The organism is Pseudomonas hefeiensis, assembly GCF_030687835.1.
GTDB classification, from domain to species: Bacteria; Pseudomonadota; Gammaproteobacteria; order Pseudomonadales; family Pseudomonadaceae; genus Aquipseudomonas; species Aquipseudomonas hefeiensis.
Map to the genome: position 1 here is coordinate 2,701,638 of NZ_CP117449.1, position 57,538 is coordinate 2,759,175.

Consider the following 57,538-nt stretch of genomic DNA (forward strand, 5'->3'; position numbering starts at 1 on the left):
CGAAGTCGTGGTGACGCTGGCCCTGATCAGCCTGCTGGCGGGCATGGCCGCGCCTCTTACCGAAACCGTGGTGCGCCGGGGCAAAGAACAGGAATTGCGCACGGCGCTGTATCAGATCCGCGACGCCATCGACGCCTACAAACGCGCATTCGACGCCGGTTATATCGAAAAGTCGCTCAACAGCAGTGGCTATCCACCGAACCTGCACGTGCTGGTGGAAGGCGTGCGTGATGTGCGCAGCACCAAAGGTGCCAAGTTCTACTTTTTACGGCGTGTGCCGCATGACCCGCTGACGCCGGTCAAACGTGACGACGACGGTGGTTGGGGCTTGCGCTCTTACGACAGCACGGCTCAGAACCCGCGGGAGGGCGAAGACGTCTTTGACGTTTACTCCCATGCGCGCGGCAAGGGTCTCAACGGCATCGCCTACCGAGAGTGGTGAAATCATGCATCGGGAGAAGGGTTTTACCCTGCTGGAACTGATGGTGGTCATGGCAATCATCGCGACCCTGATGACCATCGCCTTGCCGCGTTATTTCAACAGCCTCGAGGCCTCGAAAGAAACCACACTGCGCCAGAGTTTGTCGGCCATGCGCGAAGCCCTGGATCACTACTACGGCGACACCGGGCGCTATCCCGATTCCCTGGAGCAACTGGTGGAGCAGCGCTACTTGCGCAACCCGCCGATGGACCCGATCTCCGAACGCAAGGACCTCTGGGTTCTGGTCGCGCCGCCGGATGGCGTACCAGGCGGGGTTGCCGATATCAAAAGCGGTGCCGCAGGGAGGGCGCGTGATGGCAGCCTTTATTCCGAGTGGTAAGCCCGCCAGCGAGGCCGGGTTCACTTACCTGGGCGTGTTGTTTCTGATCATGTTGATTGGCATGGGCCTGGCCAGCGCCGGTGAGCTGTGGTCAACCGCCTCACGCCGCGATCGCGAACGTCAGTTGCTGTGGGTCGGTACTCAATACGCCCAGGCATTGCGCAGTTATTACCGCAGTTCGCCGGGGCTGGCGCAGTACCCGAAAGAGCTTGAAGACCTGTTGCAGGACGAGCGTTTTCCAACGCCTAAACATCATATTCGCCAGCTGTACCCCGACCCGATTGGTGGCGGTGAATGGACCTTGATGCGCGGTTTCGATGGGCGCATCACTGGCCTCAGCAGTCCTGCCACGGACCTGCCGCTCAAGCAGTCGGATTTTCCCAGCCAGTGGTCGGACTTCACCGGCATGACGAGCTACAAGGACTGGCAGTTCGTGGCCGAGAAAGCCTTCCTCGATGGTGCCTCGGGTCCGGTGAAAAGCCAGTCCGGATCGCCTCAGGCAGTGTCGCCATGAACCGCCCATGGCTGTCGGCCCTGATCCTCGGGTGTGTGGCGATGTTCGTGAACGCTAGCGAGGAGGACGAAATGAAGGGCTTTATCGTCGATGACACCATCTCGCACATCGGCCACGACTTTTACTACTCGTTCAGTGAACGCCTGCGCGCCACCAGCCCGATGGATTTCAACCTGGTAGTACGCGAACGACCTTCGGCACGCTGGGGCAGCCTGGTGACCGTGGAATATCAGGAGCGACTGGTTTATCGGCGCTTCCTGCCACCGAACACCGTGGAACTCAAGGCCGAGGCCTATGACGCCGCCGACTGGGTTCGCAGACAGATTGTCCAGCACAAACTGGAAGCCTTGTTGCAGGACACCACGGACCTTGAGAGGGACGAATTATGAAAACGAAAACTGTCTCACGGAACCTCGGGCTCTGGTTGATCGGGCTGGGAAGTTGCAGCCTGGTGCAGGCCACAGAGCTGGTTTACACGCCCATCAACCCCTCGTTCGGCGGCAACCCGTTGAACGGCACCTGGTTGCTGAACAACGCTCAGTCGCAAAATGACTACGACGATCCAGACTTGAAAAACCGCACGTCGGTGGCCGGGGCTTCGGCGCTCGAACGCTTCACCAGCCAGTTGCAATCGCGACTGCTGGGGCAGTTGCTGGACAACATTTCCACAGGCAACACAGGGAGCCTGTCCACCGACGCTTTTATCGTCAATGTCGTCGACGACTCCGGAGCACTGACCATTGAAGTGACCGACCGAGCAACCGGTGAAATTTCGGAAATCCAGGTGAATGGGCTCGCCCCTTGACGGGGATCGGGTCGATGGGGAGAGACGGACATGAAAAAAATAATAACGCTGGGGCTGATGTTGGCGGCGTTGCAAGGGTGTAGCTTGCGCGAGCCTGTGGGCGCCGAGCAGGACACTGAAGCACCGACTCTGACACCTCGGGCTTCGACCTATTACGATTTGATCAACATGCCACGACCCAAGGGCCGGTTGATGGCGGTGGTGTACGGCTTCCGGGATCAGACCGGGCAGTACAAACCGACCCCGGCCAGTTCGTTTTCGACCAGCGTGACCCAGGGCGCGGCGAGCATGTTGATGGATGCGTTGCAGGCCAGCGGCTGGTTTGTGGTGCTAGAGCGTGAAGGACTGCAGAACCTGCTGACCGAGCGCAAGATCATTCGCGCTTCGCAGAAAAAGCCCAATACGCCAGTGAATATTCAGGGTGAACTGCCACCGTTGCAGGCGGCGAACCTGATGCTGGAGGGTGGGATCATTGCCTATGACACCAACGTGCGCAGTGGCGGGGAAGGGGCGCGGTACCTGGGGATCGATATTTCCCGGGAGTATCGGGTGGATCAGGTGTCAGTGAACCTTCGTGCGGTGGATGTACGCAGTGGGCAGGTGCTGGCGAATGTGATGACCAGCAAGACGATTTACTCGGTGGCCCGCAGTGCCGGGGTGTTCAAGTTTATCGAGTTCAAAAAGTTGCTTGAGGCTGAGGTCGGGTACACCACGAACGAGCCGGCACAGTTGTGTGTGTTGTCGGCGATCGAGGCGGCCGTGGGGCATCTTTTGGCCCAGGGAATCGAGCGGCATCTGTGGCAGGTGGCGGGGGATAACTCTTCACCTGATAACAATGCGACGCTGGATCGCTACCTGACTCAGAGCAAGGTTGTGCCTGAGGATGCGCAAGAGTGAACCGAGACGGCCTTTGACCTGGGTTCGAGCCTTCAGGTCTGCCGGGTTTTCCGTTTACCCCGGGTTCCGAACCGCCTGGAACTGCCCCCCTTCGCTTGGAACCGAATGAAGCAGTCTTAACTCCAAGACGCAGAGTGTCGGTGAGCACGGCTGCCGGGTTTGGATCTGCTCCGTAACCTCGCGCGAGCATGCTTTCTCGCCACAGTACGCGTTCATCAGGTCGACCGCGGGATCGTTCCAATGATGACCGCTTCAAGCTAGACACATCTCCATCAGGCAAAAAAAAACCGCGACCCATCCCCGAGGGCCGCGGTTTTCTTTGCCTTGCGATTACTGCTGCAGCACCGTCGCCAGGTTGTCAGCACCCATCTGTTGAATCGTTGCCGTCTGGGTCACGCCACTCTGATCGACACTGGCCGTGTTGCCGGTACCACCTTGCGTCACATACGCCACGTTCATGGTGTCGGCCTGTTTGACGGTGATCATGTTGTCGCTGCCATACAGCTGTGTGGTGAACGCCTGGTTGCCCGTGCCGGACTGGTCGAACTCGGTGGTGTTGCCGGTGCCGTTGGTGGTGCCCTGAGCCAGGTTGGTGGTGCCGCGCTGGTCGGCGATCAGGATGTTGTCACTGCCGTTCTGGTCGAAGTACAGCTCGTTGTAAGAGTCGGCCTGGCTGATTGTGGTTTTGTTGCCAGTGCCGGACTGGTTGGTGGTCATGATGTGCCCGGCGCCATCCTGTGTGAAGCTGGCGATGTTGCCGTTGCCCGCCTGGGTGACGGTCGCACGCTGATTGCTGCCGAATTGACCGCCCAGTTGCGGACCTTTCCAGTTACTGGCGTAGACCTTGTTTTCGGTTCCCTCGGAGGTGGCGTTCAGCACATGGCTGTCGCCGCTCTGGTAGGTGAAGTGCACGTTGCCGGTGCCTTGCTGGTACAGCGCAAGCACCGAGCCGACCGAGTCGAACTGATCGGCGTAGATGGCATTGACGTCGCCGACTTGCAGGACCTGGGCGTTGTTGTTTGCGCCGAAGCTCTGGTCGACCACGGTTTCGTTGGTTTGCCCGTACTGGTTGACGGTGGCTTCGCTGGCGGTTTGCCCACCTTGCCAGACTTCACTGGCGTTGAAGTCGCCGTACTGGTTGATGGTCATGATGCCGCCGTTGCCGTCGCGCTGGTCGCCATAGGCATAGTTGCCTTCGCCGGACTGGTTGATGCCGATCTCGCCGCCCATTTGCGCGATCTGTTCGGCGGTGCCGTAGTTGGCGGTGCCGGACTGGATGACCGTCGCGTTGTTGGCGATGCCCGGTTGAATCTGCTCGATATTGGCCTCGTTGGCGTCACCGACCTGGAAGGTCTGGCCTTTGGTGGCTTCCTGGCTTTCCTGATAGATGAACGAGAAGTTACCGCTGCCCTGCTGCTGTTGCAGCGCCTGGTTTTCACCCAGTCCGATCGACTGGCTGGCATGGCTGATGTTGAAAGTGCCGACCTGTGCCTGGACGATGGTGCTGCCGTTTTCGAACAGTTGCTCACCGTATCCGGCGTTGAAGTCGCCCACCTGATCCTGGGTGATGGTGCCGGTGGCGGTGTCCTGCACCGCCATGGCATCGTTACCCTGACCGAGTTGCTGTTGGGTTGCGGTACTGAACGGGGCCGCGGTCTGTTTCACTTCGGCAATGTTGGCGGTGCCAACTTGGGCCTGGGTGGAAACGCTGTCGTCGGCCAGTGCCTGGGCACTGATGATGACCAGTATGGCGGCGGTGAGGGGCGTCAGTTTGAACATGATGAAACCTCCAAGTGCTGCAGTGCTTTAACGATATTGTTTGACCGAAACGCTCATGCCATTTCCCGACTGGGTTACGGCGCTTGAAAGCCCCGTACCGGCCTGGTCGATGCGGGCGTCGTTGTTATTGCCGTTCTGGGAAATCTGCGCGCGGTTGTGGCTGCCGTTCTGCGTGATTGAGGCGGCGTTGCCGGAGCCTTGCTGGGTGATCATCGCCATGAGGTCGCTGCCTTGTTGCAGGATCCAGGCTTCCTGATGACTGCCCGACTGGACGATGGTGCCGAGCAACGACTGGCCGTTCTGTTGCACCAACGCCACGTTGGCTTGGCCGTTCTGGTCGATTAACGCGTGCTGGCCAACCAGTGGAGGCAACTCGCCGAGGTCGGCGGAGGGTGCCAGGTCGTCGTTCTCCATCAAATCGTCGGCGCGCACGCCTGCACTGCTGCAAAGCAGAAGCAGGCAGAGCAGGGCGGTGGTCGACGTTTTCATGGTGATGTCCTGTGGGGAGAGGCCGGCCCCACCCACCGAATCGGCGGGTGGGGCGAGGGCTCAGTTGGAGGTGACCGTCACGGTGCGCACGGTGCCTTGGGACGAGCGGATGGTTGCCGTCGGATTAGCGGACGGGATCACCGTGGTGCTGTTGTTCACCGACAACCTCCAGCGACCGGTCACTGGCACGGTGGTGCTGCCCAGCGTTACCAACCCGGTCGGGGTGGTGACCTGCACGGTGATGGTGTTGCCGGTGATCACCGATGAGGTGCCCGCAAAGTCCCAGGTGAAGCGGTTATTGGAGCGGGCCGATACAGCAGCCGTAGTCACGGTGAAGGTTTCCGCGGCAGGCCGTGGCGAGACTTGCACCGTGACCGTCGCCGGTGTCGACTGGGCGCCGAAGCTGTCCCGGGCGATGTAGGTGAAGGTCGTGGTGAAGGCCGTAGTGACCGTGGCCGGTGGGTTGTAGGTGATGACGGTGCCGTCGGTCGTGACGGTGCCGCGACCGGCTGTCGGTTGGGTCAGGCTGGCGACGGCGAGCGGCACGTTGCCTTCCGGATCGGTGTCGTTGGCCAGTACGTTGATCGATATCGACACGCCCAGGGTTGCGATGCTGTCGGCGACGGCCACCGGAGACTGGTTAGGCGTCACGGTGATGGTCACGGTCGCCGGAGCGGTCGAAGCCAGGCCTTTGACGTCCTGAGCCTTGTAGGTGAAGGTCGTTGTCAGCGGTGCATTGACCACGGCAGGCGGGGTGTAGACCACCGACGTCGTACCGCTCAATGCTACGGTGCCTTGCCCGGCCGCCGGCTGGGTCAGCGCAGTGATGCCTCAGCGGCGTGTCGCCGTCGGGGTCACTGTCGTTGGCCAGCAGGTTGAGGGTCAGCGGCACACCGAAGCTGGTGCTGCCGGTGTCGGCGACCGAGAGCGGCGCCTGGTTCTCACCGTTTTCCGGAGCAGTCCCGACCACCACAACAGGCTCGGTGTCACTGCCGCCGGAGGCGGATTTGACCGTGACGCTAGCCGGTGGCTGAGTCAGGTCGGCAATGGTCAGTTGTTGCAGGGTGCCGGATTTCGACAGACGTCCGTAACCCTGCACGACCATGTCTGGCACTGCCACTTCGTCGGACGAGGTGGCCTCGATCAGCAGGCTGTTATTGCTCCAGTTGTAGCGAGCGGTCTGAACTTTCACTACGTCGGTGACCTTGCTCGATACTGCCGTCGGCCGGGTGGTGCTGGCCGGGTTGGTGGCGGTGACCACCACCACCGAAGGCACGGTGGAGCCCGTCAGGCGCTGGCCGAAGAACTGGCCATTGTTGTCGCCGAGCATGTTGGTCAGGCAAGGGGTCTGCGGTGGTCCGGGCACAAGGGCCACGGTTTCACGAAAGCACAGGCTGGAGCCGTTGGTCGAATTGCCAAACACTTCGACCCGCGTACTGCTGGTGCCTGGGCCTGACGAAGTGCGGCGGTAGGTGGCGCGGCCGATTTCCACCGGGGTTTGCGCACGGTTGTCGAGGACTTTGCCGGACACGGTAAAGAGGGTGGTCTGGATGGTCCCGGCAGGGCCCTGCACACGCAGGAAGTTGTTATTGAACGGGCTGCCGGTGACTGCTTCGGTAAGGTTCGGATCGCCGACGTAAGTCTCGATGGAACCGGTGTCCGGGTTCACTTCGGTGTAGGGGCCGTTGACGCTGCGCAGGAAGGGCCCGATTTCCCCGTTGAGGGCACCCGAGAAATTGCCCGGTGCGCCAATGCCGATGTCGCGAGTGATGTTGATCGCCCGACGGCCCGGCGTGGTGACGTTGACCGTTTCCACCCCGTACGGGTGGGTGATGGTGTAGGTCCCGGCGACAGGCACGTTCACCCGCAGACGAATCCGCGCGAAGCTTGCCTGATCGCCGTCGACAGGGTTTTCCGCGGCGAAGGCCGCTTCGATCCCGGCCACATAAGCGTCGACGCCATAGCCGCCGACATCGGCGATAGTGGTTTCGGCGAGGAACCAGAACGTTTCCGGTGGCCAGTTATCCGGAAATACCATCGGCTGGGTGTCGTCGTAAACCCCGGGTTCCGGATTGAGGATGCACATGTAGGATGGCGCCCCCGGTGCGCCAGGCGCCCGTGAGCTGGTCGCCCGCGACTGGCACAGCTCCAGTGACAGCAGATTGTTGTCCTGATACCACATCGGGAATTTCCCGGTGGCGAAGGTGTAGGGGCCGGGGTCGACGGCATTGAGCTGCGCGAAAGCGCTGCCGGACAGCGATAGAGTCAGTCCCAGGGCGTTGAGCGCCAGGCGTGGCAATTTGTTCATGATGCCTCCTGATGAGGATCTGGGCATGAGTGCGTTCATTGCACGATGACCACTTCTTCGGTGTCGCTGCCGCCATTGGATGACGTCACTCGAACCTTGGCCGGTGGAATCGGCGAGATACCGGTCGCCAGGGATTTCACTGCGCCGTCGCCGCTGAGAGAGCCGATGGCAACACCTGTTCCGGAGGTGGCTGTGAGGACCGGTGGGGATGTCTCATCGCTGGTCGAAGCCACGATCGTGATCTGCCCGGTGCTCAGGCTGTACTGGGCCTGCGAGATCACCACCAGGTCAGTCAGCGCCATGGGTATCGTGGTCGGCGTGCTGGTGGGGATGGCCAAGTGGTTGTCGGCGGTCACCTGCAAGGTGCTCGGCAATGTCGGGTTGGTGGCGGACTGGGCGTACCAGTGGCCGGTTGTGTCGGCTTCGGTCAGGTTCAGCACCGGGCTGTTGCTGTCCAGGGTCACGGTGGCCGGTGGCGGCGGGGCCATGACGAATACGTCCTGCTGCGCCACCGGAGCGCTTTCACCGGCCTTGCGCGAGTAAGTGCTGCGCTCGGCAATGATCGGGGTGGGGCGAACCACCGTCGACAACTTGCCGGAAATGGCCATGACCGTCGTGCGCAAGTCCAGACCGTTAGGCCCTTCGATGCGGATGTAGTTGGTATTGAAAGGGCTGCCGGTAAAGGCTTCTTCCAGGTTCGGATCGCCAACGAATTGCTCGGCCGACCCGGTGACCGGGTTGGTCTCGGTGTAGGGGCCATTGACGCTGCGCAGGAACGGGCCGATGTCACTCTTGAGCGCGCCGTCGTAGGTTTTTGGCGTGCCGATGCCGATGTCGCGGGTCATGTTGATGGCGCGAGTTCCACCGGCGGGAACGTCAAAGATATCGACGCCGTAGGGGTGGGTGATGGTGTAGACGCCGGCCGTGGGTACGTCCACCCGAATGCGGATGCGGCCAAAACTGACCTGGTCGCCTTCTACCGGTTCTTCAGCGGCGAAGGCGGCCTCCACGGCGCTGACATAGGTCAGGTCGATGCCCCGTGCGGCATCGACGATTGAGCCGTCGCCGGTGAACCAGAACGCCTCATCGGGAAAGTTGCTCGGGAAAACGATCGGCTGCGTGTCGTCGAAAACGCCGGGGGTCGCACCCAACAGGCACATGTACGAAGGAGCGCCGGGAGCACTCGGGACCCGCGAACTGAGCGCCTTGGACAGGCACAGGTCGAGGGTTCGACCATGGGAGTCCTGATACCAGGCGGCGAACGAGCCGTTGGCGGGCACATAGGGGCCGGGGTCGACGGCAAACAGCGCTGCCTGGGCAACGCTTTGGGCGAGAGCGCTGACGACCAGGGCGGCCGCCGTTTTGGACAGTAAAGGGTGCATGAGTATTCCCTCTATCAGAGTACCTGCCCGTAGGGATGGGTCAGTTGAGAGGGCTTCGGCAACTTCCATACCAATCTTTCATTACGGCCGGCAGAGGCCCGTAGTAAAGGCGTGGAGCGCGCAAACGGCAGCACGGCGCCAAGCGCGGAAGCGGGCGACTGTCCCCACCATTGGGGGTGGCTGGGGGCAGTGGGTCAGGCGGGGGCTGGTGGGGGGGATAAAACCCGAAGTCGGGCAAAGGCCGGACAGTGGGCTATAACCCTATAGGGCGTTCCGGGGACAGCATCCATGACCAGTCAGGCCACAACCCTCCAGAAAGAAGAGGACGATATCCGCCTGAACTCGCGTCAGCAGCCGTTCAATCTACTGCGCTGGTTCTCGCTCATCAGCATGGCCGTGATCGGTACGGTGGCCGTGGCGCTGGGTGCGGTGTCCACGCGGTTCGTGATCACCGAGAGCGTGCAGCGCGATGCGTTGCTCACGTCCCAGTTCATTCAGGCGATTGCCTCGGCCGAGGTGCGCCATGTTTCGATCCCCAACGTGCGGACCATGGGCGAGTTGCTCGACCCGCGCAAGGACAGGGACTTTCCCGAGGTTGACCCCATGGCCCGCGCCAGTGCCCGCGGTGAGTTCCTCGACCATATCGAACACTTGCCAGACGTGATCCTGGCCAACATCTATGCCCCTGACCGCATGGTGATCTGGTCCACCAACCCGGCACTGGTGGGCACCACGATCCATGCCGACGAAGACCTGGACCAGGCCTTTTCTTCCAAGACTCCGGTGTCGGCCAGTTATCACAACGCCGACAAAAGCCGCATGGAGCAGAAGTTCATCACGCCCCCCGAGTACATCTTCATTGAGAACTACATTCCGCTGTTCGATGCCGATGGCGGGACGGTCACGGCGATGGTCGAGATCTACAAGGAACCCAAGGACTTGATCGAAAGAATGGAGCGCGGCCTGGTGCTGATCTGGCTGGCCACGATCCTGGGCGGCGGATTGATATATTTAGGGCTGTACTGGATCGTGAGCCGGGCAGCCATTTTGCTGGCGGCGCAACAAAAAAAACTGATCACCAACGAAACCTTCGTGGCGCTCGGGGAGATGTCCTCGGCGGTTGCCCATAGTCTGCGCAACCCGTTGGCGACCATCCGTTCCAGCGCCGAACTGGCCCTGGAGTTCGACAGTGGCCCGGCCCACAAGAACATCAACGACATCATCGGTCAGGTGGACCGCATGTCGAAGTGGATCAGGGAACTGCTGCAGTCGTTACGCCCGCTCAATGATGAGGCCGAGCCGGTGAACCTGGTGGCGGCGTTGCATGACAGCCTAATGGCCTTCGAACATCAGATTGCCAAGGCCGAAGTGAAGGTGGTGTTCGAGCCGCAGGAGACGCCGATGGTGTTGAGCCAGCAGGTGCAGCTCACGCAGATCCTCAACAGTTTGCTGGCCAACGCCGTGGAAGCGATGGACCGGGGCGGCACACTGACCATCACACTGGAGCCCACCGATACCCGGGGTATTTGCATGGTCGTGAGCGACACCGGCAAAGGCATGAACGAGGAACAGCGCAGCATGGCGTTCCGGCCTTTCTTCACCACCAAGCAAGGCGGGCTGGGTGTCGGGCTGATGTTGGTGAAGCGGATCATGGAACGTTTTGGCGGCGCGGTGGCCCTGGGCAGTCGGGAAGGCGAGGGAACCAGTGTCCGCCTGTTGTTCAAACGTATTCCCTGAAATGGGTGTGAACTTTCCCCGTTAGCGGGGACCAAGCCCCAGTCGTTTTGCCAGGTCGCGGTGCATTCATATTTATAACCCTTTGTTTTATTGAGCTTTAATACTTCTGTGTAAGTCTGTTGCAGATCTGGCGAGGTCTTTGCAAAACCACGACTACCCCCTTCAGAGAAATCGAGGCGGTTGGTGATGGACAGAAAAGCTCGGTACCTCTTCAAGCGGGTCGGCCTTCTAAGACCTTTGAGCGTCCTCCAGTGATAGATACCGATCTTCAGCAACCGCTGCACGCGGCGCAGTTGCAGTAGCGGCGAAATACTATCAATGAAGCCGTCAGCCATGATCAATGCCACCTACACTGATGCGAGGCATGGCTGAAAGGCTTGATGCAAGCATCCTGGAAAAGACCCATGCAGATACTGAAACAACAAAAAAAGGTACCTGCGCCGCACTCACCGGCAGCAGAAGGCCAGGGTCGAATTGGACAGTTCAATCTGCTGCGCTGGTTTTCGCTAGGAAGCTTTCTCATCATTGGTGCCGTGGCGCTGGGGTTGGGGTATGTGTCCACGCGATTTGTTGTCGATGAAAGCATTGAGCGTGATTCCATGCTGACTGCGCAATTCATTCAGGCAATCGGTGATGCAGAAATTCGCCACGCCGGCATCGCCTTGCAAAGAACCATGGGTGAAATGCTTGACCCCCGCGATGACAAAGCCTATCCCGATGTGAGCCCCGACTCCCGTGCCGCGGCCCGTATAGAGTTTCTCGATCATGTCGAACACTTGCCGGACACGCTGCTAGCGGTGGTGTACGCCTTGGATCGCACGGTGGTCTGGTCGACCAATCCACAAATGATCGGCATGCGCGTTGAAGGCGATGAAGAACTGGACGAGTCCTTTGAAATGAAGGAACCGGTCTCCACCAGCTATCACCAGGTCGACGAGGAGCGTCCCGAACAGATGCTGTTGCGAGCGCCCAAGTACCTGTTCATCGAAAACTACATCCCGATGTTCAATGCCGACAAAAGCAAGGTCATTGCCATGGTCGAGATCTACAAGGAGCCGGCGGATCTGGTGGCGCGCATCCAGCGAGGCTTCAAGGCGATCTGGGTGACGACCCTGCTCGGCGGCGCGGTGATCTACCTGACTCTGTTCTGGATCGTGCGACGCGCGTCCACGTTGCTGCAGAGCCAGCAGAAGCAGCTAATCACTAACGAGACCTTTGCCGCCCTGGGGGAAATGTCCTCGGCTGTCGCCCACAGCTTGCGCAATCCGCTGGCGAACATACGCTCCAGCGCCGAACTGGTCCAAGACATCGCCAGTCAGAGCGCCCAGAAAAACATCGGTGACATCATCAACCAGGTCGACCGCATGTCGCGCTGGGTCCGGGAGTTGCTGGTGTCGTTGCGGCCGATGAGCGACGACTCTGAAACGGTGGACCTGGTGTTGGCCATCGACGATACCCTGAGCGCTTTCGACGCGCTGATCCGACGTTCGCACGTGGAGGTGCGCTTCACGCCGCAGGCCTGCCCACCGGTTGTCAGTCAACATGTGCTGCTCATCCAGATTCTCAACAGCCTGTTTGCCAACGCCCTGGAGGCCATGCCCAAGGGCGGCACACTCAGCGTCGATATTGAACAACCCCGGTCGGGTCTAGTGCGGATGACCGTGAGTGATACCGGCAAAGGCATGAGCAAGCAGCAACAACAGATGGTCTTCAAGCCGTTTTTCACCACCAAACAGGGAGGCTTGGGCGTTGGCTTGGCCCTCGTCAAACGAATAATGGAGCGTTTCGAAGGCTCGGTAGAACTGACCAGCCAAGAGCAGGAGGGAACCCGCGTCAGTCTCAACTTCATCGTGGCAACGGGAGGGGACTATGGAACGCAGCATATTGCTGATCGAGGATGACGAACTCCTTGCTGAGAATATTCAGACCTACCTGGAGCGCAAAGACTTCGAGGTGACAGTCTGCCACTCGGCCGAGGACGCACTGGAGCAGTTGGTCACTATCGTGCCGGATGTGGTGCTGACCGATAACTCTCTGCCAGGCATGAGCGGTCACGATCTGATCCAAAAGCTGCGTATCAGCACACCGGACCTGAAAGTGATCATGATGACCGGCTACGGCAACATCGAAGATGCGGTGATGGCGATGAAAGAGGGCGCGTTCCATTACGTCACCAAACCGGTGGCCCTGCCGGAGCTCAAGCTGCTGCTAGACAAGGCCCTGGCCACTGACCGGATGGAGCGCACGCTGTCGTTCTATCAGGAGCGCGAGGCGCAGAAGTCAGGTGTACAGGCATTGATCGGCGAGTCGGCTCCGATGCAATACTTGAAAAGCACCATCGCCCAGTTGCTCGACGCCGAGCGTCGCATGGCCAACACCGATCTGCCGCCCGTGTTGGTGGAAGGCGAAACCGGCACCGGCAAGGAACTGGTGGCCCGCGCCCTGCATTTTGACGGCCCGCGTGCCAAAGGCCCGTTCATTGAATTCAACTGCGCATCGATTCCTTCCAACCTGGTGGAGTCGGAGCTGTTCGGCCACGAGAAGGGCGCGTTCACCGACGCCAAGGATCGTCGCGTCGGCCTGGTGGAAGCGGCCGATGGCGGGACGCTGTTTCTCGATGAGGTCGGGGAAATGGATCTGTTGCTGCAAGCCAAATTGCTCAAGCTGCTGGAAGACCGAACCATACGCCGGGTCGGCTCGGTGAAGGAGCGCAAAGTCGATTTGCGGGTCATCAGTGCCACCAATTGCAATCTCGAGCAAATGGTCCAGCAGGGCAAGTTCCGCCGCGACCTGTTCTTCCGTTTGCGCATCATCTCGATCAAAGTGCCGCGGCTGTATGCCAGAGGCGCCGACATCCTGGTGCTGGCGCAACACTTCCTGGCAATCCACGGTAAACGCTATGGCAAACCGCACCTGCACTTCAGCGATCAGGCTGAAGCCTTGTTGCTCGGTTACACGTGGCCGGGCAACGTGCGCGAGTTACGCAACATGCTTGAACAAACCGTGCTGCTGGCCCAGAGCGAGACCATCGCCGCCCACCAGTTGAACGTCTGCCTGAGCCTGGTGGATGAGCCAATGGCCTTTCAGCAGGAACCCCTACAGATCGATCCGCGTCCGGTCTACAACGGCAACGACTCCATGAACCTGCCAGAAGTGGAACGCGACATGGTGCGCAAGATGCTCGACAAGACCGACTGGAACGTCACCAAGTCCGCTCGGCTTCTGGGTCTGAGCCGCGACATGCTGCGTTACCGGATCGAAAAACTTGGCCTTGCACGCCCGGACAAGCGTCAATGGTAGGCAGCATGCGACCGGCCCTGGCGACTGAGACACGCCAGTAGGCAGGTGGGGTCGAGGACTTCTTCGTTTATGTAGACGCCGCGTTGCTCATCGTAGGAGCGGATGAACACCCGAACGGTAGCGTCCGCAACCGTTGGCAATCGTGAGTCGGAAAACTCATGCTGGCTGGCAATCGGAATGAAATCCTGCGGCGGTGCCGCGATATACGCGTGCGGTGGCACTGTACTGATGGACAACGGAACGGGGTGGGCGAAGGGTTGGTTCTCCCCATAGTACTGCAACTCACTGCTGTAATCAGTGGTGCTGGTCAGGCTTTCCTGCGCTTGAGCACTGCTGGTGACGGTCAGGTACAGGGCGAACACCAGCGTCAGATCGGTGTGTTTCATGGCGGCACCTGCGAAATCGTTTTTCTCGTGTTTCCCCAGGCCATTAACTATAGCTGCCCTGCGGGTACGCGTTTGCGATGCACCGTTTACACCTTTGCAACAATCGCCACTGTGAAGCCCCGCCAGAGGGCGTCGCACAAATATTGAGATCATCTCGCTTTTGGGATCAGGTGAACGATTTCCAAGCGATGAGCATTGTAGATGCGATATCGCCCCCCCACGCTCCGGCTCGTTGATCAAGCCCTTCTGCTCGCACAATCGAATAGCTTTTGGAGGGCCGTCGGTCAGCTCGGCGAGTCGCCCCTCATTTGAGGGGTAGATCAACTTAAGCGGGCCACCAGAAAAAATTGCGTCAGGCTGTCGATTTCGACCATTGCCATTCGATTAGTCCGTAGAGCCACCACAAGGGCGGCTTAAGCCATCCACTCTCAGGAGACAAGCGCATGCGATTTATGGTGATCGTCAAAGCCAGTCCGGAATCGGAAGCCGGACAGATGCCCAGCGAAGAATTGCTGGCCGCCATGGGCGCCTACAATGAGGAATTGGTCAAGGCCGGAGTGATGCTCGCCGGGGAGGGGCTGCATCCCAGTGTCAAGGGTGTGCGCGTGCAGTTTTCCGGCAAGAGCCGGACCGTCGTCGAGGGGCCTTTTGCGCAAACCAGGGAATTGATTGCCGGCTTCTGGATCTTCCAGGTCCAGTCGCTGCAGGAAGCCATCGAGTGGGTCAAACGCTGCCCGAATCCGATGATCAGTGACAGTGAAATCGAGATCCGCCAGATCTTCGAAGCCGAGGATTTTGGCGAAACCTTTACCCCCGAGTTGCGCGAGCAGGAAGAACGCTTGCGGGCGCAGTTGTCCAGTCAATCGTGAAGCCGACTACAGGAGATCCAAGCATGAAAATCATTCCTTACCTGACCTTCAACGGCCGCTGCAAGGAAGCCTTTGCGCTGTACAAGGACGTACTTGGCGGCGAGCTGTTTTCCATGTCCTTTGCCGAGGCGCCGGAGGACGTCGGCATGCCCAAGGACGCGGAGCTGATCATGCACACCTGCCTGACCGTGGGCAATTTCAGCCTGATGGCTTCCGACTGCCCGCCCGGCCAGCCGTATCGCCAGCCGCAAGGCGTGTCGGTTTCCCTCAACGTCGACAGCGTGGAGGAGGCCGAGCGGCTGTTCAATGGCTTGAGTGCAGGGGGCAACGTGCAGATGCCCTTGGCGAAGACCTTTTGGGCGGAGCGCTTCGCCATGTTTGAAGACCGTTTCGGGATTGCCTGGATGGTCAATTGCGAGGGCGGGAAATAGGTTGCTCGATCTCGCAGCGGTTTACTGGACAATCTAGAGGGAAAAGATCAGTACGAAGGTGCGCGCCATCCTAGACTGGAACTCCTGTCCGGTTGGTGCGCCATTCCGAATGGCCGCCGGGTTCAGCAATGCCCCCTGAGTCGGGATGCCTGGATCATCTACACCGCCTCTTCGCCCTCCTGTCCGGGAGTGTTACCTGGCTACCACTGTGCACAGTAATGGGCGTCGCTTGAGCCATTTGGTAGCACCTCTACCCAGTTGACGCCGGGCTCCTGCACGCCCCGTAGCAAGACCCTTTCCTTCAAATCAATCACTTGCACATCAATCCATTCAGTTGGCACGCATTCTGCTTTTTTGAATTTATGGATAATTGGATACAAAAATTCAGAAGGTACTGCCATGCAATTCGCGCCGAGTTACGTTGAACGCCCGCCGATGACGGCCGAGGAGGAGGCTTACAACTTCCTGCTGGACGCCATTTGCGGCGGGCGATTGCGCAAGGGTGACCGGCTGATCGCCGAAGACATCGCCAGCGAGATCGGTATGAGCCGGATGCCGGTACGCGAGGCGTTTCGTCGATTGGACGCCCAAGGCCTGGTGACCCTTCGGCCCAATCGTGGGGCCATTGTCAGTGGCCTGGATATCGATGAGTTGCACGAAGTCTTCGAGATGCGCAGCGTCCTTGAAGGCCTGGCAATCCGTGTCGCGGTAGCCAGGATAGGCGAGCGTCAATTCGCAGCCTTGGAGCGGCTGCTGGACGAGATGGACGACTACCGGGAGGAGAGCGCCGAGTGGGTCAGCCGGCATCGCGCCTTTCATGAATACCTGTGCAGCCTCAGCGGTCGCCCCCGGCTGCTGAAGCAGATCAGTGCTCTCTATTCCCTGATAGAGGCGCCCATGCGCCTGTGGCTGCAGCATGTGGAAAAACCCCTGAGTGCGCGCCAGGAACACGCGGTGATCCTCGACGCGATTCGTACTGGCGACGCCGATAAGGCCGAGGCAGTGGTGCGCGCGCACATCGAAGGCACCGTTCCTGAGTTGATCCAATTTCTGCAATCGAAAAAATAACCAGAGCGGGCCCCGAGCCTGCCGGTGTTTTGACTTTGAGTACTGCCCGTTACTAACTGAACTGGAGTGTCTGGTCATGCATAAGCCTCGCCTGTTGGTTGCCGCCCTATCCTTGGGATTCTGTGCTCAGTGGGCGGTTGCCGCGCCCGTTGTTCCGGAGCGCTTGCTCAAGGTCGAAAAACTCGTCTATTGCTCCGGCATGGATTCGCCACCCCTGGTGTCCTTCGATGAAGCGCAGAAACCCAGGGGCTTGACCGTTGACCTGGGCCTGGAAATCGCCAAGCGCCTGGGCGACAAGAACGTTGAGTGGCGGGTGATTCCCTTTTCCGGACTGCTCCCGGCTTTGCTCGCCAAGCAGTGCGACATGATCGTCGACCAGTTGTTTGACAAGCCCGAGCGCCGCGAGGTGATCGATATCGTCAACTACATGTACTCCAGCCAGGCGGTGGTCGTGCCCAAGGGCAATCCGAAGACTCTCAAGACGCTGTCGGACCTGTCCGGACATAAAGTTGCGGTGCTCAACGGCTCCACCATCAAGACCTTGCTCGACGCCGAGAATGAAGCGCTGGCCAAGGCTGGCAAACCTGGGATGAAACTGGTGGTCTACAACACCGACACCGACGCTTTCCAGGCCTTGCGCATCAGCCAGGTCGATGCTTACGGCACCACGGTGGAAACCGCCGGTTATTACGCCGCCATGGCCCCCGATTTGTTCGAGGAAGGGGTGCCCGCCTTCAGCCGGATTCTTACCGGCCTGGGTATTCGCAAGGACGATGCGCAACTGACCGCCGCGGTGCAGCAGGTGATCAGCGACATGCGCAGCGATGGCAGCTACAGCCAGTTACTGAGCAAATGGCATGTCGCCAGTGACACTCTTGATTGAGGTGAGCGTTGATGAACTTCGATTGGGATGTGTTTTGGCAGTACCTGTTGCAGCCCAGTGATGTTTACCTCACCGGGCTCTGGCTGACCTGCGTGATCAGTGTGTTGGCGATGCTGCTGGGCTGCTTCCTGGGACTGGCCGCGGCGTTGCTACGGTTGTCGAGCAATCCGTTGCTGCATTTACCGGTGCGTTTTTATGTGTGGCTGATGCGCGGCACGCCGTTGCTGGTGCAGATTGTCTTTCTCTACACAGCACTGGCGGCAGGCGGGATTTTCCGCTTCGAAGACATCGACCTGTTCGGTCTGGTGATTCCCGGCAATATCCAGGCGGCGATCATTGCGCTGGGGCTCAACGAAGGTGCCTATATGGCCGAGATCATCCGGGCCGGCATCGGCGCGGTAGACAAGGGCCAGTACGAAGCCGGGCGTTCCCTGGGCATGACATTCGCCAAACTGATGCGCCGCATTGTCTTGCCCCAGGCGTTCCGGGTCATCGTCCCGCCGCTGGGCAACGAGTTCAACGTGATGCTCAAGAACACCACGTTGGTCAGTGTGATCGGCGTACAGGAACTGTTGCTCAGTACCCAGATGGTCACGTCGGCGACGTTCCGGGTGTTCGAGTTGTACCTGGTGGTGGCGATCTATTTCCTCTTGCTGACCACGCTCTGGGGCTTTTTCCAGCGCTGGCTGGAGGCCCGTTTCGGTCAATCGGACCGGCCCTCGTCACCACCGCCGGCGTCGACGCGGATGTTCGGTCGCAGCACCCTGAACCTGCTGAGGGCACGTTAACCATGGCGCACAAAAGTGAAGAGCTGATTATCGAGGCACTGGATGTTCACAAGTCCTTTGGCAACCTGCAGATCCTCAAAGGTATTTCCCTGCAAGTACGGCGCGGCGAAGTGGTGGTGCTGATCGGTGCCTCCGGCTCGGGCAAGACCACCTTTATCCGCTGCATCAATCTGCTGGAGGACATCCAGAGCGGGCGCATCCGCGTCAATGGCCGGGCCATGGGCTATCGCGAGCGGGCTGACGGCAGCCTGGTGCGCGATTCGGAGCGCAACATCGCCCGCCAGCGCCGGGACATCGGCATGGTGTTTCAGCGCTTCAACCTGTTCCCCCACATGACGGCCCTGGAGAACATCATCGAGGCGCCGATCCAGGTGCTCGGGATACCTCGCGCCGCAGCGCTGGAACAGGCCCGCAAGCTGCTGGAGCGGGTCGGCCTGGCGGACAAGGCCAACCATTACCCGTCGATGCTCTCCGGCGGGCAACAGCAACGGGTGGCGATTGCCCGTGCCCTGGCGATGAAACCCCAGGCCATGTTGTTCGACGAACCCACCAGCGCCCTCGACCCGGAAACCGTTGGCGAGGTGCTGCAAGTGATGAAAGCGTTGGCAGAGGAGGGCATGACCATGGTCGTGGTTACCCATGAAATGGGCTTTGCCCGCGAAGTGGCAGACCGTGTGGTGGTGCTGGACCAAGGTGAGCTCATCGAACAAGGCCCGCCGGAGCAGATCTTCAGTCACCCCACGCACCCTCGAACCCGGGCTTTCCTCAGTCGCGTGTTATGACCGTTTCACGGGTGTTCGCCCTGAGCCCCGTCAATTGAGTCCCGCCCATGAATCCTTGTGCTGAAGAGCCTTTTGCCATGCTGAAATTTTCTGCTCACGAGTACCCTTATCCGTCGCAACGCCAGAGCGTTTTTGCCCGCCGGGGCATGGTCGCCGCTTCCCAGCCCCTGGCTGCCCAGGCGGGCATCGAGATCATGCAAAAGGGCGGTAACGCCATTGATGCCGCTATCGCCACGGCGGCGGCGCTGACGGTGGTCGAGCCCACAGGTTGCGGCATCGGCGGCGATGCTTTTGCCTTGGTCTGGTGCAAAGGCCAATTGCACGGCCTCAACGGCAACGGTCACGCACCGGCTGCCTTGAGTATCGACGCGGTCAAGTCGGCGGGCCATGAACAGATGCCGCTCTATGGCTGGACGCCGGTAACCGTCCCGGGTTGCCCGTCGGCCTGGGCCGAGTTGTCGCAACGCTTCGGCAAGCTGCCCTTTGCCGTGTTGCTGCAGCCGGCGATCAGCCTGGCGCGGGACGGTTTTGCGCTGTCGCCGGTGGTTGCCCATCAATGGCAGATCGCTTTGAACGAATTCACGCCTCATCGTGATCAGGTCCTGGATGCCTGGTTCCAGACCTTTCTGATTGACGGTCGCGCGCCACGGGCCGGGGAAATTTTCCGCAACCCGGCCCAGGCCCGTACCCTTGAAGAATTGGCTGCCACCCGCTGCGAAAGCCTCTATCGCGGCGCCTTGGCCGCACGCCTGGATGCCCACTCCCGAGCCAGTGGCGGCTACCTTCGTGCCACGGACCTGCAGGATTATCGCGCTCAATGGGTGGCACCGATCCACGTCAGCTATCGAGGCGTCGATGTCTGGGAAATCCCGCCGAGCGGGCAGGGCCTGGTGGCCTTGATGGCGCTGAAAATACTGGAAGGCTTCAGCTTCGATCACCGCGACAGCCAGCAGACCTGGCATCGACAACTGGAGGCCATGAAGTTGGCCTACAGCGACGGCTTGCACTACATCACCGACCCTCTGCACATGCGCGTGGCGGTGGCTGACCTGTTGAGCGACGAGTACAGCGCCTTCCGTCGCGCCCAGATCAGCGAACAGGCCCAGGCGCCCAGACCCGGCGATCCCCACGCCAGCGGCACGGTGTACCTGGCGACGGCTGATGGCGAAGGCAACATGGTCTCGTTCATCCAGAGCAACTACCACGGATTTGGCTCCGGCGTGGTGCTGCCTGACAGCGGGATTGCCTTGCAGAATCGCGGACAGGAATTCAGCCTGGATCCGAGCCACGCCAATTGCCTGGCCCCGGGCAAGAAGACTTTTCACACCATCATCCCTGGTTTCCTCACCCAGAATGGCCAGGCTCTTGGCCCTTTCGGCGTGATGGGCGGCTACATGCAGCCCCAAGGTCATGTGCAGATGGTGATGAACCTGGTGGACTTCGGCCTGAACCCGCAGGCCGCGCTGGACGCTCCGCGCTGGCAGTGGCTTGGTGAGATGAAGGTTGGCATCGAACAGGGTGCCTCTGGCGACTTGGCCAATGCCTTGGCGCGACGCGGTCATGAAGTGCAGATCGCCAGTGACCTGACTGATTACGGACGAGGCCAAATCATCCTCCGCGACCCGGTCAGCGGTGTCCTGTGCGGCGGTACCGAGCCCAGGGCAGATTCCCATATTGCTGTGTGGTAGCCACGATTGCGCTATACAGAAACCGCCTGATGAACGGGCCGCGCTCGCAGGGACGCCCGGTGGCAGATGGCTGGGAAACCGGGATGACGAGCGCCGCCGCAGGCCACACTCAACGAGCGATGAACACACATTGCGTCGTGAAAACACTCAAGTGAATAAAACGATTGAAAAAACCCTCTAGACCCTATACACCGAAGGCTCACTGGCATATTGCCCGGCAATCAGTCATTCAATCTCGCCGTTGTGGCGCAGGGAGCGCTGATGAGTTTTCGCCCGTTGAGCGATCCCCCGCAGCAATCGAACCATTACGGTGTGGCAACTCACCTGCAAGAAAACCCGGATGAGGCCGGCGTGGCATACGCTGGCAACGAAGACGCGATCGAACAATTACTGGAATCAGCGCGCACCTGGACCCACACCACCCAGTGGGTGGTTTATCGTGCCGGTGAACAACTGCATCTGGTGGGGCAGGGCGACCCACGGGTGCAGTGGCCGGCAAGCGTTGTGAACGCAGAGTTCGAGACCTTCTGCCGGACCAGACGGTTGTGTCGCTGGCCGACCGGTCGGGGCGAAAGTGTGCTGGGTTGGCTACTGGCGCCAGTCACCGATGCCCAGGAACCAGCCCTCGCCGAGTTTGCCCGATGCTTGGGTATCCAGGTACAGACCAATACCCTGGCACGTGCCCAGATTACTCAGCGTGTGCTGTATGAAATTACCTACCTGGCCAGTTCCACCCGCGACCGCTCCGTGTTCCTGGTGGGGGTCCACCGGCTGCTCGCCAGCCTGATCGATGCCGAGAACTTTTATCTTGCGCTGTATGACCCGCACAGCGGAAAAATCGACTACCCGTACTACGTCGACATCATCGACGTCGATGCCGTGGAGTCCCAACACTACGAATACCTCGACCCTTCACATCTGTCGTTGACCGGCCAGGTGTTGACCACCGGTCAGCCGTTGCTGATCGACGCCGCAGGCATTTGCGCCGCTCAGGCCGAGGGCCGTTTCTACTGCGTGGGTGATCGTCCCGAATTCTGGATGGGCGCTGCGTTGAAAAATGCCGCCGATGAAGTGTTCGGCATGCTTGCCATGCAGGTCTACGACGTTGCGCGCATCTACAGCGCCGAAGACCGCGCGCTGTTTCTGGTGGTGGCCCGGCACGTGGCCATGGCGCTGGACCGGATTCTGCACCGTGAGGGCATGGAGGAGACGGTGATGCGTCGTACGCTGGAGCTGTCGGCAGTCAACGACGCGTTGAGACAGGAAGTGGCAGACCGAGAGCGCGCCGAACATCTGCAGAGCGCGCTATTTCAGATTACAGAACTGTCCAGCCAGCCTGGCGACATGGCGGAGCTTTTCCAAACCTTGCATGGCATTGTCGGTGATTTGCTGTTCGCGGAGAACTTCTACATCGCGCTGTTCGACGATGCCATCGGTGAAGTGACCTTTCCGTATTATGTCGATGAGCGCAGAACCACCCTGCCGGCGGCACGACGTGGGTGCCGGGGCCTGACCGAGTACGTGATCCGCCAGCGCCGTCCTTGTCTGATTGACCCTTTCGACGCTGATCGGTTGTCTGCGCAGGGTGAGCTCGAACTGGCCTACGAATCGGTCCGATTCCATTCCTGGCTGGGCATTCCGTTGTTCGATGGCGATGTGGTACGGGGTGTGCTGGCAGTGCAGAGCTATACCTCCCAGGTGCGCTACACCCTGCGCGATCAGGAACTGCTGACGTTCGTGTCACGGCACATTGATACGGCGTTGTCGCGCCGTACGGCCGCAGAAGCGATCCATGCCGCCAACCTCAAGCTCGAAGCCAGGGTGCAGGACCGCACCCGTGAACTGGATCACGCCAACGCCAAGCTGCAACACGAAAACGCCCACGATGCGCTGACCGGGCTGCCGAATCGCACCTACCTGCAGCAGCGCCTCAATCTGGCCTGGTCGCGGTTCGAGAACGAGGGTGGGCAACTGTCGGTGATGTTCATCGATCTCGACCGTTTCAAGATGGTCAACGACAGCTTCGGCCACCATTTTGGCGACCTGTTGTTGATGCAAGCCGCCCACCGCTTGCGCAGTTGCCTGCGAGACACCGACATGCTGGCCCGCCTGGGGGGCGATGAGTTTTCAGTGCTGGCGCCTGAGGCGACCCTGGAGGTGGTGATCGAAATTGCCGAGCGGATTCTGTCGGTATTCGATTTGCCGTTTTTCATCAATGGCCACGAAGTTTTTTCGTCTTGCAGTATCGGTATTGTCAGTGCCGACAGTCAGTTTCACCACGAGCCCGCTGACTTGCTGCGCGATGCCGATGCGGCGATGTACCGGGTCAAGAATGCCGGACGCGACAGTTACGCGGTGTTCAACCAGGAAGTGCGTCGTGAAGTCTCGGACCAGGTCGAGCGTGAGGGGGCCCTGCGCAATGCGCTCAAGCGTACCGACGAACTGCTGCCGTATTTCCAGCCGATTGTCAGCGTCGAAAGCGGCGAGCTGGTGGCCCTTGAAGCGCTGATCCGCTGGCATCAGCCGGGCGGCCGGATCATTGCGCCGGGCGAGTTTCTGCCCGATGTCGAGGGGTTGCGGCTGATCGGCCGACTGGACCTGTACATGCTTACCAGCGTCGCGGTGATCCTCGCACAACCCCCACACGCCAATTGGCCACCGGTGCATGTCAATTGCTCCAGCTACAGCATGACGCGCCCGGATTTTGCCGATGATGTGCTGGCACTGTTGGCACGCAACAACGTCGCGCCGTCGCGGATCTGCCTGGAGTTGACTGAAGGTGCGCTGGTGGCCGAGCCTGCCATCGCCCGACTGACCATGCAGCAATTGGCCGACAACGGCATGTCGGTGGTGCTCGATGACTTTGGCGCAGGGTTTTCATCCCTGAGCTATGTGCATCAATACCGTTTCAGCGGTTTGAAGATCGACAAGTCGTTCATTCTTGAACTGACCACCAGCCCGCGCAGTCGCGCGATCGTCCGGGCGATCGTGCGTATGGCCGAATCACTGGACCTTAGCGTGGTGGCCGAAGGTGTCGAAGATGAAGAGACGTTGCTCTTGCTGCGAGAGATGGGGGCAGGGCAGGCCCAAGGTTATTATTTTGCCAAGCCGATGGGGCTGGAGGCCTTGCTGGCGACTTCGCTGGTCGGTGGCTAGTTGGATCTATTGTCCCAGCTTGGCCCAGAACGCCTCGGCAGAGGGGCTGATTGGGGCGGTGGGACGGGTGAGATGAATTTCCAATGGAATATCCCAGCTTTCGTCGAGTGCCCTGACCAGCCGCCCATCAGCCATCTCCTGTTCTGTCAGGCTTTTGGGCAGCCACGCAACTCCCTTGCTTTCCAGGGCCATGGACATCAGCACTGCAGCAAGGTGACTGCTGAAAAGAGGTTTGAGGTGAAGGTAATCCTGCTTGCCATGGAGTCGGTGAGCAACGATGCGGCCAAGACCCGATTCTTGGGTGTATGCCAGGTAGGGCAGTGTTTCAGGTGAGTCGCCGAAATTGGCGGAGGCGCTTGCCAAGGGCACGAGTACATCCTCGCCAACTTTCTTGCCGATGAACTGATCAGGGGCGAGTAACGGTGGCACATCGGGATGGCGGTGGCACAGCAGAAACTGAACCTGGCCATGGATCAGCATCTGCTCACAGACAGCCATGCTATCTGAATGCAATTGCACCGCCTCGATTGGGGCACCGTTTTCCGCGCTTCTAAGCCACCGTGGAAAGAAGGTAAACGACAGGGAATGGGTTGCCGCGAACTGCAGCGATTTAGCGGCCATTCCGGCCACTTCCTGAGCTTCGTTGCGCATCCTGTACAAGCGTCTGGCCGCCTCCTGAGCGCTTGGCAAAACCTGCCTTCCAGCCTCGGTCAGGGTCGCTCCCTGAGGCGTGCGCACGAACAATTCCACCCCCATCCAGTTCTCCAGTGAGCGGACTCTGCGACTGAAGGCCGGCTGAGTAACGTGCCGTGCTTCGGCGGCACGAACAAAGCTGCCGTACTCCGCAAGTGCTGAAAAATCTTCTAGCCAGACGAGTTCCAAGGGCAATGCCTCCTGTGCATAGGGCGCGGCATTAATAGCATTGGGCGGGTGCCATCGCAAAGCATAACGTGAGGCTACAAACAACAAGAGGACCCCGTCATGCGCATCGTAGACATCCGCGAAAAAACTGTTTCCATTGCCTCCCCAATCGCTAACGCCTACATCGACTTTTCGAAAATGACCTGCTCGGTTGTCGCTGTCATCACGGATGTGATTCGCGATGGTAAACCTGTCATCGGCTACGGTTTCAACTCCAATGGTCGCTATGGCCAAGGCGCACTGATGCGTGATCGCTTCCTGGCGCGTATCACCGAAGCAGATCCAGAGTCTCTCATCGATCATGAGCACAACAACCTGGATCCGTTCGCCATCTGGAAAGCCCTGATGACCAACGAAAAGCCAGGTGGCCACGGCGAACGCTCCGTCGCAGTGGGCACCATTGACATGGCCGTATGGGATGCCGTTGCCAAGATTGAAGGCAAACCCCTGTATCGCCTGCTGGCTGACCGTTACCGTGACGGCGTGGCAGATGACAAAGTCTGGGTCTACGCCGCGGGCGGCTATTACTACCCCGGCAAAGACCAGACCAAGCTCAAGGCGGAAATGCAGAGCTATCTGGATCGTGGCTACGACGTGGTCAAGATGAAGATCGGTGCGGTGCCCCTGGACGAAGATATCCGTCGTATCGAAGCGGTACTTGAAGTGGTTGGGGACGGTCGTCGACTGGCGGTCGATGCCAATGGTCGCTTCGATCTGCAGACCGGTATTGCGTACGCAGAGGCCATCAAGAAGTACAACCTGTTCTGGTACGAAGAGGTTGGCGATCCGCTGGACTATGCGCTCCAGGCCGAGCTTGCAAATCACTATGAACTGCCGATGGCTACCGGTGAAAACCTGTTCTCCCATCAGGATGCCCGTAACCTGCTGCGCCACGGTGGCATGCGCCCTGATCGCGACTACCTGCAGTTTGACTGTGCGCTGTCCTACGGGCTCGTGGAGTACATGCGCACCCTGAAGGTGATGGAAAACATGGGTTGGTCTTCGCGCCGCGTCGTTCCCCATGGTGGTCACCAGATGTCCCTGAACATCGCAGCGGGTCTGCACCTGGGCGGTAACGAATCGTACCCTGATGTGTTCCAGCCTTTCGGTGGCTTCGCTGACGGAATTCGCGTGGAAAATGGCTACGTAGGTCTGCCGGATATTCCAGGTGTCGGCTTCGAAGCCAAGTCCGCTTTGTACGCAGTCATGCGTGAGTTGGGCGAAGGCTGATTCCCCCTCGATCTGCGGTCTCTGTGAAGAGGCCGCAGTGTCAGGCGTCATCCACTGACGCCAAGCCACATGCCCATCACAACAATAAAATGAGGTGCTTTCGTGGAAATCTCCAAATCCCGCTGGTATAGCCAGCTGTATGTGCAAGTGCTGCTCGGCATCGTGATCGGTGCTGCGATCGGTTACTTCGTGCCTGATATTGGAGCCAAGCTCCAACCCTTTGCCGATGGTTTCATCAAGCTGATCAAGATGCTGTTGGCGCCCATTATTTTCGGTACCGTCGTCGTGGGTATCGCCAAGATGGGCAGTATCAAAGAGGTCGGGCGCATTGGCGTAAAGGCGCTGATCTACTTTGAGATTCTTTCAACCATCGCCTTGGTCGTCGGCCTGATTGTGGTCAACGTCGTGAAGCCAGGCGTGGGCATGAACATCAATGCCAGCGCGCTCGATGCAAGCGCTATCAGCAAGTACAGTCACGCTGCCAGTCAGCAAGGCGGCACCATTGATTTCTTTCTCAACATCATCCCGCACACCTTCATGGGTGCGTTCTCCAATGGCGTCATGCTTCAGGTCATCCTGCTTTCGGTCTTGATGGGGGTTGCCCTGGTTCAAATGGGCGAAACCAGCAAGCCGCTGATCAACACCATTGATCTGTTCCTGCAGGGCCTGTTCAAGATCGTGGCAATGGTCATGCGCTTGGCGCCGATTGGTGCAGGCGCCGGTATGGCGTTCACCATTGGCAAGTACGGGATTGGCACCTTGCTGTCGCTCGGCCAGTTGCTGGTCGCGCTCTACATCACGACCTTGATTTTCATCGTGGTCGTGCTGGGTGCGGTTGCCCGATGGTCGGGTATGCCGTTGATGCAATTTCTGCGCTACTTCAAAGATGAAATTCTCATCACGCTTGGCACCTGCTCGACCGAAGCCGTGCTTCCTCGAATGATGGTGAAGCTTGAAAAACTGGGCTGCAAGAAATCAGTCGTGGGCATGGTGTTGCCAACGGGATACACATTCAATGCCGATGGCACCTGCATCTATCTCACCATGGCCGCCATCTTTATCGCCCAGGCGACTAATACGCCGCTGACTTTTATGGATCAGATGATTCTGCTCGGTGTATTCCTGCTGACGTCCAAGGGCTCGGCTGGCGTAGCGGGCGCGGGGTTCGTGACGCTTGCAGCTACGCTCACAACCATCCACTCCATACCTTTGACAGGTCTGGTCTTGCTGTTGGGCATCGACCGATTCCTCAACGAAGCACGGGCAGTGACCAACCTGATTGGTAACGGCATTGGCACTATCGCGATTGCCAAATGGGACAATTCCTTTGACGTCCAAGCCTGCGAGCGTGAGATAGCCGCAATGAAACACGAAAAGGCCGAACGCAAAGCGCTACTGGCGCAAAAGTAGTCCGCGCCGCTTCCGGGTCTCGGTGTTGCTGCCATTGGTAGGTTGGGCCTAAAGCTCGACTCCAGTTCTGATCATGGACACCGAAAAATCAGTGTTCCCATTGTTCAAGCAATATCGAGACAAATTTTTCCGCTGCCGGGGAGAGCGATGCGCCCCTTCGATAGACCAGGCCCAGCGATCGGTTTACCACCGGTTCAATCAACGGCACGCTGACCAATGTCGGATGATCCTCGGCCGGCATTGCCAGGCTGGGCATGGCCGACACCCCCAGGCCTGCCTCGACCAATCCCAACGACGTAGACAAGTGCTGCACTTCGTAGAACCACTGCGGACGCCAGCTCAAGCCCGATAATGCGTGGTCCAGCAGCATTCGGTTGCCGCTGAGACGACCGACACCGATCAGTCGGTAATCGCTGAGCTCAGACCAGCTTACCGAGCTGCGTCCGGCCAGTTCATGGTCGCGTCGACAAGCTAAAACGAAAGGTTCGTTGACCAATGGCACGAACTCGATATCCGGGTGCTGGCCACTCATCATATTGATACCGAAATCGGCTTCGCCACGCAGTACCGCCTCGAGCCCTTCGTTTGCACTGAGGTCGAGCAGGCGGATGCGGATTTTTGGGTAGCGCTCGTTATAGAGGCGGATCACTGAAGGCAGGAAATAGAAGGCAGCGGTGGGGATACAAGCCAAGGTCACCCGACCGATCTGGCGCTCGGCCAGTTCGCGAATGTTGAGAATCGAGTCGTCGAAATCATCCAGCAAACGCCGCGCCTTGGGCAAGAAATCGCGCCCGACGCTGGTCAGGCTGACCTTTCGGGTTGTGCGATCGAGCAAGGCTGTCCCCAGGCCTTCCTCCAGTTTTTTCATGCGTCGGCTAAGGGCCGGCTGAGAAAGATGCAGCGCATCGGCTGCTTCGTGGAAGCTGCCTAATTCAGCGATTTTCACGAAAGATCGTATGTCCTGAAGCTCGTATTCCATGTTCTTTCTCACTGGGGCAAGAGCAATGCGCCGGGAAATCATCGTAAATTAATTCATTCGTGAAACGCAATAATTGCTCTGATCTTTGCATTGGAAACACTTTTAAAACCCTGACACTCTTGTGTCCAGAACATCAATTATCCAGATTGATCAACAAGAGTTAGTGTTCATGCAGCGAATTCCTTGTGTGCTGATGCGCGGTGGTACCTCCAAAGGGCCCGTATTTCTTGCCTGGGATCTGCCCAGTGCCATCGCCGAACGTGATGAGCTGCTGCTCAACCTGATGGGGTCCGGCCATGAGCTGGAAATCGACGGCATCGGTGGCGGCAGCCCACAAACCAGCAAAGTGGCAATCGTCAGCCCATCGTTGCACCCTGACGCGGATGTCGACTATCTGTTCGTCCAGGTCATGGTTTCCCAGCGCCGGGTCGATACCGCACCCAACTGCGGCAATATGCTGTGCGCTGTCGGCCCGTTCGCCATCGAGCAGGGGCTGGTCAAGCCTGCCGGCGACCTGACCCGAGTGCGCATCCGCAACCTCAACACCGGGACTTTCGTAAATTCAGAGGTGCAAACCCCTGGGGGCAAGGTCAGCTATGAAGGGGACACTGCCATCGACGGCGTGCCTGGCACGGCGGCTCCGGTGCAACTGACCTTTCTGGATGCGGCTGGCAGCAAGACCGGCAAACTCTTCCCGACCGGGCAATCTCTGGATCTGATCGATGGCATCCCGGTGACCTGTATCGACATGGCGATGCCGATGCTGATCGTCGAGGCCGGTCAGCTGGGCAAGCGCGGCGATGAAAGTCCTGCCGAACTGGACGCCGATAAGGCGTTCCTGCAACGTCTGGAGTCCCTGCGACTCAAAGCCGGCCTGGCCATGGGCTTGGGTGATGTCAGTGACAAGGTCATCCCCAAGCCGGTGCTGGTGTCTCCTGCCAGGTCGGGCGGGACGGTCCAGGTGCGCTATTTCATGCCGCACAACTGTCACCGCGCCCTGGCGATCACTGGCTCCATCGGTCTGGCCACCGCTTGCGTGACCGAAGGCAGCGTAGTGGCGCAGTTGCTCGGCGGTATTAGCGAGCCACGTCTGCAGCAGGTTCGTATTGAACACCCAAGCGGCGGTATAGACGTCGTGCTGTCCTACACCGGCGAAAAGGGTGAGACCATTCGTGCCTCGGTGGTGCGTACCGCCCGCCGGCTTTTCTCAGGTTACGTCTACGCCACGGTTTCCCAACGCCTGGCCGGATAGCCCAGGCAGACTTCGTCATTGCATCAGCGACTCAATAACAACAAGAGATCTGACATATGCTCGCTTTACTTGGCTTGGCCATGGTGGTGGTCTTCACCTTTCTGATAATGACCAAACGTTTGTCACCGATCGTCGCTTTGACGGTGGTGCCAATAGTCTTTGCAGTGATCGGCGGTTTTGGCGGCACCACCGGCAAAATGATGCTGGACGGCCTGAAGATGGTCGCGCCGTCGGCGGCATTGCTGTTGTTCGCGATCCTGTTTTTCGGCCTGATGATCGACGCCGGTCTGTTCGACCCGCTGATCCGCAAGATCCTCAAGCGGGTCAACGGTGATCCGATGAAGATCGCAGTGGGCACTGCGCTGCTGTCGCTGTTGGTGGCGCTGGACGGTGACGGCACGACCACGTACATGATCACCTGTGCAGCGATGTTGCCGCTGTACAAGCGCATCGGCATGAACCCGATGATCCTGGCGACCATTTCCATGCTCTCGTTGAGCATCATGAGCGGCATGACGCCCTGGGGCGGCCCGGCGACCCGTGCGATCGCAGCGCTGGGCCTGGATGCCGGCGAGTATTTCGTACCTTTGCTGCCGACCATGATTGGCGGTGCGGTGTGGGTGGTGTTCACGGCGTTCCTGCTGGGGCGTGCCGAACGCAAGCGCATCGGCAACACCCATCTGCAAAGCGGTGGGGGTAACTGCTACATCAAGGCGATTATTGAAGACACGCCGCACAAGCGCCCGAAACTGGCCTACGTCAACCTGCTGCTGGTGACTGCAGTGATGGTTGCGCTGGTGATGGGCCTCATGCACTCGGCGATCCTGTTCCTGATCGGTTTTGTCCTGGCATTGATGATCAACTATCCGCAACTGGATATTCAGAAAGAACGAATCCTCGCTCATTCGGGCAACGCCATGACCGTGGTCCTGCTGGTGTTTGCCGCGGGGATCTTCGCCGGGATCTTCTCCGGGACGAAAATGGTCGATGCGCTGGCGCAAACCCTGGTCGACTGGATTCCGCCTTCCTGGGGCCATCTGTTCCCGCTGGTGGTTGCGATTACCAGCATGCCGCTGACCTTCGTATTGTCCAACGATGCCTACTACTTCGGTGTCGTGCCGATCCTGGCCAACGCGGCTGCGGCCTATGGTATTGATCCGGTCGAGATTGCACGGGCCTCCATTCTTGGCCAACCGGTACACCTGATGAGTCCGCTGGTGGCCTCGACCCTGCTGCTGGTCGGCATGGTGGACCGTGATCTGGGCGACTTCCAGAAAGCCACCGTGAAGTGGGCGGTGCTTACCTCCTTGGTCGTGACGGCGTTGGCACTGCTGACTGGGGCAATAAGTCTGTTCTCCTGATCACCCACGCCTCTTTAACTGCCTGACGCCCCACGCCAGTGGGGTGGACGGCTGCCTGCATTCCAAATAACAACAATGAGTAGTTTGATATGACCTCTGTTTATAACTGTGGAGCTTTATTGACGCTCCTGGCTTTGTTGCCGCTGGCCAATGCCAGTGCGCAAGGTTTTATCGACGACAGCAAACTTAAGCTGCAATTGCGCAATGTTTACATCAATGAAAATTTCCGCGATGAACATGGCATGAGTACGCGCGCGGCAAATACCGCCAAGAGCGAGCGAACCGAATGGGGCCAAGGCTTTTTGCTTGATTATCAGTCGGGATTCACGCCTGGCAGCCTCGGCCTGGGTATTGATGCTATGGGCCTGCTGGGGATCAAGCTCGACTCTGGCCGCGGTCGTAGCGGCACCGGCCTGCTGCCGTTGCATGATGACGGCCGTGCCGCCGATGAGTTTGCGAGCTTCGGGATGACCGCCAAGGCCCGATTTGCCAAGACCACCGTCAAATACGGTACGTTGCTCCCTAAAACGCCGGTGCTCATTTACAACGATTCCCGACTGCTGCCTCAGACCTACCAGGGCGGCCAGTTCACGAGCACCGACATTGACAACCTTAGCCTGACCGGCGGCTATCTTGATCGTTTCAAGTTGCGAGATTCGAGCGACAGTATGCCCATCGTGCCAGACGGCTATCGTGGCGATAAATCAGGGGATTTCAGTTACCTCGGTGCCGATTACAAGGTGGGCAAGACGATTCGCCTCAGCTACTTCTATGGCGAACTGGAGAACTTCTATCGTCAGAACTTCGCGGGTGTCCAGCATGATCTGCCGCTCGGCCCAGGCGTGCTGACCAGTGATCTGCGTTACTTCCGCAGTGTTGATAGCGGTTCTGCCTATGGCGGTAAAATCGACAACCATATGCTCAGCGGCCAACTGTCTTACGCTGTCGCAGGTCATACCGTAGGCGGCGGCTATCAAACACTGAAGGGCGACGCTGGACTGCCCTACATCAGCGGCGCGTCCGTTTATTCTTTCAGCAACGCAGGCATAGGCAAGTTCATAGAGGAAGACGAGAAGACATGGATGCTCAACTACGGTTACAACTTCGCCGCCCTGGGTGTTCCCGGCCTGACGTTCTCCACTCGTTACCTTAGCGGCGACGATGGAGCGTCCAACACCACCATCAAAGAGTGGGAGCGCGATGCTGAGCTGGCTTATGTGGTGCAACAGGGCTCCTTCAAAGGGTTGGGCGTGAAGCTGCGCAATTACGTCTACCGCTCTGAATTCTCGAGGGGACGGGACAGTAACCGGCTCTACCTTACCTACGATATCGCCCTTTGGTGATCGTTCGTCGCCCGCTTGATGGGGTGTTATGCGTCAGTTCCTCGGCAGTCGAAATGCGTTGCCTCTGTGCAGCGCGTAGAGCAACTGCCGTGGCACTTTTTCAGCCCCAAGGCGAGCACATTTTTATGAAATTAACTTAATTCAGAATGCTGCCATAACGCCAGAACTGTCATGGGACAGAAATATTTAAAGAATTAAATCGTCACTTCTCAGATAGGTGGGTACTTCCACTCACCCCCTTCAATTGAGGTGCTTTCGTGACGTTGCTGACAAAAAAAAGCCTTTCTGTCCTGCTCGCTTCTCTGTGCATAAGCGGTCTTGCCCATGCAACCGACGTAACAGGGGCAGGTTCCAGTTTCGTATATCCGGTCTTGGCCAAGTGGTCACAGGACTACGGCAAAAGCTCCAAAAACCGAATCAACTACCAGTCTATTGGCTCGGGCGGCGGTATCGCTCAGATCAAGGCTGCAACGGTAGATTTTGGTGCGTCCGACGCGCCGTTGTCTGCTGAGGATCTTAAAGCCAGTGGGCTGGGCCAGTTTCCAAGTGTGATTGGCGGGATCGTGCCGGTGATGAATATCGAGGGTATTTCGCCGGGCCAACTGAAGCTCGATGGTGAAACCCTGGCGAAAATTTACCTGGGTGAAATCACCGTCTGGAACGATCCGGCTGTCGTTGCCCTGAACCCCGGCATGAAATTGCCCGGCAGTAAAATCACCGTCGTTCACCGCTCGGACGGCTCTGGCACCTCCTATAACTTCACCAACTACCTCGCTAAAGTGAGTGATGGCTGGAAATCAAAAATCGGTTTCGGCACCACTGTGCCTTGGCCGGTCGGGGTAGGTGGCAAAGGTAACGAAGGCGTCAGCGCTTACGTCAAGCAAATCAAAAACTCAATCGGTTATGTTGAGTACGCCTACGCCCTGCAAAACAAGATGACTCACGCGCAGTTGAAAAACGCTTCCGGGAAATTCATTCAGCCCAATGCCAAAGCGTTCCAAGCGGCAGCCGACACGGCGGACTGGGCTAACGCCAAGGACTTCAACCTGATCATGACCAATGCACCTGGCGATAACGCATGGCCGATCACCGCGACGACCTGGATCATTATGTACAAACAGCCAAAAAATGCGGAGCAAAGCCAGGCCGCCTTCAACTTCTTTAAATGGTCACTGGAGAACGGCCAGCAACAAGCTTCGGCGCTGGACTATGTCGCCTTGCCTGATTCCTTGGTCAAGCGGATTGAAGGTTACTGGAAGTCTGATTTCGCCCATTGATTCAGCACCATCTCAACCACCCCTTCGTCAGGCAGGTTTTTGCCTGGCGAAGGGGTTTGTTTGTGAGCAGACGTATGATGAACGACACAGTCCAACCCCTGGCCATGACCCTGCGCACCAGCGATGTTGCGAGTGACAGGCGTGCGCATCTCGACCAGCGTCATGATCTCTGGTTCAAGCGTTCGATGCTGGCCGCCGCGATGCTGGTGTTGGTGCTTCTGGTGAGTATTGCAGCATCGACACTTTGGGGCGGCAGTCTTGCGCTCAAGACATTTGGCCTCGACTTTCTGACAAGCACGGATTGGGATGCGGTTAATAACCGCTTTGGTGCTTTGGTGCCGATTTACGGCACACTCGTGACGTCTTTTTTGGCATTGCTGATAGCAGTACCCATCAGCTTTGGCATCGCGATATTCCTTACCGAGTTAGCGCCGCCTTGGCTGCGCATGCCGGTCGCTTCGGCAGTTGAATTGCTCGCGGGAATCCCATCGATTATTTATGGCATGTGGGGCTTGTTCATTTTTGGCCCGTTCATGGCCGAATATCTATCGCCCTGGATCAATGATTATCTGGGCGAACTTCCGGTGGTTGGATCGCTGTTTCAGGGCCCTCCATTAGGTATCGGCATGCTGACCGCCGGCATCGTGCTGGCAATCATGATCATGCCTTTCATCACCTCCGTCATGCACGAGGTGTTCCGTAGCGTTCCCACAACCCTCAAAGAGTCTGCTTACGCGCTAGGCAGTACCACGTGGGAAGTGGTCTGGGACATCGTGCTGCCCTACACACGGTCTGCGGTGGTCGGCGGGATTTTTTTGGGGCTCGGGCGCGCATTGGGCGAGACCATGGCGGTAACGTTCGTATTGGGTAACGCTCAACAGTTCTCCGCTTCATTGCTGATGCCCAGCAGTTCCATCGCTTCGGTCATCGCCAACGAGTTCAGCGAAGCCTATACCGACCTGCATCGCTCCGCGCTCATCGCGCTGGGTTTCTTGTTGTTCGTCGTCACTTTCATCGTATTGGCGTTAGCGCGACTCCTGCTTATGCGGCTTTCACGCAAGGAGGGTCTATGACGGGTAATGAACGGCTTTACCGGATGCGCGCCTTCAAGAATCGGTTTGCAATGCTGCTCAGTTGTGGCGCCACGGCCTTCGGTCTCATCTGGCTGATCTGGATTCTGATGACCACGGTGATCAACGGATTTGAGGCACTGAATCTTCATCTGTTTACTCAGATGACGCCGCCACCCGGTACGCAGGGCGGTCTGGCGAATGCGTTCTATGGCAGCGCGCTGATGTCCGCGATTGCCCTTTTGATCGGGACACCCATTGGGTTGATGGCAGGCATCTGGCTTGCGGAGTTCGCCCGACACTCGCGCCTGGGAACCACGGTCCGTTTCATTAACGACATTCTACTTTCAGCCCCCTCCATTGTTCTGGGACTGTTCATTTACACCGGCGTAGTCCTGCCGTTAAACGTGCTGACTAACCATCAGGTCGGTTTTTCCGCAATCGCCGGTGCTCTGGCATTGGCGCTGTTGGTGATTCCAGTCGTCGTGCGGACAACTGATGAAATGCTCCAACTGCAACCCTCAACGATGCGCGAAGCGGCGCTGGCGCTGGGCGTTCCGCAATGGAAGTTGACCCTGCAGATTGTGCTGCGATCAGCCAAGGCCGGTGTGGTAACCGGGATCCTGCTTGCCCTGGCCAGAATTACCGGTGAAACAGCGCCGCTACTGTTTACGGCCTTCGGCAACCAGTTCTGGAGCAGCAATGTTCTTAAGCCGATTGCCAGCGTTCCTGTGGTGATTTTCCAGTACGCGATGAGCCCGTTCGATGACTGGCACGCTCTGGCATGGGCCGGAGCATTGGTGCTGACACTCTTTGTGCTGGTGCTCAGCTTGCTGTCCCGTTTGATCCTTTTGCGCAATAGGTTGACCTGATGAATAGCCGTGACGTTGCCAACCAGAACACTAAAATTCGCGTGCGTGACCTGGAGTTTTTTTACAATAACCAGCGCTCGCTCAAGTCCATCGACATGGATATTCCAGAAAAACGCATCACCGCAATCATCGGGCCCTCGGGGTGCGGGAAGTCGACGCTGTTACGGGTTTTCAACCGGATTTACGCCATGTACCCAAAGCAGGAAGCGCGCGGCGAGGTGATGCTCAACGGCGAGAACATTCTCGCTCCCGGTTACTCCATGAATCGCCTACGTAGCCATGTCGGAATGGTATTTCAGAAACCGGTGCCTTTTCCGATGTCCATTTACGACAACGTCGCCTACGCCGTGCGCCACCACGAACAACTCTCCCGCCGAGAGATGGATGAGCGTGTGGAACAAGCCTTGAATGGGGCCGCGTTGTGGGACGAGGTGAAGGATAAGCTCAAGCAGAGCGCACAGAGCCTGTCGGGTGGTCAGCAGCAGCGCCTGTGCATAGCGCGCACTATCGCCTTGCGACCACAAGTATTACTTCTGGATGAACCCACCTCCGCGCTTGATCCGATTTCCACCGGACGCATTGAGCAGTTGATCACCGAACTGAAGGAGCACTACACCGTTATCATCGTGACCCACAACATGCAGCAAGCGGCACGCGTTTCGGACTACACGGCTTTTATGTTCATGGGCGACCTGATTGAGCATGATGTCACCGACGCCATCTTCACCACGCCACAAAGGAAACAGACCGAGGACTACATCACCGGTCGTTTTGGATGATCATGCTTCGTCAGCACTGGCGACAGTTTCTGAGGCTGATGCACCGACCAATCGCAGGTGCCTCTCGGTTGGCCCTTATTATCGCCGTTAGCCGCGTTGAGCTCAGCGCAACTGCATCGGGCTCACCCCGAGCCGTTGCTTGAACGTGGTTGCCATGTGCGCCTGGGAATTGAACCCGCAGGCGAGGGCGATTTCCGAGAGCCTGGCGGTGGAATCACGCATCAGTGCTCGGGCCTTGGCCAAACGCCGGTCGATCAGGTAGCTGTGCGGGCTTTTCCCCGTCGCGAGCCTGAAGGCCCGCATGAAATATCCTTCGGACAACCCAAGCAGGCCTGCCATTGCCGATACCCCCAGCGGCCCGTCAAGACTCGCCTCGATAAACTCATCAAGCAAGCGCATGCGCCGGGGGGTGATAGCGCCTTGGCACGGTGTCGACAACGCCGCGTCACCCGTCGCCCGTTGCGCCAGTGCCAAGGCCCAGGTTTCCCAGTCATCTTCCACGCAGGCACGTAACAGCGCGCCGCGCATTCGCAGCGCGAGGTGAATGGCCTGCTGATCAATGCGATTGTTGAATGGGCGATCCCCCGTCAGGAGGATACCGTCAGTACGGGCTATGCGCAGGTATTCACCGCCCATCAAGGATTCAGAAAACACGTCGCAGCCAGCGGGAACGAATGCCAGGCCGTTGGGCATGGCCTCGAAAGGATGCACCCGGTCGCTGCCCAAGGCGTGCACGCCGCGCTGGCTGTCGAAGGCAAAACCGATCGAGGCCTGGGTCGCCACATAGCGGGTCGAATAAGCGGCGCTGGGTAATAATTCGATCGCCCAGGTCCCGGTCTCGACACGACGGACCGGTTCAGACAAGAGCGATGGCTGTAGGCGGTTTCGATGGTTCATGAGGGTCATAGTAGTGAAGAAACGGCGCAAAAGTCAGGTCGGTTTTTTGAAAGCCGTCCCACGGCGGCGATGTCTAGACTGGGTAACCACTCAGGGAGATAACTTCATGCACCGACTGACTCGTGACGACATAGAACAGGCGGCTCGCCATGTTTACCAGGTGATGCCTGCCACCGCCCAATATTCCTGGCCATTGCTGGCTCAGCGGCTGGGTTGCACGGTGTGGGTCAAGCACGAGAACCACACCCCCACCGGCGCTTTCAAGATACGCGGCGGTATCACCTTCATGCATTGGCTCAAGCGTGAACATCCCGGTGCAAAGGGCATTGTCACCGCCACCCGCGGCAATCATGGCCAGAGCCTGGCGCTGGCGGCGAGCGCGCTGGGTTTGAAGGCGTTGATTGTCGTGCCGCAGGGCAACTCGGTGGAAAAGAACAATGCCATGCGCGGCTTTGGTGGCGAAGTCATTGAGTGGGGACGAGATTTTGATGAGGCCCGTGAAGAGGCCGCCCGTTTGGCACAAGAGCATGACCTGTTCCTGGTGCCACCGTTTCACACGGAACTGGTCAAAGGCGTGGCCACTTACGCCCTGGAGCTGTTCACGGCCGCGCCGCATCTCGATACTGTCTATGTACCGATTGGCTGCGGGTCGGGCATTTGTGGCGTGATCGCCGCCCGCGACGCGTTGGGCCTGAAAACCCAGGTGGTGGGCGTGGTGTCCAGTGAAGCCGCGGCCGCAAAATTGTCTTTTGAGGCGGGCGAAATACACGAAACCGCCTCGGCAAATACCTTTGCTGATGGCCTGGCCGTGCGCAAACCGATTCCCGCAGCCTTCGCTATCTACGCAGCCGGGGCCGCACGGATCGTCGCGGTCAGCGAGCAGGAAATTGCCGAGGCCATGCGCGTCTATTACACCGACACCCATAACCTCGCCGAAGGGGCCGGGGCCGCCGCCTTGGCAGCGCTTATTCAGGAGCGTGAAGCCCGGGCGGGGGAAACAGTGGGAGTGATTCTGTCGGGTGGCAATGTCGACCGGTCGGTGTATGCGGGAGTGATCGGGGAATAACGGACGTGCCGGGAGCGAGAGTTGGTCAGGCGGGACTGTCAGGTTTTTGTGGGTGGGGCGGTGACGGCCTGCCATCAGGCATGACCTACGCTAAATAATTAAGGTGGTGCCCGCAACTGCGGGCACTACCTTCTTCACGTATCAACTGTTTGAGGCGTTCCTGGTTCTTTGCTCAACGGCCTTTTCGGCATTAAAACCGTCGGCGTTTTCGAACACGCCCATGAAGCCGGGGATAGTCGACTCGCGTGACCAATCGCGCTGCAGCTCGCAGTACATCTGCACACGGCTGATGAGTTTCGCACCTGCCTGCTCGATTCGGCGTAGGGCTGCCTCGTGCGCTGCGGGCGATGTGCCGCCGACTGCGTCGACCGGCACATAAACCTCATAACCTTCCTGAATCGCGTCCAGTACAGGGAACGTCAAACAGGCTTCAGTCCAGAGCGCGGTCATGATGAGCTTCCGGCGGCCGATTGCTTTGACCGCCTGCTTGAACTCGGTGTCCTCCCAGCTGTTGATTGAGGTGCGGTCATAGGTTGGTAGATGGCCGAGTACGTCCTGCAGTTCTCGAATCGGCGGCTTGTTGCGGCCGGTTGCCACGTTGACTGTCGAATGAATGATAGGAAGGTTGTAGTTGACGGCCGCCTTTGCAACGCTTGTTATGTTGAAAACGAGCTCGTCGCGGGACATCGAGCGGATTGAGGAGACCTGGATTGGCTGATAATCGATGATGATTAGCGCCGAATTCTCAGGTGACAATAGGTGGTCGGTATGGGGGTTGCGGAGAGTCTCGCTTGCCATTTTTAGGTCCTGTACTCAGTTGTTATGCACGTGCGTCGCAGGGCCAGGGCACGTTCGGAAGGACCGGCATGGCCGTGACGACGCCTCTACTGATGTTGTTAGTGGATTGGGTTTTCCAGGAGCGCCAGTGGCGACGTTGCCAGGAAGCGAGGATTATGCTGTTCCCATTTTCGACGCAGTAGTAGCATCACGAGGCTAGCTGTGTCGCACAAAGAGGAACGCTGCCTTTGGATATTGAAGAGCTGCAAACATTCGTGGAAGTGGCTGACGCTGGGGGCGTTTCGCCGGCGGCGCTCCGGCTTGGCGTGTCCAAGTCGATCGTCAGCCGCAGGCTCGCCCGGCTTGAGGCAGAACTGGGCATCCAGTTGCTTGCACGATCCACCCGCGGGGCCGCCCTCACTGAAGCCGGGGCCACGTTCCGGGATTATGCGGCCAGGGTCTGCGCCGAAATCGAGACAGCCAGAGAAACGATCCTGCCGACTGGCGCCCTTCGTGGTCGCTTACGCGTCGCGGCGCCGCTGTCTTTTGGCCCTACCCATTTCGCGCCCATGCTCGCGCAAATGGCAAGCCGCCACCCCGAGCTTCATATCCAGACCTGCTACAGCGACCGCTTCGTTGATCTCATTGCCGAGGGGTTCGATTGTGCGATACGAGTCGGGTATCTCCCGGATTCCAACTTGATCGCGAGAAAAATCGGCCCGATTTACACCAAGCTCGTCGCGAGTCCAAGCTACATAAAAGCGCATGGGGCACCAGAGACGCCGGAGGAACTCATTGCCCATGAGGCTCTCCTGCAAGGTACCGAAGCGTGGCAATTCATGAATGGTGACAAGGTCATCACGGCTCGGCCGCAGGGCCGCTTCAAGGCGGACAACGGCATCGCGCTCGTGGCTGCCGCAACCGCAGGACTCGGAGTCGCGTATCTACCGGATTGCCTGACTTATGAACATGTGAGCTCAGGGGCACTCGTGCCGATCATGACCCGGTATCCACCACCCCCGGCAGGTGTATACGTGGTCCGTCCGCCAGGCCAGCATCCCGCACGGAAGATACGAATGCTCACAGAACTTCTGATCGAGTCTTTCGGTCAGTCTCCGCACTTTGCAGGACCTGCCCGTATCTGATCAAACACCTGACTTGGCGTGAACGCCGGTGGCGGGCGGTCCGCTGTCGGCCGCGAAAGCGGGCGAGAGTGTCAGGCTAATAGTGCGCTCTCTCCGCCGCAATGGCGGCTCGGACGCTGGGGCGTGCCTCGATCCGCGCCATGAACGCCGCCAGCACTGGCCACTCCTGAATATCCATATCGAAAAACGGCAGCCACTTGAGGACGGTGAACAAATAGCTGTCGGCCAGGCCAAAGGTGCCCATCAAGTAATCCTGCTGTCTCAGCGACCCGGTCAGGTAATCGAAACGTTTGAAGAGCTTTTGTTTGAAAATGGCTTTGATTGACTCTGGAATGTCGGCATTGAACAGTGGCGTACAACCGCTGTGAATTTCAGAGGTAATGAAGTTCAACCATTCCTGCAGACGGACCCGTTCCCAGGTGCCATTGGCCGGTGCCAGTGCATTACCCGGCACGAGATCGGCCAGGTACTGAACAATGGCGGGCCCCTCTGTGAGCACGTTACCGTTATCCAGCACCAAAGCGGCGACATAACCCTTGGGGTTTATATCCAGGAAGTTCAATCCGTCAGCGGTTTGCTTGGTTCGGTTGTCGACCCGGACCAACTCAAAGGCGATGTTCAATTCCCGCAGCACGATGTGAGGAGACAGTGAGCAAGTCATGGGGGCAAAGTACAGTTTCATGGTGTCTCCAGATGAACGAGTAAACGCTAGCCCAGCGTGGTGCCTCAAAAATTGCAATGAGAGCGGCTGTAAGTCACGGTTTAGACATTCTGGAGTCACATGAGGATTCGGTAAAATTAGAATCCTAAGCATCCATCATTAGGTGTTCTTATGTTGGCTCAGGCGACTTGGGACTGGGCACTGCGCACTGTCATGGGGATCTGAGTGCTCAATGTCGACTTCCTTACTTCATTCAAGAAAGCCTGTGCCGATGGCGAACATTCACCGGCCGGTGAGCAGACCAGGCCGAACTCGCGATAAATCGGAGTGCTGAGTTCAAAAACGCGTATACCCCTTCGATCAAGTGGCAGGGTAGAGGCGGGAACGATCGATATCCCCATGCCGTCACTGATCAGCGCGAACGCGGACGCCCAGTCACGCACGGTTATTTTCACGTCCGTGAGGCTCAAGCCCTCTTGCTCGACCAATGACTGACCGTTGAGACGGCAACCACCCGTAGCAAGGACGAAGGGCTCATCCACCAGTTCCTCCAGGCTTACTGAGCTGGCCGAGGACCTTCTCGCCAAGTCGTGAGTCGCGGGTACTGCGGCGACCCAGGAATCGCGTCCCAACAATAAAGCGCCGCGCTCATGGCAAGGGTTCATCACCACTCCCAGGTCGATGCTGTTGTTGGATAGCCATTGCTCCACCTCCTCATCGGTGCCTTCCAGGGATACGATTTCGATGCCTGGATGCAGCCGACTGAAGCTCTGCAGCAAAGCAGGTAGCAAAGAAGCGAACACTGACGGGAAACTGGCCAGTTTGATTCGTCCGAGGGATCCTCGAGAGGCGTCCACCAGATTCTGGATGGATTCGAACTCGCTCAGCATGCGCCGTGCCCGATCAATAATTTGCTGTCCTATCGCCGTCACTGTGGTTTGGCGGCGATCACGCACAAACACCTTCACGCCCAGTGCTTCCTCCATTTGGGTGAGGGCTTGGCTGGCGCCCGATTGGGTAATGCCATAGCGTTCGGCAGCACGGGAGACGTTTTTCGAGTCGGCAACGGCAACCAATAGGCGCCAGTGCATCAGGTTCATCATTTCAGTTGCTCCGCTTCTGCTCGAATAATCGATCCTGATTGTACGCAGCGCGAGCGCACTCTCAGGATCAAACGCTCTCCACTCACATGAGGTTTGGAGATTGAGCGCAAGCTTGTCAACTGAATGTGCCCGCAAACCCTCAAGAAGACCCTACTGCCCCGGAAAACCCGCTTACGCACTCAGATGCACCACTAACCTCAGGCCTTGGCCTTGCTCATCGCCACGTTCAACGGAGCCGAGCGGGCAATGACGCTGATGATTGTCAATGCCGCAATCACCAAACCGGGTGAAGTGGCCAGCAAGACACCGGTGGTGCCGGCTCCGGCCGCCAGAATCTGCCCGGCCGCCAAGGGGCCGGCCACCGAGCCTAAACGACCGATCGCTACCGCTGCGCCGACGCCGGTGGCGCGCACCGACGTTGGATAGGAGGGTGGGGCCAGGGCATAAAGCACCAATTGCGCAGCCATCACAAACAACCCGGCTGCAAAACCGGCAGTGGCCATGGGGATGATGCCCACGGACAGGCCAACCCCGCCCAGCGCTGCCAGTAACCCGGTATACACAAACAGCACCACCTTGATGCCGTTGCAGCGATCCAGCAGCAGGCCGCCGAGCAGGGAGCCAAGGGCGCCGCCGATATTGAAGAGCATCTGTACCAGGCCTGCCTGGGGTTTACTGAAGCCCTGTTCCAGCAGCAGCGAGGGCAGCCAGTTGAGCAACATGTACATCACGGTCAGGGTGAAGAAGTAGCTCAACCATAACGCCAGGGTAACGCGGGCGCGACCTTCGCCGAACAAGGCCTGGCCGGTTGAAGTGCGTGTCGGGTTGACGCTGTTTTGTTGTTGACGAAACGCGCTGGATTCGGGCAGCAGCACCATCATCAGCGGCACCACCAGCAACGGCGCGAGGCCGCCGATGATGAAGGTCGTTTGCCAATGTTCGGGAAACAGCATGGCGACCACCGCCGCCAGTGCCCCACCCAGTGGCACGCCGGCATACATGATGCTGATAGCCGTACCGCGACGTTGCTCTCCCACGGCTTCGGCACACAGGGCGATCAGGTTGGGCAGGGCGGCGCCCAGGCCCAGGCCTGTCATGAAGCGCACCAGCAGCAGGCTGGAGAAAGAGCCGACGTAGGCGGTGCTGAGTGAGAACACGCCAAACAGCAACACCGCTACGATCAGGATTTTCTTGCGACCGATGCGATCGGCAATCCAGCCGCCGAAGAACGCGCCCGGCAGCAAACCGATGATGCCGGCGCTGAACACCCATCCCATCATTTTCGGGTCCAAGGCAAATGTCTGACGCAGCCCCGCGGCGGCCGTGCCGGCAGCTTGCAGGTCAAAGCCTTCAATCAGAGCGACGATAAAACACAGGGCAATGGTCAGCGTCGTGCGACGTGATGGAGTGTCCATGGCAAACCTCTTTATTGTTTTTGTGAGTGTGCTGACGGGGGCACGCAGGCTTGCTCGCATCCAGTAATGCCAAGCCGCAATTAAGATTAACAAAGATAACTAAAAAATGAACACTCATGAAAAATGTCCGAGCTAATCGTAATAAACCTATTTAAATCAATAGTATGTCGTATGTTTTTTGGTGGTTATCGAAAATAGATACGAATATTAATGTTCGATTATCGGCCGGTATGGATTGACGGCACCTCCGGCTTTTTCCACTCTCTGGCCCTGGATCCCTGAGGCAAACTTGGCGATTCCGGTCAAAAAACAACAACAATAAGTGGACATCAAACATGACAAATCTCCCCCGGGGCGTTCTTGCGACGCCCTCAGTCTTACCTCTTTGCGTCCTGCTGGGCTTATGTGTGATTGCCACCCCAGTGCTGTCGGAAGGTTTCATCGACGATAGCCGCGGCACGTTGACCTTGCGCAATTTCTACCTGGATCGGGATTACAAGGACGACGGGGCAAAAACCGCGGCCCGGGAGTGGGCTCAGGGTTTGATCATGAATGTGGAGTCGGGTTTTACGCCGGGCACCGTTGGCTTCGGCCTGGACGCCCGCGCATTGATCGGGGTCAAGCTGGACTCGTCACCGGATCGCAGCGGCACCGAATTACTGCCGGTGTCCAGCAGCGACAAGCGCGCGGCGGATGAATATTCGCGCCTGGCCATGACTGCCAAAATGCGTTTTGCCCAAACCACGGTGAAGACCGGCGATGTGTCGATCTTTCTGCCGTTCGCCTTTGCCAGCCCGTCGCGGTTGCTGCCGCAGACTTTTCGCGGCACCACGCTCAGTTCCAAGGACATCGACGGACTGACGCTCAATGCCGGCTACATCGATCGCATCAACAGGCGTGACTCCACCGACTACCAGCCGATGAGCATCGCTTCGCCGAACGGGCGTTTCAACGGTGCGGCCACCTCATCGCACATGGCCTATGTCGGTGGCGATTATCAGGTAAACAAAGACCTCAGCCTGCGCGCCTACCACGCCGAAGTGGCTGACCTGTACCAGCAGAACACCCTGGCCTTGCTGCATAACGTGCAAGTGGGCGAGGGCACGTTGACCACTGATCTGCGCAGTTTTTTCAGCGAGGAAGCGGGCAGCGCCAAAGCCGGCAAAGTGGACAATCGCAACCTGTCGGCACTGTTCGGCTATCGCTTTGGCGGTCATCGCCTGAGCCTGGGTTACATGCACGCCAGCGGCGCCACGGCGACGCCTTATGTGTCAGGCACTGAGTTGATGGGCATGAGTGAATTGACCATGAGCTCGGACTTTCTCAATGCCAGGGAACGGACCTGGCAGGCCATCTACGACTATGACTTTGCCGCCGCCGGGGTGCCCGGCCTGAAGAGCCGGCTGCGTTACGTGCGCGGTGACAACATCGAGCTGGCGGCGCTCAATGCCGACGACCGCAAGGAGCGGGAATTCCAGATGGAACTGGGGTATGTGATCCAGGGCGGTCCGCTGAAGAATGTCGGGCTGATGGTGCGCAAGTCGATCTATCGCAATGACTTCCCGGCCGGCGCGGCATTTCGTGATGAAAACCAGACCCGCTTCCTGGTGCTCTACACAGTGCCGATCTGGTAAGCCGTTGGGCGGGTGATACCCACATTGCGTAAGCGTGGGCTGAGCAGTGCTCAGCTCAGCCCACCTCAGCCCACCATGAATTGAGCCGGCCCGGTCAGGACTGCTCGCGACGCACAGCTACTTTACCCGCTCAAAGATGATATGAACCTTCGTACCATCGGGACGCTGGAAGTTTTCCACCATCCGGTTGCCCTCGACTTTCAGTTGCAGGTCATCTTTAGTACGTTTCGCGCCTACCCAATTGGGGAACGTCGATCCTTCGACGGTATTGCCGGTGAACTCGCCGTTCTGGTCGATGGTATATCGTCCGAAAAAACCGATGCTCCCCGCCATCGCTGCCCGGTTTTCCTCATCGGTTCCTTCGCCCCGAACGCTGGATCGAAACGCGGGCACACGCGGATCGGTGAGCACCTCGACGAACGTCAACTCTTCAGTGAACACCAGCCATCCATGTGGATTGGGGCCGTACGCATCCGCTCGGGTGCCCTGACGTTCAGTGGTTGCGCTGATCATTTTCCATGTCCCGACCAGTGGGCTTTTCGTGGCGGAAAACGCTGCCGTGCACACCGAAAAGGCTATGATCGCACCCGCCGTCAGTACCGATATTTTCAGGGTCATTCGCATCTCCGTTGTTCGTTATCTGAACACTGTTGTAGAGGGTTAAAAACCTCACGCATTCATCAGGGCAACCAGGGCCGGAACAGACAGCACGGCTGTGTAATAGCCCATGAACTGGACACCGATGTTGAAACCCAAAAAGCGTGAGAGGAAACCGCCCAGCAGGCCGATGGTGACGATCACCAGCAACCCCAGCAGGCCACCTTCCCAGATGCCGATCACCAGGATCAGACCAACAAAGGTTGAAATCACCGCTTCGTGACTGATCTTGCGCGACACGTAGGATGCCGCTCTGTGGGCGTAATTCATGGTGAAGGGGTAAGCGATCAGGATGGCGACGACCACCGCCAACACGCCGTAGCCAAAAAACTCCCAGGTGCTGAGCAGTGAATGCAGGTTGTTCACCTGGCCTGTCGCCGCGTCGACGGTAAAACGTGGCGGGGCGTTGAACAGTGGCGCTGCCGGGCCCGCTGCGACGGGGCTCAGGGGCAGGCCGAAGGCGATCAGCGGGATCAGTGCTTCGGCCAGGTAGGTTGACTCCGTAACCCCATTTCGAGCAGTGATGACCGTGGTCAGGCGATGGTAGACATGCTTGACCCTCGAACCGACGAGCTCGCCCATGATCACGGTCATGGCCACCGGGCTGAACACAAAGGTCGCGCTGGAAATCACAGCGGTAATGGCCGTCCACATGCTCTGCTTGCTGTCCAGTACCTTGAGCGGATTAGGAAAGAAGCCGCCCCAGCTTTTTACGTCGGGCGAGAGGGAGAAGGTACGTACTTGCTGGCGACGCATGGTTTCCCGTTCAGCGGGCGCGAGCATCGAGAACAGCGCGGCGATCAACGGACCAATCGCGATGCCCAGGAAGTAACTGACACTGAGCTTGACCCCGAACTGCGCGGTCATGGTTTGCAGGCCAACAATGATCATGACGAACGGGATCAGCGTCAGCACGGCCGCCAGACGGCCTTTGGAGAACCACGCGATCGCCACCGCTGCGAGCAGGAACACCCAAGGCGCAGCCTGCTTGATCATGTCACCGAACGGCGCGAGCATCAGCGCGAACAATACGGCCATGGGCACCGCGATCAGCGCGGCAATGACCGCCCCGGAAATCATTTTGCGCAGGGCAATGTGGGGCACGCCCAGGTTGCGCAGAAAGTTGGCCTCGCGCATCAGTGGCGTCGCCATGGTGTCGCCAGGAATACCCAGTAACGCCGTCGGTACAGCGTGGGTCATATGTTTGGCTACGGCGCCGGCCAGAAAGAATGTCAACACGCCGGGGGCAGGCACGCCCAACAGGACGACCAGCAAGGTCAAGGGGGCGAGGGTGGTGGTTTCATCGCTTCCTGAGATGAGCCCGATCCCGGCAAAAATCACCGCTCCCAGGATCCCCATGCCCAGTGCCATGAGGATCTGGTCCATCAGTGGAACGATCATGATTGACCTCCATTGCCACTGACCGCACCGACGCCAATGGAGGGTGTTGCAGCAGGGCTTTCTGCGGGAGCGACCAGGCCTTTCTCGTAATCGGCGAACAGATCATAAAGATCCATTTCCCGCAGTTCCGCGATCGTGGCCGGCGGCAGGTCAGCCAGGCTGCCCAGTGGGCCGTACTCGTTCTGCAACTCGATCAGGATTTTTGCGCGCCAGGCCGGATCAGCCAGATGTTCTATGACATTGCGCTTGGGTTTGAAAAGCAGCGCACTGATGGCGCCACCTGCCAGGCAACCCACAATACCGACCAGCATCGCGTAGGCACGGGCCATCTGTGCGGAGTCCACCCAGCCGACAAACAGGTGCTGGGCGATAAAAAAAGCCCCGAGACTGACGACTGCACCGATGCCTATGGAGTAGATCAGGTGACGACCGTCCACCGTGTCGCCCCACACTTCAAATAATTCGGGTTTCATAAGGATTCTCCCACTGCCCCTGAGGGGTTTTATTGTTATGAACGTGAAGAGATGTGGTTGAGTTCGTTATTACGAGCCCGACGCCTGCGCGCGTTTTTGCTCAAGCAGTTCAGCGGCTTTGTCCGAGCGCACGTCCCGGGCTTCGACCATTTGCGCGACCAGCCAATTGACCTCATCGCCTCTGGCCCCCGCCGAAAGTGCAATATTGCGAGCATGCAAAGCCATGTGCCCGCGTTGTATCCCTTCGGTCGACAGCGCGCGCAACGCGCCCAGGTTTTGCGCGAGGCCGACCGCCACGGCAATCTCGGCAAGTTCCTGAGCGCTCTTCACGCCCAGGATGCGTAACGACAGTTGCGCCAGTGGGTGAGTCTTGGTCGCGCCGCCGACCAGGCCGACGGGCATGGGCATCTCCAAGGTTCCCACCAGATGGCCCTTACAATCTTTCTCCCAGGTCGTCAGTGAACCGTAATGCCCGTTGCGACAGGCATAGGCGTGTGCCCCGGCTTCCACTGCGCGCCAGTCGTTGCCGGTGGCGACGATCAGAGGGTCGATGCCGTTCATGATGCCCTTGTTGTGAGTGGCTGCACGATAGGGATCGACGACCGCAAAGTTGTAAGCATCGAGGATGCCTTCAATGACGTCCTCGCCCTTGTAGGCCTTGGTGGTGAGATGTTCCGGAGCAATGCGGATCTGGGCCCGGGCAAGCCGCAGGTCGGCGAGGTTCGACAGAATGCGCAGCCGTACCTTGCCGCCGGTAATCTGCTCCATCAGCGGGGCCACTGCTTCAGCCATCGTGTTCACAGTATTGGCCCCCATCGCGTCGCGTACATCCACGATAAGGTGGGCGACCAGCATGGGGCCGCGTGGGCTCTGGGCGAAGGTATGCACTTCGATGTCGCGGCAACCCCCACCTAACTGGTTCAGCAGTTGATCCTTGCGGTTGGCCAGTTCGATGATTTCGTCCTTGCGGCGCAACAGACTCAGACGGGCATTGAAGGGATCGTCGATTTCCACGATCTGCACTTGCGCGCGCATCAGCGGCAGCGAGCTGGAGGTCTGAAAACCACCGGCTTGGCGCGCCAGTTTGGCCATGAACGAGGCGGCGGCGACCACCGAAGGCTCCTCGACGACCAGCGGCACGATGACGTCGCGTCCGTTAATCTGGAAGTTGCTCGCCACAGCGTAGGGCAATTCAAATTTTCCGATGACGTTCTCGATCATGCCATCGGCTATTTCCAGGGGCAGGGCGCCTGCGTCGCGAAGCAGGGCAACATCCTCTTCTGCAAGCTCAAGCAGCTGTTGCAAGTGGCTCAGGCGTTCGGCCGGCGACAGACTGCGAAACATCGGGAGGCGGGAATCGATACTCATGGAAGGAATCCAGTTGCAGTTATTGTTTTTGACTGCCTGCCACCCTATGCGTATGTGTCCTGGCAAAAAAGGTACAGTTTGGACAGACAGTACCTAAGCTGTACCCTCTGCGAATAATTCATCCAGGACTTCGTACAATGGCGCGACTGACGCTTGCCCAAGAGCTGACGGCCTCATTGGTGACGCAGATCGGCAACGGTACCTACCGAGTGGGTGACCGTTTGCCGTCCCTGCGCGAGTGCATGCGCTTGTTTGGTCATTCGAAAAATACGGTGATCAACGCCTATGAGTCGCTGGCCTCCCAAGGACTGGTCGAGGCGCGTCATGGGCAGGGTTTCTTCGTGATACGAGGCGCCCCGAGCAGCAGCGAACCGGAAGAGCCGCTTCCCTTCACACGGGCGATGGACACCATCTGGCTGATGCGCCAGCAATTTGTCCGTGAGCCGGGTCACTCGCCTCTTGGGGAAGGTTTTCCGCCTGTAGAGTGGTTGATGGATCTGCGATTGGACAAGTTCACCCGTCAGATCATGCGCATGGGGGTCACGACGCTTTTTCGCTACGGCAACCGGGCTGGGCAATGCTGCGCTTCGTCAACACCTGGTGCAAAAACTGGCGAGCTATTCGATTACCGCCAGTGCTCGGCAAATCGTAACGACCCATGGGGCCAATCACGCACTGGACCTGATCATCCGCCGTTTCATTGCACCGGGAGATCACGTGTTGGTCGAGGACCCCGGTTACTACCCGCTGTTTGGCAAGCTGCAACTGCAAGGGGCGCGAATGTTATCCGTACCCCGATTGCCGGACGGGCCGGACCTGGAAGTGCTGGAGCAGCATCTTCTATTGCACAAGCCGAAATTGTTCTTCCTTCAGTCGGTCGGGCACAATCCGACGGGCTCCGATATCTCCCCCGGCAAAGCTCATCGACTGGTTCAGTTAGCCCATGAGCACAACTTTATCCTGGTGGATGACGACGCTTTGGCAGATTTCAAACCCGCGTCGGCCATCAAGGTGTCTGCGCTGGATCAGTTAAGCCGCTCACTGTACGTGGGCAGTTTTTCCAAATCTGTTTCTGCGGCATTGAGGGTGGGGTTTATCGCGGGGAGCAAGGACGTCATCGATGAACTGGGTGATCTGAAAATGCTCCTGCACACCAGCACTTCGGAGCTGTGTGAGCGAACCATCGATGTCATCCTGATGGAAGGGCACTTTCTGCGACATCAAATCCGCCTCCAGGAGCGGCTCAAGAGTGCCACTGCGGCAGGTTTGCAGGTGCTGGATGAAATAGGCGCCGAGGTATTCTTCCGGCCAGAGCAGAGTCTGTATTTGTGGGCCAGGTTTGCCCACATTGACGACGCCAGGGAGCTGACCCGACAACTGTTGCCGAAGGGATTCATGATCGCTCCCGGTCACATTTTTTCACCGGAGCAGTCGCGTATGAATCCCTGGACCCGATTGAATGTTGCGTACCTGAATGACCCGTTGCTTAAAGCCGTGTTGAGTGGCTGAGGGCTCACCGCTCATGCTGCTAAGGCTGGGTTTGCGCGCCGGTTGAGACAACGCTTTCGTTCCGATCTACGCCCCGCGCCTCAACCGGCACCCACAGGCGTTCACTGCGACATTTGAATTTCACGCCCTTGCGCGGTGCCATCGCCCTGGCTGTGTCCATGCACACAGCCCTGGAAGCATAAGTCGGCCCCGGCTTTCGCTCTTCGACACAACCTTCAACGCCGCTGCAGATAGCCATAACCACAAAATAAACAGTCATCATCCTGAATGCTCCTGTAGAGCGATGCGATTAATACCTCTGCGTCAGGCCTGAAATGCTGGCTATGACAGACGGATGATGAGCCTGCTTTCAGATCCCCAGCAATGGCATGCCCAGGCCAATCGTCGGAAAAATGTCGGTTGTTCGGTTTTTTTCAGATTCTATTTTTTCGGCGCCAATTGGTTGGCGTTTCTCGGGGTTTAAGCGGGTTTTAACTATGGTGAAAACTGCGGGTCAAGGGGCCTGAAGCATGCGGGTTTGTAGCTGGAGTGAGATATCTGGGCGCCTGAAGAAATGGCCAACGAACTGAGCGCAAGCGCTGAGTTCAGGGTGTTTCGCGATTGTCGAAGGCTGACTGCGCTTCAACGACGGCGGGATAATGGTTGAGGGTCCAAAGATACAAGGCGCGAAACGGATCTTCGAGGGTCCGCCCCAGCGGGGTGATGCTGTACTCCACGGCAACCTGTGAAGAGGCAATCACCCGGCGAGCCAGTATGCCGTTGCGCTCAAGTCGGCGCAGAGCCTGCGTCAAGGCCTTTTGGGTGATGCCTTCCAGGCAGCGTTTGAGTTCATTGAATCGCAAGGGCTTCTTGCAAAGTGCTTCAAGAATCAGCACTGACCACTTGTCGGCGATCTGATCAAGCAAATAGCGACTCGAACAATCAACACGTCCAGCATCATTCTCTGTCCCAATCCGAGCCGGGGGGTTGTCAGACGTTTCTGGCATGGGGGTTTCCTCCGATATACCTGATGACTTAAAAGTGCGTAATTGATATCTGGTATACAAAATATACCATTGGGTCTCATCTCGAATAAGGCGCTACCCAATGCAATCCACACCTGTTAATGAAACCACCGATAAGCTTGCGGTGGTCGAAACCCTCTATCGATTCGCCGCTGGCATCGACCTGCGTGACGACGAGCTGCTCGCATCGGCATTGGCAGAAGATGCAGTTTCCGATTTCAGGCCCGCCGCTGCAAAGGCTGGCTTTGAATATCCGGTGTTGGAGGGGCGCGACAGCATTGTTCAGGCGCTGACAGGATCGCTCGGGCATGTCGACACCACGCACTCAGTCAGCAACCCACGTGTCACCATCAACGGCGACCAGGCGCGTCTGGACGTGCTGGTGGAGGCGCAGCACGTGTTAAAGAGCGATCCGGCACGCCATTACCTCATGAAAAACCGTTATGACGTCGAACTGGTGCGACAAGGCCCGATTTGGCTTATCCAGCGTGTCACCGTTGACAACGTCTGGCGTACCGGGGAGTTGGCGGCTTTGTTTGGTGCCTAGGAAAAAATTCGCAAGAGTCGTCTGACTCTCGCCAGTCCTTATTGAGCGACGCCCCAAAAGGACCCCGCGATCCCTGTGTATTCGCGGGGTTTTCCTCGCTCCAGCGCAAGGTCCTGAAGAAGCGTTAAAGCGGTCCACTCGAAAAGATTGTAATGGGAACAATTCGCGTTTAAGGTGCGCGCGTCCGTCATGTTCAGTCATGACGTTTTTCGTGTTTGGCTGCCTGAGGCGTTCCATGTCGCTCCATGAAACGGATTCGATCGTTTCCCTCGATAACTTGTACGGCACCCATCGGGGTTGGCTGCTGGGTTGGTTGCGGCGCTCATTGGGGTGTTCGCAGCAGGCGGCGGATCTGGTCCAGGACACGTTTTTGCGTTTGTTGGTGCGTGGCCAGCCGATCAGCGCTCGCGCTCCGCGTGCATTGCTGGTGCGTATCGCCCGTGGCCTGGTGGTCGACCACTGGCGGCGCGATGCGCTGGAGCGCGCGTACCTTGACGCACTGATGCAGATGCCCGAGGCGAGTCATCCATCCCCTGAGGTTCGGCATGAGGCGTTGCAATGCCTGGAGCGTATTGCGCAGTTGCTGGACGGTCTCAAGCCGGCAGTGCGGGAAGCCTTTCTGCTGTATCAGCTCGGTGACCTGAGCCATGTGCAAGTGGCTCAGCAGCTTGGGGTGTCCAGCCGTACCGTGGAGCGGCACGTGGCGAGCGCGCTGTTGCATTGCTACAAGGCGTGCTTCGAGGCCCCACAGTGAGCGCCGCCGAGAACTTGCCGGAGGGCGTCATACGCACGGCCATCGAATGGCAGATGCGATTGCGCGCCAATGCCAACAACGCTGAGCTGCACAGGCAATTGAACGACTGGCGGCGCCATGACCCCCGCCATGAGCTGGCTTGGCAACGTTTGCAGCAAGTCGGCGGATTGTTCAAGGCCAGCCCGTTGCCCGATGCCGCCCGTACTATTCCTCTGCTGCGCCAGGCCGAGGCCGATCTGAGTCGCCGTCGCACCCTGAAGTTGCTCGGTCTGGGGTTGGCTGCGGGCGGTGCGACACTGCTGACCACGACGGCGCCAGCCACCTGGCGAAGTGATTTCGTCACGGCGACTGGCGAGCGTCGCCGGCTCGACCTGGGCGTGGGTAGCGAGTTGACGCTCAATACCGGGAGCGCAGTGGACGTGCGGGGCCACGAATGGGTGTTGCGTGCGGGTGAAGTATTGATCGATGGCGCCGACTGGCGTGTGCGTTGCCGCTTTGGTGAGTGTGAGGGGCGGCAGGCGAGGGCGGTGCTCAGGGAGCGGGACGGCTATAGCGAGATTCACGTCGCGCGCGGTGAGGTATTGATTTCTACGCCGTTCGGGCAGCGCCACTTGCAAGCCGGTGATGCAATGGCCATTGCCGCGACGCGGATGACGGCGTTGGGCCGCGGGCCGCTCGATCCTTTCGCGTGGGCCCGTGGCCTACTGATCGTCAACGACATTCGGCTGGTCGACTTCCTGGCCGAGGCCGGACGTTACCGCCAGGGCTGGTTGGGCTGCGACAGCGCGGTGGCCGACCTGCGCCTGTCCGGGGTTTTCCATCTCGATGAACCTGCGCTCATGCTGCGCAACATCAGCCACTTGTTGCCCGTACAGATCGTCGAGCGCACCCGCTGGTGGGTGCGCATCAGGCCGCTGGTGTAAATAGTTTGTCGGACTTTTGCGCTTCGTCCGGTTAGGAGTGATCACTTCCTCAATGGATACCGTCATGTTCCTTTCCAGACTGTCTCTGCGTGCCATCGCGCCATTCCCGACCCGAACCTTGCCAGGCGCTGTCTGCCTGGCCTTAACCTTGCTCGTCGGCACGCCGAGCCTGCCGGTCCTGGCCGCCTCATCAAGCGCTGAACAGGTGGCGCCGAGTGTACCCGCCGGGCAGTTGCAGCAAGCGCTAAGCATCTTTGCCGAGCGCGCTGGCATCACCTTGTCGTACGCCCCGGAAGCGGTGCGTGGCCTGAGCAGTCCAGGTCTGCCCGGCGGCGGCTCACTGGAGCAAGGCCTGGCGACGCTGCTGTCCGGCAGCGGCCTGGTTGCGCAAAAGACCTCTTCCGGCTACGTGGTGCTGCCAGGCAAGACCGACACCCGCTATGAACTTGAACCCACCAACATCAATGCATCCGCCGTACAAAGTGCATTCGCGCCGGTGGAGGGTTATTTCGCCAGCAATGCCAGCACGGCCAGCAAAACCGATAAGCCAATCCTGGAAACCGCCCAGAGCGTCAGCGTGGTGACGGCTGAGCAGATTGCCGACCGAAAGGTCGACCGGGTCGAAGACGCCGTGGCCTACAGCTCGGGGGTGCGGGTCGGCAGTTCGGGGCTGGACCCGCGGTTCGACATGATCAGTGTCCGTGGTTTCGAGACCACCATCGGCGCTGACTTTCTCGATGGCTTGCGCCAGCCGGGCAGCGGATGGTTGTCGTTGTACTCCACCGAGGCCTACAACCTGGAGCGTATTGAGGTGCTCAAGGGGCCGGCATCGGTGCTGTACGGCCAGGTCAGCCCTGGTGGCATGGTCAACCGGGTGAGCAAGCGCCCGAGTCTGCTGGCGAAAAACGAAGTACAGGTGCAGGCGGGCAACTACAACCACCAACAGGCGCAGTTCGACGTCGGTGGGCGTCTGGATGAGGCGGGAGATGTGTTGTTTCGCACGGTGGGTGTGTACCGCGATGCCGAAAACTATATCGAACAGTTGAACAACGATACCCGCTTGCTGGCGCCTTCACTGAGCTGGCAGATCGACCCCGACACCCACCTGACGCTGCTGGCCCAGTATCAGGAGCGCGAGACAGGGGCGTCGCCGATGCTGTATCAGGAAGGCGACCACCTCACCGACTTCTGGCAGGGTGATGAGTACTTCGACAAGCTCGAGCAACGGCAGTGGACGCTCGGCTATGAGTTTGAACACGCTTTCAACGATACCTTCAGCGTTCAACAAAACCTGCGCTACGGTCAGGTGGACACCACCAACCAATACCTTCAACCCAGCGATGCCGGCGATGGACATACCCTCAACCGCTCGGCGATCGGGGTTTACGAGGACATGTCGTCACTGTCCACCGATACACGCCTGGTGAGCCGCTTTGCTACCGGGGACCTGCAACACACCTTGGTCACCGGGATGGACTACGCCTGGATCGATACATCGCTGCTGTATGCCATGGGCGATGCGCCGTCGATCGATCGCGACGCGCCGGACTATCACCAACACGTCGACCGGCCCACGACGCCGTTGGCGGACGAGAACGGGCTGGAGCATCGCAGCGGCGTGTATGTGCAGGATCAAATCGAATTGAATCAATGGCGCTTGTCGGCCGGTCTTCGCCGTGACTGGGTCAAGGTTCGTCGAACGAACAACCTGAGCGACGTCAACAGCAGGACCAGTGATTCGGCGACCACGGGGCAGGTCGGTGCGCTCTACCTGTTCGACAATGGCCTGGCACCCTACGCCAGTTACGCGACCTCGTTCCTGCCCGAGAGTGGCACGAACGCCAGTGGCGAGCCCTACAAACCGACCAAGGGCGAGCAGTACGAAGTAGGCCTCAAATATCAGCCACCGGGCTCCAGCACCTTGCTGACGGCCTCCCTCTACCACCTGACACAAACCAATGTACGCACCCGTGACCTGTCGAACCCCCTCAACAGCATTCAAACCGGTGAGCAGGTCTCGCGCGGTCTGGAACTGGAGGCGGTGTCCGACCTCAGCGACCGCATGAAGATGACGGCCAGCTACAGCTACAACGATCCCGAAGTCACTCGCAGCAACGACGGCAATGAAGGCAAGGAACCGTTGAACGTGCCCCGTCATCTGGCGTCGTTCTGGCTGGACTACCGCCTGCCCATGGGCCTGGGCATGTCCGTCGGTGCGCGCTACACCGGCAGCAATTACGGTGACGCGGCAAACACGGTGAAAAACGAGGATTACACCTTGGTCGATGCCGGTGTGCATTACGACTTCGATGGCGGTCTGGACGGTGTGCGCCTGGCGTTGAATGGTCGCAACCTTTCCGACAAACGCTATATCAATTGCCAGGAAGGTTACTGCTACCGGGGTGAGGCGCGCAGCGTCGTCACCAGCCTGAGCTATCGCTGGTGAGGAGGGCGACGATGATGGGTATTTTGTTCAAGTGGTTGAGTGCCATGCTGTTGATTGGTGTCTCGTTCGCCCATGCAGAGCCGGTGACACTGGATGGCACCGAGCAGTGGATGATGAAAAGCGCGCAGGGGCGTGATTACCGCATCATGATCAGCCTGCCTGAAGGTGATGTGCCTTTCACCGGCGGTTATCCGGTGATCTACCTGCTTGACGGCAACGCCTATTTCCCGGCTTTCCATGCCGCCAAGCGCGCGCAGGATCGGCTGCGTGGTTCGATTCTGGTCGCCATTGGCTACCCGAGCGACACACCGCTGGATTTCGTGCGTCGCGCCTTCGACTTGTCGCCTCCCGTGCCGCAGGAGCGCAACAATCCACCACAAGGTGGCCAGGATCTGTTCCTCGACTTCATCGAGCAGCGCCTGATGCCGAGGGTGAACGAGCGCTTCAAGGTCGATCAGGATCAGCGCAGTTTGGTCGGGCATTCTTTCGGTGGCATGTTCGGTGTCTACGCGCTGTTCACCCGTCCGGCGCTATTCCAGCATGTTGTGGCGGTGAGCCCGAGCCTGTGGTGGCTTGACCGTTACCTGTTGGCGCCCGAGCGCGCCTTCACAGAGCGTGCACATGCCGGGCAAGTGGACCTGACCCACAGCAGCCTGACGTTGCTGTTGGGCGAGCGCGATATGGTCCAGGAAATCCAGGACGCCCGAGCCTTGCAGTTACGCCTGCAGGCGCTATCGCAGTATGGGCTGCGTAGCGATTTCCAGATCGAACCGGGCGAGGATCACATGTCGGTGCCGTTTCGTGTCCCCACGCGGGTGCTCGATGAGTTACTCAGTACCAGGCGTTTCTGAACGGCGGCCAATCAAGACTGGGTCGGGTCGATCCTGAAGACCGCCTTACCCGGCCGCGTTCAACGATTTTGATTGCATGTGGCATCTATGTACCATGTGAACATGATTGTTGAGCGGCCACGGGGTATTGATGACTGCATTGTCGTTGTCGCCAGTGACCGAGTCGCAGGGGACGGTAAAGGCTCAGGCTTGATCCAGATAGGGATGATGAACAGGAGCAGCAGTTGAACGAACAGACATTGTCCTGGCGCCTGGAGCGTGTGGCCGCGCATGTTCCGGCAGGTGCGCGCCTGGCCGATATCGGCTCGGATCACGGCTACCTGCCGGTGG

General features: G+C 58.9%; 51 protein-coding genes and 2 pseudogenes (2 of these 53 only partly in view). 36 read left to right on the plus strand and 17 right to left on the minus strand.

Annotated features, from left to right (window positions below; genetic code table 11):
- The 6 genes in view from PSH57_RS11910 to PSH57_RS11935 are tightly spaced (at most 30 nt apart) and all read left to right on the plus strand, a layout consistent with a single transcriptional unit that may run on beyond the window.
- On the plus strand, positions 1–442 hold the 3' portion of the coding sequence (locus tag PSH57_RS11910; RefSeq protein WP_305389677.1) for a type II secretion system protein. It extends 32 nt beyond the left edge of the window; the window shows 442 of its 474 coding nt (coding positions 33–474); its start codon lies beyond the left edge, outside the window; its stop codon occupies positions 440–442.
- A 4-nt stretch (positions 443–446) separates the two neighbouring features.
- Positions 447–821, plus strand: coding sequence for a type II secretion system protein (locus PSH57_RS11915; RefSeq protein ID WP_305389679.1), 375 nt, complete (start codon positions 447–449; stop codon positions 819–821).
- Positions 796–1,335, plus strand: a complete 540-nt coding sequence (locus tag PSH57_RS11920) for a type II secretion system protein (protein WP_305389681.1) — start codon at positions 796–798, stop codon at positions 1,333–1,335. The genes PSH57_RS11915 and PSH57_RS11920 overlap by 26 nt, the downstream gene beginning before the upstream one ends.
- A complete protein-coding gene (gene csgE, locus PSH57_RS11925; protein WP_305389683.1) occupies positions 1,332–1,724 on the plus strand; it encodes a curli production assembly/transport protein CsgE in 393 nt (130 codons plus the stop codon). Before PSH57_RS11920 ends, csgE begins: the two co-directional genes overlap by 4 nt.
- Positions 1,721–2,140, plus strand: coding sequence for a curli assembly protein CsgF (locus PSH57_RS11930; protein WP_305389684.1), 420 nt, complete (start codon positions 1,721–1,723; stop codon positions 2,138–2,140). The genes csgE and PSH57_RS11930 overlap by 4 nt, the downstream gene beginning before the upstream one ends.
- Positions 2,141–2,170: 30 nt before the next feature.
- The gene (locus PSH57_RS11935) at positions 2,171–3,037 is read left to right on the plus strand and encodes a CsgG/HfaB family protein (RefSeq protein ID WP_305389686.1); all 867 of its coding nucleotides are present in this window, start codon (positions 2,171–2,173) and stop codon (positions 3,035–3,037) included.
- Between the two features lie 330 nt (positions 3,038–3,367).
- On the opposite strand, the gene PSH57_RS11940 is transcribed toward PSH57_RS11935, so the two are convergent.
- The 4 genes and pseudogenes from PSH57_RS11940 to PSH57_RS11955 form a co-directional block, all read right to left on the minus strand.
- Entirely contained in the window at positions 3,368–4,816 is a 1,449-nt protein-coding gene (locus PSH57_RS11940; protein ID WP_305389688.1) for a curlin, read from the minus strand.
- A gap of 27 nt (positions 4,817–4,843) precedes the next feature.
- A complete protein-coding gene (locus PSH57_RS11945; protein ID WP_305389689.1) occupies positions 4,844–5,305 on the minus strand; it encodes a curlin in 462 nt (153 codons plus the stop codon).
- 60 nt (positions 5,306–5,365) lie between these two features.
- A pseudogene (locus PSH57_RS11950) lies at positions 5,366–7,613 on the minus strand (Ig-like domain-containing protein).
- Between the two features lie 35 nt (positions 7,614–7,648).
- Positions 7,649–8,995 carry a hypothetical protein gene (locus PSH57_RS11955; protein WP_305416611.1) on the minus strand — a complete coding sequence of 449 codons (1,347 nt, stop codon included), beginning with the start codon at positions 8,993–8,995 and terminating at the stop codon, positions 7,649–7,651.
- Positions 8,996–9,283: 288 nt separating this feature from the next.
- Here PSH57_RS11955 and PSH57_RS11960 point away from each other — a divergent pair, with 288 nt between their 5' ends.
- The 3 genes from PSH57_RS11960 to PSH57_RS11970 all read left to right on the plus strand — a co-directional run bounded on the left by PSH57_RS11960 (position 9,284) and on the right by PSH57_RS11970 (position 14,032).
- Positions 9,284–10,732 carry a sensor histidine kinase gene (locus tag PSH57_RS11960; RefSeq protein WP_305389691.1) on the plus strand — a complete coding sequence of 483 codons (1,449 nt, stop codon included), beginning with the start codon at positions 9,284–9,286 and terminating at the stop codon, positions 10,730–10,732.
- A 404-nt stretch (positions 10,733–11,136) separates the two neighbouring features.
- On the plus strand, positions 11,137–12,633 hold the full coding sequence (locus tag PSH57_RS11965) for a sensor histidine kinase (RefSeq protein WP_305389692.1): 1,497 nt from the start codon (positions 11,137–11,139) through the stop codon (positions 12,631–12,633).
- Entirely contained in the window at positions 12,602–14,032 is a 1,431-nt protein-coding gene (locus PSH57_RS11970; protein ID WP_305389693.1) for a sigma-54-dependent transcriptional regulator, read from the plus strand. Before PSH57_RS11965 ends, PSH57_RS11970 begins: the two co-directional genes overlap by 32 nt.
- Here the strand turns inward: PSH57_RS11970 and PSH57_RS11975 are convergent.
- Complete coding sequence (locus PSH57_RS11975; RefSeq protein ID WP_305389694.1) at positions 14,023–14,418, minus strand: hypothetical protein; 396 nt, start codon at positions 14,416–14,418, stop codon at positions 14,023–14,025. The genes PSH57_RS11970 and PSH57_RS11975 overlap by 10 nt on opposite strands.
- 443 nt (positions 14,419–14,861) lie before the next feature.
- Here PSH57_RS11975 and PSH57_RS11980 point away from each other — a divergent pair, with 443 nt between their 5' ends.
- The 8 genes from PSH57_RS11980 to PSH57_RS12015 all read left to right on the plus strand — a co-directional run bounded on the left by PSH57_RS11980 (position 14,862) and on the right by PSH57_RS12015 (position 24,083).
- Positions 14,862–15,287, plus strand: coding sequence for a YciI family protein (locus tag PSH57_RS11980; RefSeq protein WP_305389695.1), 426 nt, complete (start codon positions 14,862–14,864; stop codon positions 15,285–15,287).
- 23 nt (positions 15,288–15,310) lie between these two features.
- Positions 15,311–15,718, plus strand: coding sequence for a VOC family protein (locus PSH57_RS11985; RefSeq protein WP_305389696.1), 408 nt, complete (start codon positions 15,311–15,313; stop codon positions 15,716–15,718).
- A gap of 399 nt (positions 15,719–16,117) precedes the next feature.
- Positions 16,118–16,786 (plus strand): GntR family transcriptional regulator, encoded by a 669-nt coding sequence (locus PSH57_RS11990; RefSeq protein ID WP_305389697.1) that lies wholly within the window; start codon positions 16,118–16,120, stop codon positions 16,784–16,786.
- Positions 16,787–16,862: 76 nt separating this feature from the next.
- Complete coding sequence (locus PSH57_RS11995) at positions 16,863–17,669, plus strand: ABC transporter substrate-binding protein (RefSeq protein WP_305389699.1); 807 nt, start codon at positions 16,863–16,865, stop codon at positions 17,667–17,669.
- Positions 17,670–17,680: 11 nt separating this feature from the next.
- A complete protein-coding gene (locus PSH57_RS12000; RefSeq protein ID WP_305389700.1) occupies positions 17,681–18,457 on the plus strand; it encodes an amino acid ABC transporter permease in 777 nt (258 codons plus the stop codon).
- Positions 18,458–18,459: 2 nt separating this feature from the next.
- Complete coding sequence (locus tag PSH57_RS12005; protein ID WP_305389701.1) at positions 18,460–19,239, plus strand: amino acid ABC transporter ATP-binding protein; 780 nt, start codon at positions 18,460–18,462, stop codon at positions 19,237–19,239.
- A 77-nt stretch (positions 19,240–19,316) separates the two neighbouring features.
- Entirely contained in the window at positions 19,317–20,927 is a 1,611-nt protein-coding gene (locus PSH57_RS12010; protein WP_305389702.1) for a gamma-glutamyltransferase family protein, read from the plus strand.
- A 261-nt stretch (positions 20,928–21,188) separates the two neighbouring features.
- The gene (locus PSH57_RS12015; protein ID WP_305389704.1) at positions 21,189–24,083 is read left to right on the plus strand and encodes a bifunctional diguanylate cyclase/phosphodiesterase; all 2,895 of its coding nucleotides are present in this window, start codon (positions 21,189–21,191) and stop codon (positions 24,081–24,083) included.
- Positions 24,084–24,089: 6 nt separating this feature from the next.
- Here the strand turns inward: PSH57_RS12015 and PSH57_RS12020 are convergent, their stop codons facing one another.
- The gene (locus tag PSH57_RS12020) at positions 24,090–24,965 is read right to left on the minus strand and encodes a LysR family transcriptional regulator (protein WP_305389705.1); all 876 of its coding nucleotides are present in this window, start codon (positions 24,963–24,965) and stop codon (positions 24,090–24,092) included.
- A 99-nt stretch (positions 24,966–25,064) separates the two neighbouring features.
- Between PSH57_RS12020 and PSH57_RS12025 the strand changes: the two genes are divergently transcribed.
- On the plus strand, positions 25,065–26,234 hold the full coding sequence (locus tag PSH57_RS12025) for a mandelate racemase/muconate lactonizing enzyme family protein (RefSeq protein ID WP_305389706.1): 1,170 nt from the start codon (positions 25,065–25,067) through the stop codon (positions 26,232–26,234).
- A gap of 102 nt (positions 26,235–26,336) precedes the next feature.
- Positions 26,337–27,644: a C4-dicarboxylate transporter DctA gene (gene dctA / locus PSH57_RS12030; RefSeq protein WP_305389707.1), complete on the plus strand. Its 1,308-nt coding sequence runs from the start codon at positions 26,337–26,339 to the stop codon at positions 27,642–27,644.
- An 88-nt stretch (positions 27,645–27,732) separates the two neighbouring features.
- Here dctA and PSH57_RS12035 read toward each other — a convergent pair whose 3' ends face one another.
- Positions 27,733–28,623 (minus strand): LysR family transcriptional regulator, encoded by an 891-nt coding sequence (locus PSH57_RS12035; protein ID WP_256228766.1) that lies wholly within the window; start codon positions 28,621–28,623, stop codon positions 27,733–27,735.
- Positions 28,624–28,792: 169 nt separating this feature from the next.
- On the opposite strand from PSH57_RS12035, the gene PSH57_RS12040 reads away from it, so the two are divergent.
- The 7 genes from PSH57_RS12040 to pstB all read left to right on the plus strand — a co-directional run bounded on the left by PSH57_RS12040 (position 28,793) and on the right by pstB (position 36,577).
- Positions 28,793–29,875, plus strand: a complete 1,083-nt coding sequence (locus tag PSH57_RS12040) for a 4-oxalomesaconate tautomerase (protein ID WP_305389708.1) — start codon at positions 28,793–28,795, stop codon at positions 29,873–29,875.
- A 56-nt stretch (positions 29,876–29,931) separates the two neighbouring features.
- Complete coding sequence (locus PSH57_RS12045) at positions 29,932–31,236, plus strand: CitMHS family transporter (protein ID WP_107322843.1); 1,305 nt, start codon at positions 29,932–29,934, stop codon at positions 31,234–31,236.
- Positions 31,237–31,325: 89 nt separating this feature from the next.
- Positions 31,326–32,579, plus strand: coding sequence for an OprD family porin (locus PSH57_RS12050; RefSeq protein ID WP_305389710.1), 1,254 nt, complete (start codon positions 31,326–31,328; stop codon positions 32,577–32,579).
- A gap of 257 nt (positions 32,580–32,836) precedes the next feature.
- Positions 32,837–33,856, plus strand: coding sequence for a phosphate ABC transporter substrate-binding protein PstS (pstS, locus tag PSH57_RS12055; RefSeq protein WP_305389711.1), 1,020 nt, complete (start codon positions 32,837–32,839; stop codon positions 33,854–33,856).
- A gap of 104 nt (positions 33,857–33,960) precedes the next feature.
- Complete coding sequence (pstC, locus tag PSH57_RS12060; protein ID WP_422766097.1) at positions 33,961–34,929, plus strand: phosphate ABC transporter permease subunit PstC; 969 nt, start codon at positions 33,961–33,963, stop codon at positions 34,927–34,929.
- The gene (gene pstA / locus PSH57_RS12065) at positions 34,926–35,798 is read left to right on the plus strand and encodes a phosphate ABC transporter permease PstA (protein WP_256228647.1); all 873 of its coding nucleotides are present in this window, start codon (positions 34,926–34,928) and stop codon (positions 35,796–35,798) included. The genes pstC and pstA overlap by 4 nt, the downstream gene beginning before the upstream one ends.
- The gene (gene pstB, locus PSH57_RS12070; RefSeq protein WP_305389713.1) at positions 35,798–36,577 is read left to right on the plus strand and encodes a phosphate ABC transporter ATP-binding protein PstB; all 780 of its coding nucleotides are present in this window, start codon (positions 35,798–35,800) and stop codon (positions 36,575–36,577) included. Before pstA ends, pstB begins: the two co-directional genes overlap by 1 nt.
- A gap of 102 nt (positions 36,578–36,679) precedes the next feature.
- Here the strand turns inward: pstB and PSH57_RS12075 are convergent, their stop codons facing one another.
- Positions 36,680–37,483: a helix-turn-helix transcriptional regulator gene (locus PSH57_RS12075; RefSeq protein WP_305389714.1), complete on the minus strand. Its 804-nt coding sequence runs from the start codon at positions 37,481–37,483 to the stop codon at positions 36,680–36,682.
- Positions 37,484–37,580: 97 nt separating this feature from the next.
- On the opposite strand from PSH57_RS12075, the gene PSH57_RS12080 reads away from it, so the two are divergent.
- Positions 37,581–38,540, plus strand: coding sequence for a threonine dehydratase (locus PSH57_RS12080; RefSeq protein WP_305389716.1), 960 nt, complete (start codon positions 37,581–37,583; stop codon positions 38,538–38,540).
- A 141-nt stretch (positions 38,541–38,681) separates the two neighbouring features.
- Here PSH57_RS12080 and PSH57_RS12085 read toward each other — a convergent pair whose 3' ends face one another.
- Entirely contained in the window at positions 38,682–39,338 is a 657-nt protein-coding gene (locus PSH57_RS12085) for a hydrolase (protein WP_305389717.1), read from the minus strand.
- A gap of 227 nt (positions 39,339–39,565) precedes the next feature.
- Between PSH57_RS12085 and PSH57_RS12090 the strand changes: the two genes are divergently transcribed.
- Positions 39,566–40,462: a LysR family transcriptional regulator gene (locus PSH57_RS12090; RefSeq protein WP_305389718.1), complete on the plus strand. Its 897-nt coding sequence runs from the start codon at positions 39,566–39,568 to the stop codon at positions 40,460–40,462.
- A gap of 76 nt (positions 40,463–40,538) precedes the next feature.
- Here the strand turns inward: PSH57_RS12090 and gstA are convergent, their stop codons facing one another.
- From gstA to mhpT, 3 genes are all read right to left on the minus strand, one after another.
- Positions 40,539–41,144: a glutathione transferase GstA gene (gstA, locus tag PSH57_RS12095; RefSeq protein ID WP_305389719.1), complete on the minus strand. Its 606-nt coding sequence runs from the start codon at positions 41,142–41,144 to the stop codon at positions 40,539–40,541.
- A gap of 158 nt (positions 41,145–41,302) precedes the next feature.
- Positions 41,303–42,226 carry a LysR family transcriptional regulator gene (locus PSH57_RS12100; protein WP_305389720.1) on the minus strand — a complete coding sequence of 308 codons (924 nt, stop codon included), beginning with the start codon at positions 42,224–42,226 and terminating at the stop codon, positions 41,303–41,305.
- A 197-nt stretch (positions 42,227–42,423) separates the two neighbouring features.
- Positions 42,424–43,641 carry a 3-(3-hydroxy-phenyl)propionate transporter MhpT gene (gene mhpT / locus PSH57_RS12105; protein ID WP_305389721.1) on the minus strand — a complete coding sequence of 406 codons (1,218 nt, stop codon included), beginning with the start codon at positions 43,639–43,641 and terminating at the stop codon, positions 42,424–42,426.
- Positions 43,642–43,976: 335 nt separating this feature from the next.
- On the opposite strand from mhpT, the gene PSH57_RS12110 reads away from it, so the two are divergent.
- Entirely contained in the window at positions 43,977–45,275 is a 1,299-nt protein-coding gene (locus PSH57_RS12110) for an OprD family porin (protein WP_305389723.1), read from the plus strand.
- A 117-nt stretch (positions 45,276–45,392) separates the two neighbouring features.
- On the opposite strand, the gene PSH57_RS12115 is transcribed toward PSH57_RS12110, so the two are convergent.
- The 4 genes from PSH57_RS12115 to PSH57_RS12130 all read right to left on the minus strand — a co-directional run bounded on the left by PSH57_RS12115 (position 45,393) and on the right by PSH57_RS12130 (position 49,174).
- Positions 45,393–45,893, minus strand: coding sequence for a lipocalin-like domain-containing protein (locus PSH57_RS12115; protein WP_305389724.1), 501 nt, complete (start codon positions 45,891–45,893; stop codon positions 45,393–45,395).
- 51 nt (positions 45,894–45,944) lie between these two features.
- Positions 45,945–47,333: a tripartite tricarboxylate transporter permease gene (locus PSH57_RS12120; RefSeq protein WP_305389726.1), complete on the minus strand. Its 1,389-nt coding sequence runs from the start codon at positions 47,331–47,333 to the stop codon at positions 45,945–45,947.
- Positions 47,330–47,806 carry a hypothetical protein gene (locus tag PSH57_RS12125; protein ID WP_305389727.1) on the minus strand — a complete coding sequence of 159 codons (477 nt, stop codon included), beginning with the start codon at positions 47,804–47,806 and terminating at the stop codon, positions 47,330–47,332. The genes PSH57_RS12120 and PSH57_RS12125 overlap by 4 nt, the downstream gene beginning before the upstream one ends.
- A 69-nt stretch (positions 47,807–47,875) precedes the next feature.
- A complete protein-coding gene (locus PSH57_RS12130) occupies positions 47,876–49,174 on the minus strand; it encodes a hydroxymethylglutaryl-CoA reductase, degradative (RefSeq protein WP_305389728.1) in 1,299 nt (432 codons plus the stop codon).
- A gap of 137 nt (positions 49,175–49,311) precedes the next feature.
- Between PSH57_RS12130 and PSH57_RS12135 the strand changes: the two are divergent.
- Positions 49,312–50,683 (plus strand): annotated as a pseudogene (locus PSH57_RS12135) (aminotransferase-like domain-containing protein).
- A gap of 584 nt (positions 50,684–51,267) precedes the next feature.
- Here PSH57_RS12135 and PSH57_RS12140 read toward each other — a convergent pair.
- Positions 51,268–51,669, minus strand: coding sequence for a winged helix-turn-helix transcriptional regulator (locus PSH57_RS12140; protein ID WP_305389730.1), 402 nt, complete (start codon positions 51,667–51,669; stop codon positions 51,268–51,270).
- Between the two features lie 100 nt (positions 51,670–51,769).
- On the opposite strand from PSH57_RS12140, the gene PSH57_RS12145 reads away from it, so the two are divergent.
- The 6 genes from PSH57_RS12145 to PSH57_RS12170 form a co-directional block, all read left to right on the plus strand.
- Positions 51,770–52,234: a nuclear transport factor 2 family protein gene (locus PSH57_RS12145; protein ID WP_305389731.1), complete on the plus strand. Its 465-nt coding sequence runs from the start codon at positions 51,770–51,772 to the stop codon at positions 52,232–52,234.
- 235 nt (positions 52,235–52,469) lie between these two features.
- On the plus strand, positions 52,470–52,988 hold the full coding sequence (locus PSH57_RS12150) for a sigma-70 family RNA polymerase sigma factor (protein WP_047225859.1): 519 nt from the start codon (positions 52,470–52,472) through the stop codon (positions 52,986–52,988).
- The gene (locus tag PSH57_RS12155) at positions 52,985–53,911 is read left to right on the plus strand and encodes a DUF4880 domain-containing protein (RefSeq protein WP_305389732.1); all 927 of its coding nucleotides are present in this window, start codon (positions 52,985–52,987) and stop codon (positions 53,909–53,911) included. The genes PSH57_RS12150 and PSH57_RS12155 overlap by 4 nt, the downstream gene beginning before the upstream one ends.
- Positions 53,912–53,975: 64 nt before the next feature.
- Positions 53,976–56,357, plus strand: coding sequence for a TonB-dependent siderophore receptor (locus tag PSH57_RS12160; protein WP_305389733.1), 2,382 nt, complete (start codon positions 53,976–53,978; stop codon positions 56,355–56,357).
- A gap of 11 nt (positions 56,358–56,368) precedes the next feature.
- Entirely contained in the window at positions 56,369–57,208 is an 840-nt protein-coding gene (locus PSH57_RS12165) for an alpha/beta hydrolase (protein ID WP_305389735.1), read from the plus strand.
- Between the two features lie 224 nt (positions 57,209–57,432).
- On the plus strand, positions 57,433–57,538 hold the beginning of the coding sequence (locus tag PSH57_RS12170; RefSeq protein WP_305389736.1) for a tRNA (adenine(22)-N(1))-methyltransferase. The gene runs 590 nt beyond the window's last position; only the first 106 of its 696 coding nucleotides appear in the window; it begins with the start codon at positions 57,433–57,435; the stop codon falls past the right edge of the window.

Excerpts from the sequence above, each read along its gene's own strand:
- PSH57_RS12120 (WP_305389726.1), bottom strand. The coding sequence starts at position 47,333 with ATGATCGTTCCACTGATGGACCAGATCCTCATGGCACTGGGCATGGGG.
- csgE (WP_305389683.1), top strand. The coding sequence starts at position 1,332 with ATGAACCGCCCATGGCTGTCGGCCCTGATCCTCGGGTGTGTGGCGATG.
- PSH57_RS12000 (WP_305389700.1), top strand. The coding sequence starts at position 17,681 with ATGAACTTCGATTGGGATGTGTTTTGGCAGTACCTGTTGCAGCCCAGT.
- PSH57_RS11990 (WP_305389697.1), top strand. The coding sequence starts at position 16,118 with ATGCAATTCGCGCCGAGTTACGTTGAACGCCCGCCGATGACGGCCGAG.
- PSH57_RS11995 (WP_305389699.1), top strand. The coding sequence starts at position 16,863 with ATGCATAAGCCTCGCCTGTTGGTTGCCGCCCTATCCTTGGGATTCTGT.
- PSH57_RS11940 (WP_305389688.1), bottom strand. The coding sequence starts at position 4,816 with ATGTTCAAACTGACGCCCCTCACCGCCGCCATACTGGTCATCATCAGT.
- PSH57_RS11945 (WP_305389689.1), bottom strand. The coding sequence starts at position 5,305 with ATGAAAACGTCGACCACCGCCCTGCTCTGCCTGCTTCTGCTTTGCAGC.
- PSH57_RS12010 (WP_305389702.1), top strand. The coding sequence starts at position 19,317 with ATGCTGAAATTTTCTGCTCACGAGTACCCTTATCCGTCGCAACGCCAG.
- PSH57_RS11975 (WP_305389694.1), bottom strand. The coding sequence starts at position 14,418 with ATGAAACACACCGATCTGACGCTGGTGTTCGCCCTGTACCTGACCGTC.
- mhpT (WP_305389721.1), bottom strand. The coding sequence starts at position 43,641 with ATGGACACTCCATCACGTCGCACGACGCTGACCATTGCCCTGTGTTTT.
- PSH57_RS12140 (WP_305389730.1), bottom strand. The coding sequence starts at position 51,669 with ATGCCAGAAACGTCTGACAACCCCCCGGCTCGGATTGGGACAGAGAAT.
- PSH57_RS12145 (WP_305389731.1), top strand. The coding sequence starts at position 51,770 with ATGCAATCCACACCTGTTAATGAAACCACCGATAAGCTTGCGGTGGTC.
- PSH57_RS12165 (WP_305389735.1), top strand. The coding sequence starts at position 56,369 with ATGATGGGTATTTTGTTCAAGTGGTTGAGTGCCATGCTGTTGATTGGT.
- PSH57_RS12035 (WP_256228766.1), bottom strand. The coding sequence starts at position 28,623 with ATGGAATACGAGCTTCAGGACATACGATCTTTCGTGAAAATCGCTGAA.
- PSH57_RS12150 (WP_047225859.1), top strand. The coding sequence starts at position 52,470 with ATGTCGCTCCATGAAACGGATTCGATCGTTTCCCTCGATAACTTGTAC.
- PSH57_RS11955 (WP_305416611.1), bottom strand. The coding sequence starts at position 8,995 with ATGCACCCTTTACTGTCCAAAACGGCGGCCGCCCTGGTCGTCAGCGCT.
- PSH57_RS11980 (WP_305389695.1), top strand. The coding sequence starts at position 14,862 with ATGCGATTTATGGTGATCGTCAAAGCCAGTCCGGAATCGGAAGCCGGA.
- PSH57_RS12075 (WP_305389714.1), bottom strand. The coding sequence starts at position 37,483 with ATGACCCTCATGAACCATCGAAACCGCCTACAGCCATCGCTCTTGTCT.
- PSH57_RS12130 (WP_305389728.1), bottom strand. The coding sequence starts at position 49,174 with ATGAGTATCGATTCCCGCCTCCCGATGTTTCGCAGTCTGTCGCCGGCC.
- pstB (WP_305389713.1), top strand. The coding sequence starts at position 35,798 with ATGAATAGCCGTGACGTTGCCAACCAGAACACTAAAATTCGCGTGCGT.
- PSH57_RS11970 (WP_305389693.1), top strand. The coding sequence starts at position 12,602 with ATGGAACGCAGCATATTGCTGATCGAGGATGACGAACTCCTTGCTGAG.
- PSH57_RS11985 (WP_305389696.1), top strand. The coding sequence starts at position 15,311 with ATGAAAATCATTCCTTACCTGACCTTCAACGGCCGCTGCAAGGAAGCC.
- PSH57_RS11930 (WP_305389684.1), top strand. The coding sequence starts at position 1,721 with ATGAAAACGAAAACTGTCTCACGGAACCTCGGGCTCTGGTTGATCGGG.
- PSH57_RS11965 (WP_305389692.1), top strand. The coding sequence starts at position 11,137 with ATGCAGATACTGAAACAACAAAAAAAGGTACCTGCGCCGCACTCACCG.
- PSH57_RS12115 (WP_305389724.1), bottom strand. The coding sequence starts at position 45,893 with ATGACCCTGAAAATATCGGTACTGACGGCGGGTGCGATCATAGCCTTT.
- PSH57_RS12005 (WP_305389701.1), top strand. The coding sequence starts at position 18,460 with ATGGCGCACAAAAGTGAAGAGCTGATTATCGAGGCACTGGATGTTCAC.
- PSH57_RS12160 (WP_305389733.1), top strand. The coding sequence starts at position 53,976 with ATGTTCCTTTCCAGACTGTCTCTGCGTGCCATCGCGCCATTCCCGACC.
- PSH57_RS11935 (WP_305389686.1), top strand. The coding sequence starts at position 2,171 with ATGAAAAAAATAATAACGCTGGGGCTGATGTTGGCGGCGTTGCAAGGG.
- PSH57_RS12045 (WP_107322843.1), top strand. The coding sequence starts at position 29,932 with ATGCTCGCTTTACTTGGCTTGGCCATGGTGGTGGTCTTCACCTTTCTG.
- gstA (WP_305389719.1), bottom strand. The coding sequence starts at position 41,144 with ATGAAACTGTACTTTGCCCCCATGACTTGCTCACTGTCTCCTCACATC.
- PSH57_RS12025 (WP_305389706.1), top strand. The coding sequence starts at position 25,065 with ATGCGCATCGTAGACATCCGCGAAAAAACTGTTTCCATTGCCTCCCCA.
- PSH57_RS12050 (WP_305389710.1), top strand. The coding sequence starts at position 31,326 with ATGACCTCTGTTTATAACTGTGGAGCTTTATTGACGCTCCTGGCTTTG.
- PSH57_RS12125 (WP_305389727.1), bottom strand. The coding sequence starts at position 47,806 with ATGAAACCCGAATTATTTGAAGTGTGGGGCGACACGGTGGACGGTCGT.
- PSH57_RS12080 (WP_305389716.1), top strand. The coding sequence starts at position 37,581 with ATGCACCGACTGACTCGTGACGACATAGAACAGGCGGCTCGCCATGTT.
- PSH57_RS12015 (WP_305389704.1), top strand. The coding sequence starts at position 21,189 with ATGAGTTTTCGCCCGTTGAGCGATCCCCCGCAGCAATCGAACCATTAC.
- PSH57_RS12040 (WP_305389708.1), top strand. The coding sequence starts at position 28,793 with ATGCAGCGAATTCCTTGTGTGCTGATGCGCGGTGGTACCTCCAAAGGG.
- PSH57_RS11920 (WP_305389681.1), top strand. The coding sequence starts at position 796 with ATGGCAGCCTTTATTCCGAGTGGTAAGCCCGCCAGCGAGGCCGGGTTC.
- PSH57_RS11915 (WP_305389679.1), top strand. The coding sequence starts at position 447 with ATGCATCGGGAGAAGGGTTTTACCCTGCTGGAACTGATGGTGGTCATG.
- pstC (WP_422766097.1), top strand. The coding sequence starts at position 33,961 with ATGACCCTGCGCACCAGCGATGTTGCGAGTGACAGGCGTGCGCATCTC.
- PSH57_RS12085 (WP_305389717.1), bottom strand. The coding sequence starts at position 39,338 with ATGGCAAGCGAGACTCTCCGCAACCCCCATACCGACCACCTATTGTCA.
- pstA (WP_256228647.1), top strand. The coding sequence starts at position 34,926 with ATGACGGGTAATGAACGGCTTTACCGGATGCGCGCCTTCAAGAATCGG.
- PSH57_RS12100 (WP_305389720.1), bottom strand. The coding sequence starts at position 42,226 with ATGATGAACCTGATGCACTGGCGCCTATTGGTTGCCGTTGCCGACTCG.
- PSH57_RS12110 (WP_305389723.1), top strand. The coding sequence starts at position 43,977 with ATGACAAATCTCCCCCGGGGCGTTCTTGCGACGCCCTCAGTCTTACCT.
- PSH57_RS11960 (WP_305389691.1), top strand. The coding sequence starts at position 9,284 with ATGACCAGTCAGGCCACAACCCTCCAGAAAGAAGAGGACGATATCCGC.